Source organism: Corynebacterium sp. HMSC075D04 (assembly GCF_001815635.1).
In the GTDB taxonomy this organism is placed as follows: Bacteria; Actinomycetota; Actinomycetes; order Mycobacteriales; family Mycobacteriaceae; genus Corynebacterium; species Corynebacterium coyleae.
In genome coordinates, this window is the sequence record NZ_KV821289.1 from 1 (window position 1) to 57671 (window position 57671).

Consider the following 57671-nt stretch of genomic DNA (forward strand, 5'->3'; position numbering starts at 1 on the left):
CACCACGGTGTTACTAGATACGACCGCGCAACAACCGCTTCGTGATCGTGGACAAGCCAGGTCAAAAGTATTGCTGTCACGCCTGTTATGTGCGTGCTCGCTTTGGCACCCGAGGTGGGCGCTCATGAACACGCTCGCCACCACGGTCGATCAGATGACAAGACCCGAGGTATTCGTCCGAGAACTCGCCTTCATTACTGACGCTCACACGTTGAGCATTCTGGCAGGTCGAGGAGTGCTAACCCCCGCAGAGTATCGGCGTGTCTATCGATTGTTGTTCCAGGCGTGGAGCCCGATCTATCAACCACAGATTGTGGGCGAAACGACTGGATAAACACCTGGTTTAGAGCGTGTATAGACCTAACACGAAAGGAGAAAACGTGGCACAAGTTAGTGTGGTGACACCAGTTCGGCCGCTTGCCCCGAAACTGGTCAACGTAGCAGCATACGCTAGGGTCTCGACCAACGGTGCGGAGCAATTAGCGTCATTGTCGGCGCAGGTTTCGTTATTATTCGCGCCTGATCCAATCCACGCCCGGATGGGCCTATGCGGGCGTGTTCACCGATGAGGGTATTACTGGCACGTCAACGAAATCCCGGCAAGGCCTGGCCGACCTGATGGACGCAGCCAGGGGCGGGGTGTCGATATTGTGTTGTGTAAATCAATCTCACGCCTGGCCCGCAACACTGTCGACCTTCTCGCTACGGTTCGTGAGCTCAAAGACCTTGGCGTGGCTGTGCGCTTCGAACGCGAACGCATCGACACCCTCAGCGCTGACGGAGAACTGCTGTTGACCTTGTTGGCGTCGTTTGCTCAAGAAGAATCACGTTCCCTGTCCCAGAACGTCAAATGGGCGATCCGGAACCGATACAAGAACGGAGGCACGAATTCCTTCGTTGTCTTTGGATACCAATGGGCAGACGGCCAGTTCACCATCATCGACGAAGAAGCCAAGATAGTGCGCCTACTGTTTGCCAATTATCTCGATGGGATCAGCCCGGAAAAGACAGCCGCGATCCTCAATGGTCAAGGTGTACGTTCGCGCGGTGGAGGACGGTTCTACGGGTCAGTGTTTCGTCGCATGCTCGAAAACGAGCGCTACAAGGGCTGCCAAATGCTACAGAAAATGTACCGCCCTGCGATCCAAGCACCCACATGTGCCCTCAACGACGGGGAGCTGCCGCGATACTGGGTTGAGCAAGCCCTCCCACCCATCATCGATAAGTCTGCGTTTGACGCGGTGCAAGCAGAAATTGCCTATCGGCGCGAGATTGGTCCGGCTGCAACCCCGTCAAAGAACACGGGCGTATTCATTGGACGGATCTGCTGCGGCGCGTGCGGGAAGAACTATCAACGCAAAACCCGCACCTACAAGTCTGGAACCTCGTATAAGTTCTGGCGGTGCTGGAGTGCCTGCACCGGGAACGGCAACCCCTGTAGGGGGCACAACCTGCGCGAAACACTCCTCGAACACGCCTGCGCAGACATGCTCGGCACCCAAAGTTTCGACCCTGTCCAGGTTGGCGAGCAGATCGTGATGATTGAAGCCTTCCCGCACCAGCTCACATTCCACCTCGCGGATGGAACCATGACGCCAGTGGGCTTAACCAGTGAAGGGAGGCTGACATGAACCGCACCGTCACAGCGATACCCGCAACAAAGAAACCCGGAACTGTCACACCCCTATCTGGTGTACCGGCACGCAGAAGGGTCGCCGCCTACGCGCGAGTCTCTACCGAGATGGAAGAACAAACCTCATCATATGAGGCGCAAATCGACTACTACACCACCTACATTCGCTCCCGTAATGATTGGCAGTTCGCGGGCATGTACGCCGACGAAGGTATCTCTGGCACCTCTATGAAGCGCCGTGAGGGATTCCAAACCATGATCGATGACGCCCTGGCAGGCAAAATCGACCTGATCCTCACCAAAAGCGTCTCCCGGTTCGCACGCAACACCGTCGACTCCTTGACCACCGTGCGCAAGCTCAAAGACGCAGGCGTCGAGGTCTACTTCGAAAAGGAAAACATTTACACCTTCGACGCCAAAGGCGAATTACTCATCACGATCATGTCCAGCCTGGCCCAGGAAGAATCCCGCTCTATCTCCGAAAACGTCACCTGGGGACACAGGAAACGTTTCGCCGATGGAAAAGTCATGGTGCCCTACAAATCCCTGCTCGGATACAAGAAAGGCGAGGACGGCAGTCTCGTCATCGATGAAACCCAGGCACCAACCGTCAGGCTGATCTACCAGCTTTTCCTTGACGGGATGGCTATCAGTGAGATCAAAACCGAACTCGCTGCCCGCAAGATCCTCACCCCGCGCGGGAAAGAAGTGTGGTCAACGTCGACAGTGCGCTCGATCTTGTCGAATGAAAAATACAAGGGCGATGCCCTGCTGCAAAAGACGTTCACCACCGATTTCCTTACTAAAAAGATGAAGGTCAACGAAGGCGAAGTACCCCAATACTACGTAACAGGCAATCACGAGCCGATTATTGCTCCGCGCATCTGGGATCAGGTGCAATACGAGCTCACTACCCGACACGGCAACATATCCTCAGCCAAGGTCGGCTTATTCTCCACCAGGCTCAAGTGTGCGCAGTGTGGGTCGTGGTATGGGCGTAAAACGTGGGCGTCGAACACGAAATATAAGTACACAGTTTGGCAATGCAACCACAAATACGCAGGCGAGCACCCTTGCAGTACTGCGACCGTGAAAGACGAACATATCAAGAATGCTTTCGTCCAAGCACTCAACCAACTGATCGCCCGCCAGCCACGGCAAAGCCACCTACTGCAAATCTTTGACTCCATGCTTGATACGAGCCGTATGGAAGAACAAGCCGCCGCCTGCCAAACAAAAATCGTGGAACTCACTGAGCAGATCGAAGCACTGATAGCCGAAAACCAGCAACGCGCGCTCGACCAAGACGCCTACCAAAACAAGTACACAGAGCTCGATACTGCCTACCGTAAGACACTCGCACGCAAAACAAGCCTAGAGGCAGATATTAGAGCGAACACCGCCAAGCACGCCGCCGTCACCACAGCCCTAGACAATCTGGCAGGCGAACCTGTGAGCGAGTTCCGCCCCGCCCAGTGGAGCGCACTCATCGACCACGCCATCGTAGACGAGGATACGATCCGATTCGTATTCCGCACCGGTGAACAGGTGAGTATGGCCTTGAAAGGGTGATGCTCGTATCGGTTTTCGTGCACGGTTAGGTACATCTCCCAGAAACCAGATAAGGTTAGCCTTACTTAATAAGGATGGTGTTTGCATGGACGATAGTGCAATGGATCAGGTTGTTGAAGGTGAGTATGGGTCGGCGAAGGAAAAATCTGTCGCTGGCCAGAACGCGATTCGTCAGTTATCGCAGCCGGTGAAAGGCAAACTGTTCGTCGCGCAGGTCTTAGCGTTCGCCTCCGGGGTGTTGGCTATTGCCCCGTATGTGGCTCTGGTGGAGCTTGGCAGAGAACTTATGCAAGACCAGGTGGACCCGGCGCGAGTGAACTGGATCGTCATACTCCTCGTCAGTGCATACATGACCCGGTTGACCTTATATTTTGTTGCATTGGGCGTGACGCATTTTATTGACCTGTCGTTGCGTAACCAGATGCGCCGGCAAATTGCCGCCCGAATGTCGACTGCTCCGCTGTCGTGGTTTACCCGCGAGGGTGAGGGGAAGATCCGCAAGACCATTCAGGATGATACGGCCACGGTGCACACAGTGATCGCGCACGGGCCGATCGAGAAACTGAACGCGATCGTATCCCCGCTCGCCTTGTTGATGTATGCGTTTGTGGTGGATTGGCGACTCGCGTTGCTGTCGATTGCGACGATTCCGATTTATGTGGGCATGTATGGCATGTCGATGCGTGGGATGAATGAGAAGACCGCGCAAATGGATACCAAGCTCGCTCAGGTTTCGGCAACGATGGCCGAGTTCGTTGCCGGTATCTCAGTGGTGAAAGCGTTCGGCAAGGTTGGCCAAGCACATAAAGCCTATTTAGATGCAGCTAACGAGTTTTCTAAGTTCTACCGGGCGTGGTGTATGCCGCTGGTGTCGATGTCGGTCGCCTCATTTTCGTGGGTGTCGATCCCGGTGTTGTTGATCGTGAACCTTGGCGGTGGCGCGTTGATGATGAACGCCGGTTGGGTGAGCATCTACGAGGTGATAGCGACGACGTTGATTGCCTTGGTGTTGCCGGGCGCATTGATGACAGTCGCGACAATCGCCTGGTCTTACCAGCTCGCAGGGTCTGCGGCAGTGAGGCTGGTGAACGTCATGGAGCTACCGGCGTTGAGTCAGCCCGATGCGCCACAGACACCAAAGGGTCATGATATTGAGATTCGGGGTGTGTCGTATGCCTATGATGACACCCAGGCATTAGACGAGGTGAGCCTGAGCATTCCGGCAGGCACGGTGACCGCGCTGGTTGGCCCGTCGGGTGCGGGGAAGTCGACGTTGGCGAGTTTGATTGCCCGCTTCGATGACCCGGACGCTGGCACGATCACTATTGGCGGGGTTGATCTAAAGAGCATTTCCCAGGATGTGTTGTATTCGACGGTTGCATTCGTCCTGCAAGATGCACAGCTTATTCGTGACACCATCCACAACAACATTTCCCTGGGCGCGCCAGACGCAACCTTGGATCAGGTGCGGCAGGCGGCGCGGGCAGCGCAGATCGACGAGTTCATCATGAGCCTGCCAGATGGTTACGACACCGTGTTGGGCGAGGACACCCACGTTTCGGGCGGCCAGGCAGCCCGTATCGCAATCGCCCGGGCGCTCATGGTTGATGCCCCAGTGTTGGTGCTGGACGAGGCGACGGCGATGGCGGACCCGGAATCGGAATCGAAAATCCAACAAGCTCTCTCGACTCTTGCCAAAGGCAGAACCGTGATTGTGATCGCCCACCGACTGGCCTCGATCAGAGGGGCAGACCAAATCGTCGTCATGGAACGCGGGCGCATTGCTGTGGTCGGTAAACACGATGAGCTGTTGGGTAATGCGCACTATCAGGCACTTCTTACCCAAGGTGCATGCGAGGAGATGACACGATGAATCAACTATTGCTGCCACGCTTTAAGCGTTTGATGGAACCCGCCTCGTGGCGAGACCTTTCGGTTGGTCAAGCGTGGGGTGCGGTCTCAGGACTGTGTCACGGCTTTGCCCTGCTGACTCTGCTTCCCGCCGCAAGTGCCCTAGCAACCGGAATGCCGGTGTGGGGGCTGTCGTTTTCGGGCTGGCTCATCGCCTTGGCGGTGATCGCGATGCTGGGCGTGGGCACGGAGTTTTATGGCATGCGCACCGGCTATATCGGCGCGCTCGGATTCATTCACGACGTCCACCAAGCGGTCGGCAACAAGGTAGCCCGCCTACCGTTGGGAGTGTTCGATTCGGGTAGCTCTGGACGGCTGTCGCGCATGGTCACCCAGGAAATGATGAACTTGGGCGAGTCGGCGGCACATTTCATTTTCTCCCTCGTCCAAAAACTCTCAGCCGTGCTGGTGATCACTGTGGGAACCTGGTTCTGGGATTGGCGACTGGGACTGACCTTGACGATCGCCTTCCCGATCATGCTCGCCTTCCTCCATATCTCCCGCGTGCTTCTTGATAAAGGTAAGCAGGTTTCCGAACCAGCCGAGTCAGAGTTGGCGGCTCGCATGGTCGAATTCGCCACCTGCCAAGGCGCGCTGCGCTCCTGCCATGTCGCCGACGACTACCCGGCCCTTGATCGGGCATTCAAACAGGCTGACCGCAAGGGTCGCAAAGCATTGTGGATCGAAACATTAGCGAACCTGATTAATGGAATGTTCGTCCAAGCGCTCATTGTGGTGATGATCTGGCTGACCGCCCAACTCGCCCTCGGCGGGCAAATGAATGCGCTGAACGCCGTGGTCACAATCGGCATGTGCCTGCGGTTCACCACCATGCTCCAAGACATCGGCGGCTGCATGACCGGGCTGGAAGAACGCCGCCAGCAGATGAACCACGTCGACAAGGTCATGGATGCCCCCGAACTGTCCGAACCCGATGCCTCCACACCGATAAACGCCCCTGGTGATGTTCGTTTCGAGGACGTCACCTTCAGCTACGATCCGGACACCCCGGTTCTTTGTGATATTTCCTTCCATGTCCCGCAAGGCGGCATGTGTGCCCTGGTTGGTCCATCTGGGTGCGGGAAGACGACGATCGCCCGGTTGGTTGCACGTTTCTGGGATGTGCAGTCCGGCAGCGTGCGCGTTGGCGGAGTGGACGTGCGCGAGCAGACCATCGAAGACCTGATGCGCCAGGTGTCTCTCGTCTTCCAAGACGTCTACTTATTCAACGATACTCTCGAAGCCAACATTCGCCTTGGCAACCCAGAAGCCACCGATGAAGAAATCAGGTGGGCCGCTGACCTGTCGGGCGTGACGGAAATCGTCAACCGCCTCCCAGACGGCTGGAATTCATTGGCGGGTGCTGGCGGGCGTGCACTGTCAGGTGGGGAACGCCAACGAGTGTCCATCGCTCGCGCCTTGGTGAAGAAAGCTCCGATTGTGCTGTTCGATGAGGCCACCAGCGCGTTGGACGCGGAAAATGAAGCCAACATTGTTGCGGCGATGAATGAGCTACGCAAACACTCCACACTGATTGTCATCGCCCACAAACTGGAAACCATTCGGTCAGCTGACCAAATCATTGTGCTCTCCCACGGTGGGCGTATCGCCCAGCGCGGGTGCCACGACGAGCTGGTCAACCAGCCAGGTCAATACCGCGATTTCTGGCAAGAACGCATCAACGCCGCCGGATGGCAACTCGTCTAAAACACAGCACTGTTCACAATCATGAAAGGAAAAACTATGTCCACACCCACATCCTCGCGCCTCAACGCGCGCGACTTCATCAACATTGGCGTCTTCACCGCCTTGATGTTCGTCATCGTGTTTGCATTCGGAATGCTCGGGTTCATCCCCGCCGCCATGTATGCCGGTTTCTTGCTTTCTATCCTCGTTAACGGCATCGTCTTTGCGCTGTTCACAGCACGCACTCCGAAGATGGGGGCGTTGACAATCATGCTGATTATCATCGAAATCCTCTTTTTCGTGACCGGCCACTGGGTGGGCGGCGTCGCGGTGGCCGCTGTATTCGGCCTGCTCGCTGACTTGGTGATCACCAAGGGGCCGAAGAGCGTGAAAGTTCGCGTTCCACTGGCATATGCATTGTTTATCCTGCCGATCTACGTGTCACCGTGGATACCGCTATTTATGAACCAAGATGCATATATGTCGCAGATCGCCGAACAAATGGGTGCCGAGTATGCCGCGAAGATGGCCCAGGTAGTCACTATCCCGACTCTGTTGAGCTTCTTCGTTGTGATGCTCATCGTGGGCTGGCTTGCTGGTCTGTTAGGAACCCGGGTGGCGCGTAAGCACTTTGAACGGGCCGGTCTTGTCTAAACTTCCCGACCCGCGCACGATTATCGCAGCGCTCGTCATCGTCTCCACCACGATCTACAGCGCCTACTCGCCGTGGTTCGTGTGTACTCTGGGCGGATTCGCCGCCGTGATGCTGGCGAGCGCTGCGATCAACCCCAACACGCTCGTGCGCCCGAGCTGGGTAGCAGGCTACCTCGCCACGTTTGCGGTCCTCGGCACACTCGTTTATGTGATACCCCTGGTCTGGAAATCAACGGCCAGCGCGTTCCTCGTGCTGTTTTTGCAGTGGATGTGGCGATTCAGTGTCAGCGCAGGAATGGGAGCCTATGCGATCGGCGTAATCCGACCCGCCACCTTGCAAAAAGCACTCGCCAGCTCACGGATCCCGACCTGTTTCACGATCCCAATCTCGGTTGCCTTACGTGTGCTGCCCGTGATCGGCCACGAGGTTAAAGCGATCTCAGATGCCATGAAACTACGCGGCATGTCCGCGCTTTCCCTGCGTGCAGCCCAGTACTTCACAATCCCGCTGCTATCGACCGTGGTACGCAGCGGGGACGAACTGGCATCGGCCGCCCTCGTGCGCGGACTGGGCGGAACCGCAAAGCCCACCTCAGTCACGGTCGTGAAATTCCGGGTGGTCGACGCAGTTATTCTGCTCGTCGTTATCGGCTTCGCGATATGGAGAATCGTCCTATGACAATAGCCCAAGCAACTGGGGTCACATTCACCTATCGAGGAGCAGACCACCCCTCAATCAACGACGCAACCATCACCATCACACCTGGAACCGTCACCTTGCTGTGTGGCGCGTCAGGGTCAGGGAAAACCACCGCGTTGCGGCTGTTTAACGGGCTCATCCCACACTTTCACGACGGCGACCTTACCGGAAGCGTCACAGTCGACGACATTGACGTGGCACGAGTAGATCTATCAGAGCTTGCCCACCACTGTTCGACAGTGTTTCAAAACCCGCGCACCCAGTTCTACACCACTCACGTGCGCCAAGAACTCGCCTTCGGTCCAGAAAATCTCGGCCGCGACCCGCAGGAGATCTGTGCCCGCATTGACGAGGTTGCAGCCGAGTTAGGTATCGTCGACATGTTGGAATCCCGCGTCACACAACTATCAGGCGGACAGATGCAGCGCGTGGCCTGCGCCGTCGCCATGTGCAACAACACGTCGCTGATCGTCTTTGACGAGCCAACCGCGAACTTGTCCGCTGACGTTATCGACCAACTCGCCACACTCATCGCCAGGCTCAAAGCCGATGGACACACCATCATCATTGCTGAACACCGGCTGAGTTTCCTTGCTGGGATCGTCGACCGCGTTTACTGCTTCGACAAAGGCAAGATCGCCCTCACCGCAACCGGCGAAGAGTTCTACGCTACCTCGGATGAGGAGCGCAAACAGCTTGGACTGCGATCCCTAGTGCCCGTATCCATGCCGAGCCTGCCCGAACCAGAAGGTGAAGGGCTCACGATCGACAACCTCGCCTTTGCCTACCGCCACGGAAACACAGTCCTCAATATTAACCACGTGTTGTTTCCGGCAGGGAAAATCACGGCACTCCTTGGCCCGTGCGGTTCAGGGAAATCAACTCTGGCACGCATTGTTTGCGGACTAGAAAAAGCCAAACATGCATCCATCACACTCGGCGGACAAAAATTCACCAGCCGCGACGCCTACCTTGTGATGCAAGACCCTACCCGACAGTTGTTCTCAGATACCGTCATCGACGAAGTCACGCTCGGCACGACCAAAGCCGAAAAGCAACACATCGATGCCCACGCGATCCTTGAAGAACTCGACCTTGCCGACCACGAGACTGATCATCCCCAAGCACTTTCTGGCGGGCAACGCCAACGCCTGGTTATTGCTACAGCGCTTGCTACGAACAAGAAAGTTTATATCTTCGACGAGCCCACATCCGGTGTTGGCTACAAGCACCTGGTCGCGATTTCCCGAGTAATGCGTAAACTCGCTGACACTGGTGCCGTCGTCATTGTCATCACCCACGATGCCGAACTTGTGACCGAGGTCGCCGACCATAGCGTCCGCCTCGACCAAATCAACGCCTGCTAACGCAAACGCCCGCTCAGCCGAAAGAGAGGAAAGCGCTTCTGCAGGTAAGAGCTAACGCGCTATACACTCGCTAACGCAGGCGATTTTTCGCACCCCCCTAAGCGATACGCGCTAACGCAAACGCCGTTTTATCATTTTTAACGTCATAGTGGAGCGGATGACGAGACTCGAACTCGCGACCCTCACCTTGGCAAGGTGATGCGCTACCAACTGCGCTACATCCGCATCTTGTATTCAGTTGACGAGGGGGAAACCCTCTGTGCGCGATACTGGGATCGAACCAGTGACCCCTACCGTGTCGAGGTAGTGCTCTACCGCTGAGCTAATCGCGCTTGGCTGGTGACAGCTTGGAGGTGGATACGGGAATCGAACCCGTGTACACGGTTTTGCAGACCGTTGCCTAACCACTCGACCAATCCACCGTGGAGTTACCTCCAAAGTATTCGGGAACTCCGAAGTACTTGGAGCGGATGACGAGACTCGAACTCGCGACCCTCACCTTGGCAAGGTGATGCGCTACCAACTGCGCTACATCCGCATCTTGTATTCAGTTGACGAGGGGGAAACCCTCTGTGCGCGATACTGGGATCGAACCAGTGACCCCTACCGTGTCGAGGTAGTGCTCTACCGCTGAGCTAATCGCGCCCACGTTCCTTGATGGAACTGGAGCGGATGACGAGACTCGAACTCGCGACCCTCACCTTGGCAAGGTGATGCGCTACCAACTGCGCTACATCCGCATGCTCTCCGCGCTTACCGCGCTGATTGCGAGAACAAACCTTATCCTCATTCACCGCTTGTATCCAAATCGGCAGTTCACGGCACTTGGCGCGGGTTGGTTAATGAGGTTTCAGCGATGTAATTCTCGGGAGCCGCACGCGATTCAAGGTGTCAAACTAGGCAGGGGAAGGCTCTCTTGGGGGAAAGTGGTTGTGGCCTGCGGATTCGTCCGTGGCGCTCCATCCGTGTAATCTAGCAATTCGTTCGGTCCTATGGCTCAGTGGAAGAGCGTTCCGTTCACACCGGAAAGGTCGCTGGTTCGATCCCAGCTAGGACCACAACGCAAACCGTCAGGAAACTGACGGTTTTTCTTTTTCTTCAGGCAGTCAGGCTGGGGTCTGCGATTCCTAGCTGCCAATATTGGGGGTTTTGTGCCAGTGTGGGAACTATTCGGCCGTTTTAGGCGACTACTTATTTCGAGTGTGAAAATTACGCACTCAATAGTTTGAACAAGGAGACGAAATGCCCAAACCTGCACATTGCAGGCAAGTTGCACGAGTGGGTGGTATTGCTGCCGCGGCGTTGGCAACTGCTCTGGTTACCTCGGCTCCCGCGGTTGCGCATGACGTTGTTATCGGATCCAATCCCGAAAACAAGTCTGTGGTGCAGGACTTTCCTGAGCGGATCGAGCTGGAGTTTTCTGGCGAGCCCAAGGAAGGTTTCAATACCGTCGCCATCTCACGTACGGAGGATGGAAGCACGGATGTGCTGTTCACCGGCGAACCGGTAATTGAGGGCCGAAACGTCACACTCGATCTTCCGTCAGATCTTCAGCCGGAGGCCGGAGACTACAAAGTTGGCTTCCAAATCGTGTCGTCTGACGGGCACGCAACTAAGGGCATGACCTCGTTTAGCTATCAGCCAGATGGCGCCGGCTCGGAATCGCAACAGGATTCGACCGTGAGTAACGCTGCAGAAACGAATGAAAACTCAAGCTTTTCTGCTCTCTGGCTGCTTGCCCTTGGCGCCATCGTGCTTGCGGTCATCGCGTTGTTGGCCGTGACGAATCGTTCGAAGAAGAGCAAGACCATAACTGATGACGTGCGCAAAGGCGCGCAGTAAGGAAACATGATGAAGAATCGTTTGATGGCCACGGCAGTTGTCGCTGCTTTCGCTTTGACCCCGGCGCTGACCGCCTGCTCTAGCGACTCCAATGAGGCGGCAACCGACACAGCTACCTCGTCCGCTGCAACGTCGGCAAGTGAGACTGCCACGGATGCTGCCGCCACCTCGGACGTTGAACTCGTCGATGGCACTGTGCGTGCAAAGGCTGCCAAGGACGCAGAAAATGGCAGTGATATGACGGCGATCTTTGGCACCTTGAAAAATGGCACGGATGAAGACATCCACGTGATTGGCTTCACTACCTCGCTGGGTGAAGCCATGTACGAAATCCACGAGGTTGTGGATGGCGTCATGCAGGAGAAGGAGGGGGGCATCGTCATTCCGGCCGGTGGCACTTACGAGCTGAAGCCAGGCGGTGACCACTTCATGGTGATGGGCTACCCGGACGAGATTCCTGCTGGAGACACCGTTGACGTCACGTTGCTGACTGAGGGTGGCACCACGATTGACATTCCGGAAGTAGCCGTCCGTACCATGCTGCCGGGCGATGAGGACTACGGCGAGGATGGCCAGGTCATGGACCACAGCCAGCACAAGCACGGCGACGATGCAGCGCATGGCGAACACGCCGAGCACAGCGAAACCGCTGAGCACAAGCACTAGGAGGAGCGAATTCAATGGTTGAGCCACAGCGTGGCGGAGTTTCCCGCCGGGTGTTTCTGGCCGGTGCGGCTGGGGTGGCGGGGGTTGCGTCGTCAAGCATGGCGCTCGTTGCGTGTAGCGGTGAGGATGATCGCGAAACTGCATCACGGGCACTTACCGAATCAACTATCGCATTCGATGGCGCTCATCAGGCAGGCATCCAAACGACTACACAAGCGAATCTCAACCTCGTTGGGTTCAACCTCAAAGACGGCGTGGAGGCCGATGGAATCCGCCGTCTAATGCGGTTGTGGACGGAAGATGCGCGAGAGCTCGTCTCCGGCCGCAACCCTTTGTCAAGCCTTGAGCCAGAAATGGTAGACAGGCCAGCAAACCTCACAATCACATGCGGCTTGGGCGAGCGAATCTTTGACGTCGCCGCCCCCAAAAGTAAGCCGGCGTGGCTGCACGACATTGAGCCGATGCCGCGAGAAAAGCTCGTCCCAGAGTGGGGACAAACCGATATCGTTCTCCAGATCTGCTCGGATGACCCGATGGTGTGTGCATGGGTAATGCGCCACATGACCCGCGCAGGGATGGACTACGTAAAAACTGCGTGGGTGCAGCAAGGGTTCATGAACGCCTACGGCAATATTCCGAAAGGCCAAACCCCGCGCAACCTCTTCGGTCAAGTCGATGGAACCGTCAACCCACATTCGGACGATGAATTCGCGGAGCAGGTGTTTCACGAGGATGGCTCTTCCTCACTGGTAGTGCGCCGGATCGCGATGGATCTCGACGATTGGGAGCGGCTCGACCGGGCTTCACGCGAGGAGTCTGTCGGCCGCAGGTTGAGCGACGGTGCCCCGCTCACTGGCGACAGCGAATTCGACAAACCAGATCTCGATGCAATTGATGAATACGGTCTGCCCGTCATTGACAGGAACTCGCACATGGCGCGAGCAATGCCGCCGAAGGACCATCCGGAGCAGCGTTTCTTACGCAGACCGTACAACTACAACCTTCCGCCGGACCCGAACTCGAAAGGTCTCTCAAATGCAGGCTTGGTCTTTCTGACTTTCCAGAAGGACCCGGATATCCAGTTCACGCCGGTGCTTCGCCGCCTGCTGGAGATGGATCGCCTTAACGAATGGACGACTCACATTGGTTCCGCGGTGTACTGGGTGCCACCGGGCACTGTGGAGCCGGGTAGTGGTAACTCCGGTGATACGTACTGGGGCGAAGCCGTACTTTCCGGCACTCGGGGGTAGAATCCCTATCGACCGGCGTGCGTCTGCGCCGTCGGGACAGTGAACAGCACGATGGGGTTGCGTCCAGGTATGACGCAGCCCAATGACGCGCAAAGGAGCGCACGACACCTATGTCAAACGAAGCAGTAGTCGAGTTTGCAACGTTCGAGGTCCCCGCAGGCACCGCCGTGGGTGCAGCGATGCGGGAGTTGAACTTGCCAAACAAGGGCGACGACGCCGTCGTTTGCGTCTTGGATGCAGAGGGCGAACTCAAAGATCTTTCCCACGTGCCGGAGCAAACCGCCACGTTCACTCCTGTCCCGGCAAACACTGAGCTTGGTCGCTCGGTTATCCGCCACTCCTGTGCGCACGTACTTGCACAGGCTGTTCAGGCGGAGTTCCCGGGAACCAAGCTGGGCATTGGCCCTGCGATTGAAGACGGCTTTTACTACGACTTTGATGTCGCCGAGCCGTTTACGCCTGAAGATCTGAAAACGCTTGAACGGCGTATGAAGAAGATCATCAAGCAAGGCCAGAAGTTTGTCCGCGGTGTCTACGCATCCGTGGAGGAAGCAGCCGAGGATCTCAAGGATGAGCCGTACAAGCTCGAACTGATCAACGACAAGGGCAACGTCGACCCAGATTCTGACGAAGCTACTGAAATCGGTGCAGGCGAGCTGACCCACTACGACAACGTCAATCCCCGCACGGGCGAGGTGGAGTGGCATGACCTGTGCCGTGGCCCGCACGTGCCAACGACGAAGTACATCCCGGCATTCGAACTGACCCGTTCGTCCGCTGCCTACTGGCGAGGCGACCAGGACAATGCTGGTCTGCAGCGTGTCTACGGCACTGCGTGGGAGTCGAAGGAAAAGCTCGACGAGTACATGACCATGCTCGAGGAGGCTGAGAAGCGCGATCACCGCCGTCTTGGCAATGAGCTGGATTTGTTCTCCTTCCCAGACGAGGTCGGTTCTGGTCTTCCGGTATTCCACCCGGACGGTGGCATCGTGCGTATGACCATGGAGCAGCACTCGCGTGAGCGTCACGTGGCAGCCGGCTACTCCTTCGTCAACACCCCGCACGTGACCAAGGGTGACCTTTTCAAGAAGTCTGGTCACCTGGATTGGTACGCGGACGGCATGTTCCCGCCGATGAAGCTCGACGGTGAGGTTGACGCTGACGGCAACGTGACTAAGCAGCCGGTGGACTACTACGCCAAGCCGATGAACTGCCCGATGCACAACCTGATCTTCGACTCTCGTGGTCGTTCCTACCGCGAACTTCCGCTGCGTTTGTTCGAGTTCGGCACGGTGTACCGCTACGAAAAGTCTGGTGTGGTGCACGGTCTGACTCGTGCTCGTGGCTTTACCCAGGATGATGCTCACATCTACTGCACTGAGGAGCAGCTGGAAGAAGAGCTCACCAGCGTTCTGGAGTTCATCATCTCGCTGCTGCAGGACTACGGTCTGGATGACTTCTACCTCGAACTGTCCACGAAGGACCCGAAGAAATACATTGGCGACGACGACATCTGGGAGCGTTCCACGAGCATTCTCGAGTCGGTGGCGAAGAAGTCTGGCCTTGAGCTGGTTCCGGACCCTGCCGGCGCCGCTTTCTATGGCCCGAAGATTTCGGTGCAGGCACGCGACGCCATCGGTCGCACCTGGCAGATGTCGACCGTCCAGTTGGACTTCAACCTTCCTGAGCGCTTTGACCTGACCTACACCGCCTCTGACGGTTCGAAGAAGCGTCCGGTGATGATCCACCGTGCACTCTTCGGCTCGATCGAGCGTTTCTTCGGCGTGCTGCTCGAGCACTACGCGGGTGCGTTCCCGGCATGGCTGGCGCCACACCAGGTTGTGGGTATTCCGGTTGCTGATGCGTTTGCCGACCACCTTGATGGGGTCGTCGCAAAGCTGCGCGAGCGCGGTATTCGTGCAGAGGTTGACCACTCGGACGACCGCATGCAGAAGAAGATCCGTACGCACACCACGAACAAGATCCCGTTCATGCTGCTTGCGGGTGAGCGTGACGTTGATGCCAACGCTGTGAGCTTCCGCTTCCTTGATGGCACGCAGATCAACGGCGTGAATGTCGATGAGGCAGTGGAGATCATCGCGGACTGGATCGCGGCGAAACGTAACGATCAGCCGAGTGAGGCAAACGTTGCAGCCCAGCGGCAGTAATCATGGCGAGGACCCCTACATCGATACCGGTGTAGGGGCTCCTGACCGTCTTGTACGTCTGTGGGCGCCCTACCGGTCGAGTTACATTGCGTCGGCGCCGAGATCGTCGAAAAGCAATGACCCGTTTCTAGAGATACCGAAACTCAGCGACGAAGACGGATTGATTATTGCCCGTGGCACGCGTGTATACGCGGTGTTGAACCTGTATCCGTACAACGCCGGACATCTCATGGTTGTGCCGTATCGCAAGGTCGCGGAGCTTGAGGCGCTTGACGACGAAGAAACAACCGAACTGATGGCGTTTGCCAAGCATGCGGTAAAGACGCTGAAGCACGTGTCGAGCCCAGAGGCAATTAACGTCGGCTTGAACCTGGGCAAAGCGTCCGGAGGGTCGGTTGGAGATCACCTGCATCTGCATGTGGTTCCGCGCTGGTCCGGTGACTCGAATTTTATGACTGTGCTTTCCGGAACCAAGGTTCTGCCGCAGCTCCTGCAGGAGACTCGCGAGCTGCTGGCGCAGGGGTGGCGCGAGGTCGAACAGGGCGAGGGGAGAAGCCACGATGCTTAGTGTGCATGGGCGTAAACCGGCAGCTGTTGTCGTGGAACCGGTGGCGAAGGGCTTGTTGAAAGCCGGCGTCACGCCGAACATGATCACTCTTGCCGGCACGATTGCCACGATGCTGGCGATGATGGTTCTCATCCCGACGGATCATCTCGTGTGGGCAGCGGTGTTGAGCACGATTTTTGCAGCGTGTGACATGGTGGACGGCACCATGGCGCGATTACGTGGTGGTGGGACGGCTTTCGGCGCAACACTAGACGCCAGTTGTGACCGTCTCACGGACGGCGCCCTTTTTGGGTCGATCGCTATGTGGATGGTCTACGTTGCGGACTTGTCTGCGGCCCATGTTGCAGCCTGCCTAGCTGTGTTGGTCCTCTCGCAGGCGATCAGCTACATCAAGGCGCGCGCTGAAGCCGGCGGCATCAGCGTCGTCGGCGGCCTCATTGAACGGCCAGAGCGTTTGATCCTTGCTTTGGGCGGGCTAGCGCTCGAGGGGTTTGGGGTGCCCAACGCTGTCGTGGTGTCAATTTGGATTCTGTTAGCAGGGTCGTTGTTTACCGTGGTGCAGCGGCTGGTCTTCGCCGCGCGAGACGATCAGGCGAACGCGAAGATGGCGCCACCAGCAGGGGCGTAGATGAGCGGCATTGGAAAGCGTGTGTCTTCGGCGGGTTACATCGCCGGGTGGAAGATCGTCGGGGCGCTTCCGGAGTGCCTCACGCGTCCGTTAGCTGCTGCTGGTGCGGATTGGGTATCAAACGACGGCGCCGGAATGGACATGCTGCGCCGCAATCTCACACGCGTCGTCGGTGCAGAAAACGTCACCAAGGAGCTGGTGCGTGACAGCATGCGTTCCTACGCAAGATATTGGCTCGAAGCTTTCCAACTGCCTCGCATTGCGGATGATCCAAACTTGGATGAGCGACTCACTGCAGGTCTGGTTGGTAGGGAGTATTTGCAGGAGTCGATCGATGCTGGCAACGGGGTCGTACTGACTCTGCCGCATTCCGGGAATTGGGATATGGCGGGAATGTGGCTTGCAAAGCACTATGGAACGTTTACAACGGTTGCTGAGCGGCTCAGGCCTGAGAAGCTGTTTGATGCGTTCGTGGAGTATCGCGAAAGCCTGGGTTTCGAAGTACTTGCCCTCACCGGGGAGAAAACTCCTCCCTATGCAAGGCTCAAAGAGGTCCTCCAAGGCGGGGGCATCGTGTGTTTGATGGGCGAGCGCGACCTTGGGCGTCGAGGCGTGCCAGTGACATTTTTCGGCGAGGATACGACTTTTCCTGTAGGGCCAGCAAAGTTGGCATTGGAGACAGGCGCGAGCCTTCACACAGTGCATACGTGGTTTGCAGGTTCGCAGACGGATCCTCGCTGGGGGATGAGCGTTGCACCTGCGCTGAAAGTAACCACGCTTGAGCGAACGGTGCAGGCAATTGCAGACGAGTTCGCTGTCGCGATTGCCCACCACCCGCAGGATTGGCACATGCTGCAGCCGTTGTGGCCTGTCGATGTCCCGGTTCGCGGGAGGCGCTGGGCGCTCGACAACCGTTCAGACATCTCAAGGGAGACCTAGCCGATGCGGGTTGGGCTAGTCTGCTCCTATTCTTTTGATGAACCTGGTGGGGTTCAAGCGCATGTCCTTGACTTGGCGGAGCGGTTGCGGGAAATGGGACATCACAGTGAAGTCCTCGGCCCTGCATCTGCCGATACACCGTTGCCCGAGTGGGTAACTCGGGGCGGGCCAGCGGTTCCGATTCCTTACAACGGTTCTGTGGCGCGCTTGTCGTTTGGCCCGCGAGTAGTGAGGACGACCAGGCGATTCATCGAACTCGGCGATTTCGACGTGCTGCATATCCACGAGCCAAATTCGCCGGGCTACGCCATGGTTGCGAACCGAATAGCCGCGGGTCCGATCGTGGCTACCTATCACACCTCTGCGGAGAGCTCCTACGCGCTGAAAGTAGCGCTGCCTGCGTTGCGTGCGAAGTTGGAGAAGATTCGTGCCGGAATCGCAGTGAGCGAGTTGGCATGGCAGTGGCAGGCAGAACAGATTGGCACTGACCCTGTGATCATTCCGAACGGAGTTGACACGCGACGCTTCGCGCGGGCTCGTGGTGTGCGCAATGACTCTTCAGACGTGGAGGTTGTGTTCCTTGGGCGACTCGACGAGCCACGTAAAGGCCTCGATGTGTTTTTGGCTGCACTGGAGCGTCTTCCGCGCCTTCCTCAGGTGACGGTGATGGGCGGAGGTGCTGCACGCGAAATGGACGGGGTGCGTTTCGCTGGGAAGGTTACGGAGGATGAAAAGGTCGAGATTCTCGGCCGCGCCGACATTTTTGTTGCCCCGAACCTCGGCGGCGAGTCGTTTGGCATCATTCTGGTCGAAGCAATGGCGGCGGGGTGTGCCGTGGTAGCCAGCGATATCCCTGCTTTTGCCGCCGTTGGCTCTGACGCTGCGGCATTCTTCCCGCCGGGGGATCCCGATGCTTTGGCGCAGCAGTTGCAGCTGCTTATCGACGACGCCACTTACCGCAACGACTTGATTAACCGAGGCGTACGTCGCGCCACGGAATTCGATTGGTCAGTGGTGGCGAACCGTATTTGCGCTGTGTATGAGGCTGTTTCCTACAACGAGAAGGTGAGGATTGAGCGATGACATTTGGTATCGTGCTTCTCGTCGTCGCGCTGATCTTCGTTGTCATCGTGGCTGTCTGGGCGTTTCACACTGCGCAGCGACTTCACCGATTGCATATTCGTTTGGATAGGTCCCGTGATGCGCTGCAGGCTGCTCTTGATTGCCGCTGCGCTGTAGTTGCGGCGCTGTTTCCCGAGCTCGCGCAGCAGGCTCACGAAACGGAGGCGCTTCGGTTCAGCTCGAAGGATCTTCGGCTGCGTCTTGGCGCTGAGGGGGATCTGATGCAGGTGGTCAGGGAGTCGTCGCAAAGCGGTGGCGACGTACCGGCTGAACTCCGTGATGCACATACCCGAGTAGAACTCGCCCGGCGGTTCTATAACGATGCGGTTGCGGATACGTTGGCGCTGCAGTTGCGACCTATGGTGCGGTTTTTCCGTCTTGGCGGTACTGCGGTAGTGCCGCAGTTTGCCACCGACGGCCAGTAACAGCGTATTTGTGCAGCTGGCGTATACTTGCGCTCTGTTAACCGTCAACAGAGGAATGAAGGGGTGCTCGATGGCAGGCCACTCAAAGTGGGCAACGACCAAGCACAAAAAAGCGGCGAACGATGCAAAGCGTTCCAAGCTCTGGGCGAAGATGATCAAGGATATCGAGGTCGCCGCCCGCACAGGCGGCGGTGACCCCGCTGCTAACCCGACCCTCGATGACATGATCCGCAAGGCGAAGAAGGCCTCGGTCCCCAACGACAATATCGAGCGCGCTCGCAAGCGTGGCTCCGGCGAGGAAGCCGGCGGATCCGACTGGGAAACTGTCATGTACGAGGGCTACGGCAACAACGGTGTTGCTGTGTTGATTGAGTGCTTGACCGACAACCGCAACCGTGCCGCAACCGAGGTACGTACCGCCATGACCAAGAACGGTGGCAACCTGGGCGAGTCCGGCTCTGTCGGTTACATGTTTGAGCGCACCGGTGTGGTCACGATCAAGAAGGGTGACCTCTCCGAAGATGACGTGCTGATGGCAGTGCTCGACGCTGGCGCTGAGGAAGTCAACGACCTCGGTGAGGAGTTCGAAATTACCTGCAAGCCGACTGACCTGCCTGCAGTGCGTGAGGCGCTGATCGGTGAAAGCATCGAGATTGAAGATGCTGGCCAGGAATTCCGTGCCGACGTTCAGGTCGATCTGGATCTCGAGGGCGCACAGAAGATGATGCGCCTGATCGACGCGTTGGAAGATTCCGACGACGTCCAGAATGTCTACACCAATATGACGATCTCGGACGAGGTTGCAGCGCAGCTCGACGCTTAACACTTCGTCGTGAACCGGCGCGCCCTCTTTGAGAGGCGCGCCTTTTTCGCACGTTGTGGTAGAACATATGTGTCATGAGCGAAGGAGTGGTTGCGTGAACCTCGAAGGACTACGGGTGATGGGAATTGATCCCGGTCTGACGCGTTGTGGCTTGTCTGTTGTGCAGGCAGGTCGTGGCCGCCAGATCATTCCCGTAGCAGTTGGCGTCGTGCGAACTCCCTCAACCGCGGAGCTTGCGGAGCGCCTGCTCAGAATCTCTCGGGCGGTGGGCGAGTGGATGGATGATTACCAGCCCGATGTTGTTGCTATGGAACGTATCTTTGAACGTGGCAACGTCTCCACGGTGATGCACACAGCGCACGCTGTCGGTGTCATGGTCTTAGCCGCTGCGGAGCGTGACATCCCGGTGCACATGTACACCCCTTCAGAGGTAAAGAAAGCAATATCTGGCAACGGGCGTGCGGACAAGAAGCAAATGACCACTATGGTCACGCGCATTCTTGGTTTGAGTGAGGCGCCGAAACCAGCAGATGCTGCTGATGCGCTGGCCATTGCAGTCTGTCACTGCTGGCGCGCGCCACTTATCGCTCGAACGCAACATCTCCAACAACTTCAACACCCCAATACGAAGGCGGCAGTGCAATGATTGATTCTCTCAACGGTGAGGTGCTCACTATTGGTCTCGACCATGCGGTCATTGAGTGTTCTGGGGTGGGCTATAGGTTTCTTGCTACACCGCAAACGCTTGGCGGTCTTGTGCGTGGTGAAACGCGTCGAGTGATGACCTCGATGGTGGTCAAAGACGACGGCGTCACCTTGTATGGCTTTGGCGACAATGAATCGCGCGAGATGTTCCATAAGTTGCAGACCGTGACTGGCTTGGGGCCGAAGTTGGCTATTGCCGCGTTGTCTGTTTTTGAGCCTGGCGAGCTTTCGACGCATATTGCAAACGGTGACGCGAAGAAGGTTCAAACGATCCCCGGCGTGGGCAAGAAAATGGCCGAGCGCATGATCCTCGAGCTCAAGGACAAAGTTGAAGCGATGTTGCCGGCGCAGTCACCAAACGGTGTGGGGGCTGGTACAGCAGCAAAGCCAGCCACCACTTACGCCTCGGAACAGGTTGTGGAAGCGCTGGTCGGACTCGGATTCCCAGAGCGTACGGCACAGTCGGTCGTAGATCAGCTGACAACAGACCAGCCGGATCTTGACGCTTCTGCGTTGTTGCGTCAAGCGCTGACGCATTTAGGCAAGAAGTAGGCTAAAGCGCAATGTCTGATGTGGAAAAGACCGAGTTCCAGCTCCCTGAAGGTTTTTCAGCGAAAGCACCGTCGCCTGTCGACGCCAACGTGCAGGCCGACGAACACGATATTGAGCGTTCGTTGCGTCCGAAGTCCATTCAGGAATTCATCGGCCAACCCAAGGTACGAGAACAACTCAGTCTTGTGCTTACGGGCGCCCGAAATCGTGGTGTGACGCCGGATCATATCTTGCTGTCTGGTCCGCCTGGACTGGGCAAGACCACCATGGCAATGATCGTCGCACAGGAATTAGGCACGTCGTTGCGCATGACCTCCGGGCCTGCTCTTGAACGGGCAGGCGACTTGGCGGCGATGTTGTCTAACTTGATGGAGGGCGATGTGCTCTTCATCGATGAGATTCACCGCATCGCACGGCCGGCTGAGGAAATGCTCTATATGGCCATGGAGGATTTCCGTATCGACGTCATTGTTGGCAAGGGCCCGGGCGCGACATCGATTCCGCTAGAGATTCCTCCGTTTACCCTTGTCGGGGCAACCACGAGGGCAGGTATGCTCACCGGCCCGTTGCGTGACCGCTTTGGGTTTACAGCTCAAATGGAGTTTTACGATGTCGACGACCTCACCAAGGTTGTCAGCCGTGCAGCGAACATCCTTGGGGTGCAGATTGATACTGACGCTGCGGTTGAGATCGCCTCGCGTTCACGTGGAACCCCGCGAATTGCGAACCGACTCCTGCGTCGAGTGCGCGACTGGGCTGAGGTCCATGGCGACGGCAGGGTAAACCTGGATGCCGCACGAAGTGCGCTCGAAGTGTTCGATGTCGACGAGCTAGGGCTAGATCGCCTCGACCGTGCTGTGCTTGGCGCCCTGATCAGGGGACATGGCGGTGGCCCGGTAGGTGTAGGGACCCTTGCGATCGCGGTTGGCGAGGAATCCGGCACCATCGAAGAGGTCTGTGAGCCTTATCTGGTGCGCGCGGGACTGATGTCGCGAACAGGCCGGGGGAGGGTTGCTACCGCCGCCGCGTGGGAGCACTTGGGTTTGCAGGCACCTCCCGAAGCGCCTGGGCAGATGCCGCTCTACTAAGCCCACGATTGTGTTGTGCAATGATGGTTTCTCATGGAACCAATTTTGCTCATTGTCATTCTGGCCTTGTTCTTGCTGCCTTCCATCCTCATGATGCGTGGCCAGAAGAAGCGTCAGGCTCAGATTGAACAACTGCGTCAGTCGATTCAGCCTGGCGATCAGATTGTCAACGTTGCAGGCTTCCACGCCACGGTCGTGGAGCACAATGGCGAGACCATGCTTGTGGAGCTTGCCCCGGGTGTAGCCGTGACGATGGATACGGCTGGTGTGATGCGCAAGATTGAGCCTGTGGCACCTGTCGACACAAATGAGGTACCCAACTAAGTTTTTCTGGCCTGATGGCGTAGCATATTTGCGTTGTGCCATCACCGGCTCGCGCGATTGTTTGTGTCCACCGCACCTTGAAAGATGCTGCTGGATCGGCGTGTGCGCCGGTGTAAGGCGGAAAACCCGAGCCTGAACAAAGAGGAGTCTGCTCAGTGTCTACACGCACTCGGCGATCCGGCGAGGCGAAGTCGAAGCGGCAGTGGCCCGCGAAGGCGCTTGCCCTATTCGCTCTCATCGTCATCGGCGTCTACGCCCTTGTATTTTTTACCGGCACGAAGAGTGCTACCCCGAAGCTAGGTATTGACTTGCAGGGCGGTACTCGTGTGACACTGGTGCCGCAGGGTGAAGAGCCTACGTCAGAACAGCTCCAGGATGCTCGTCGGATTCTGGAGAACCGTGTCAACGGCATGGGTGTCTCGGGCGCATCGGTCGTCGTCGATGGCAACACCATCGTGATCGAAGCAGCCGGTGACGATACCTCGGAGATCCGTAACATCGGACAGACCTCCCAGCTGTTCTTCCGACCTGTGCTTGACCCTCCGGCTGCAAACCCAGCTGAAGCAGATAAAGCCATCTTGGATATGGCGAACGAGTGGGTAAAGTACGGCATCTTCACGCCCGAAGAGGGCCAGTCACTGCTGAAACAGTTCGCGGCTCGCAAGGAGCAGGCTGAGAAACAAGCCGAGGAGCAGGCCAAAGCTGCTGAGTCAGGCGATGCAAACAACCCAGAGGTTGGCAAGGACGTCGCGCCAAGCGAGGAAGAAGCGCCAGCAGAGCCGAAGAACGTCCCACAGATTTCCGCTGAACCACTGCCGGAACCGAACGGTCCGGTTGAGGCCGCTGAGCGCCGCCAGGAAACAACCGAACTGCTGCGGAAGACCCGCCAGTCGACTGACCCGACTCAGCAGTACGCTGCGTTGACGTTGATGTCCGCACGCTGCTTCGGCCAGGCAACCGACCCGCTCGCTGGCTCGGATAAGCAAGATCTTCCGCTAGTCGCTTGTGACCCGTCGACCGGTCAGGCGATGTTGCTTGACGAGGTCCCCCTGCTCAGCGGTGTAACAGATCCGGAAGGGCCCCGCCTGACCGGCGAGCAGATTGATACCAGCCGCGCGATTACCGGCGGATACAACCCGCAGTCGGGACAGATGGAGATCAGCTTCGCTTTCAGCCAGGCTGGTGATGTCAACGGTTCCGCTACCTGGGCGAAACTCACCAGTGAGATGCTGCAGAAGCAGATCGCAATCACACTTGACTCCCAGGTGATCTCCGCGCCAGTTATCCAGGGCGCAACCCCAGTCGGTTCCGCAACCTCGATCACGGGTCAGTTCACTCAGGAGGAAGCTGAGGGTCTCGCGAACAACCTGCGATACGGCGCGCTGCCGCTGTCGTTCGCCGGTGAGAACGGTGAGCCAGGCGGAACTGCGATGACGGTTCCCCCTTCACTCGGTCAGGCCTCCTTGAAGGCTGGCCTGTATGCGGGGCTGGTGGGTCTTGCCATGGTGGCGATCTTCGTTTTCGCCTACTACCGCCTCTTCGGCCTCATCTCGTTGGTCACCCTGGCAGCAGCGGGTTTGCTTGTCTACGGCATGCTCGTGTTGCTCGGTCGCTGGATTGGATACTCGCTCGACCTGTCGGGCATCGCTGGTCTGGTCATCGGTATCGGTACGACCGCAGACTCGTTCATCGTGATTTATGAGCGCATCAAGGACCAGGTACGCCACGGCAAGACATTCCGTTCGGCGACCGCGTCCGGTTGGGAACGGGCCAAGGAGACGGTCATCACAGGCAACATGGTGACTCTGATTGGTGCGGTCATCATCTACTTCCTGGCAGTTGGCGATGTCAAGGGCTTCGCCTTCACCATGGGTCTGACAACCATCTTCGACCTGTTGGTCACCTTCCTGGTCACTGCGCCGCTTCTGGTGCTCGCATCTCGCAGCAATTTCTGGTCGAAGCCGTCTGTCAACGGTATGGGTGCCGCATTCCGCACCGCAGAAGAGCGCCGCGCTGCAGGTGATCTTGAGGAGGGCGACGGCGTCGTCGTCAAGCAACAAGCTTCCGTGGAAGCATCCGCCGCGAATGAGGAGGCCTAATCATGTCGAGCACTGTAGCTACGACCGAAACCCCCACGACGAAGCGCGGCTTTGCACGTCGCGACCGTGAATCGCTGTATGACGGCTCCGGCGGCCTCGACTTCGTTGGGCACCGCAAGACCTGGTACAGCATCACCCTCGGACTTATTGTGGTCGCGATCCTGGCGATGTTCATTCGTGGCTTCAACATGGGTATCGACTTCGAGGGCGGCACCAAACTGACGATGCCTGCCGGCGATTTGGTTGCGACCGAGGTCGAGGAAACCTTCGTCGAGGCCACCGGTGTGACACCTGAGCTCACCCAGATCGTTGGCGCTGGCGACGCCCGCACGCTGGAGATCAACTCTGCCCACCTCTCGCAGGAGCAGATCGATGCCGCGCGTCAGGCTATTTTCGATACCTACCACCCACAGGATCACAACGGTGAGCCGAGCGCTGACGCTATCGGTGACTCCACCGTGTCGGAGTCGTGGGGTTCCACGATTACGAACCGCATGCTCCTGGCTATGGTCGTGTTCCTTTTGGCAGCGTCCGTGTATGTCGCGGTGCGTTTGCAGCGCGCGATGGCGCTGGCTGCCATGGGGGCGCTGTTGGTTGATGCCATCCTCATCATGGGTATCTACGCATTGTTCGCCCTTGAGATCACCCCAGCGATGATCATCGGTTTCCTGACTGTGTTGACGTTCTCGCTTTACGACACGGTGATTGTGTTTGACAAGGTCAAGGAGAACACGTCGGGAGTGCTTGATTCTCGACGATCCACCTACGCGGAAGAGGCCAACCTCGCGGTCAACCAGACCGTAATGCGTTCGATTTCCACCTCGGTTATTTCTGCGCTGCCGATCATCGCACTGATGATTGTCGCGGTATGGATGCTGGGCGTGGGTACTTTGAAGGACCTTGCGCTCATCCAGCTCATTGGCGTCATTCAAGGCGTGATCTCCTCGTTGTTCTTGGCCACTCCGATGTTGGTCAGCCTGGTAAACCGCCGTCAGGAGCACAAGGACCACAATGCTGCGGTTGAGGCATTCCGAAGCCGTGGCCAGGTCGAAGAAGTTGAAGAGGAACCGGTCGAAGAGAAGAAGCGCCACGTGGCTACTCCGATTCGACCTGTGGAAGACACGGGTGCATCTTCGACAAGCACCTGGCGTCCGAACGCGTAAGAAAGCGGCTGAAACCTAGTGGTGCGTGGACTCATGAGACCGAAAATGGCGATTGGCCGCAAGGTTGCGGCTGTGTTGGCCGCAACGGCGCTGGTGCTTTCCGGGTGCGCATCTTCAGACAACGACGATGATGAGTCCACGAAACTTTTCGGTTACCAGGTAACAAGCAACCTGCGCACCACAAACGCTGGATCCCTCGAAGGATCGACAGACTTAGCGCAATCGTTGTCCGGTCGCCTGTACCCCGGGGTGTATGTTCCTGGTCCAAGCGGACAGTTGATCCCCAACACTGACCTTGTAAAAACCCAGGTGCTGCCGGGGGATCAGCGCAAGGTGATTTACACCTTGTCGGAAGCGGCAGTGTTTTCGGACGGCACTCCCGTCACCTGCGCTGACTATCTTTTGACGTTTGCTGCCGGACAATACCCGGCGACGTTCGGTTCGAATATGCCTTTGTTCGGCGACACGGACTCGCTGTCGTGCACACCCGGATCCAAAGAGTTCACTGTGACCTTCAAGGAAGGCCGTGGTGCACGCTGGCGTGGTCTTTTTGAACCAGGCACGGTCCTTCCCGCACATGCTGTTGCTGCAAAGACCAATCGATCTGTCGAGGACCTCGTCGCTGATCTACTCTCGGATGATCTGGAGCGACTCAAACCAATCGCGCAGGTGTGGCGCCACGGGTTTGACCTCAAAGAGTTCGATCCTGAACTCCAAGTCTCGTTTGGCCCGTTCAAGGTTGCGGAGGTAGGAGAGAAGGGCCAGGTTCGGCTCGTCGCTAATGAGCATTACTACGGGGACGCTCCGCAGACAGCAGCAATGGTGGTGTGGCCTGGTTCCGTAGATTCTGCGGAGCTAGCAGCATCCAAGGCGATGAAGATCGGCGACCTGCGGCAGTTGCAACCACAGTGGTACGACGAGGACGCAGAAGGCAATCGATTGGATGTGAAAACGGCCATCGGTGAGCTCACCGAGATGTTGACCCTGCCGGAGGTTGGTTTTTGGGCGGATCCGGAGAACCGGAAGGCACTTGCACGTTGCATCGATCCTCGCGCTGTTGCCGCCGCTTCAAGTGAGAAGGCGGGGGTTGAAGTGCCAGTTGCACCGTTGCATGTCATTCAGCACACCGACCCGTTGGCTCAGCGTATGGCAGATATCGCTGCTCCGCTTTTGGACGTGAATATCCAGGAAGCTTCCGCACTTCGGGGTTCCACGTTGCGTATCGGCTACGTGTATCCGGATGAGCGTTGGGCCGCGATGGTGGAATCGATGCGCCGCACCTGCGAGCCAGCAGGAATTACGATCATCGACGTCACAGGCGAGGGGAAGACGCTCGCTGACCTGCCTCACGTGGAGTACGACGAGTGGCGCAACGAATCCGTGCATGACGGCGAAGCCGACGCTATCTTGCGAGTCGTTGACCCGATGAGCGAGTACCCAGCGGCCAATAATCGCGCCCAGGATCTGGGGGCGTTGCGTGCCCAGGAGGGGCATCTGTGGAAGACGCTGCCATCGATTCCGCTGGCCGCACAACCCCGCACCTTCGTCGTCGATAATGCAGTGCGCAACGTCGTGCCGTATACAGGACTTTCCGGCATTGGCTGGAACATGGACCGATGGTCCAACTGACCAAATGTAATTCCTTAACCCTAAAAGCCCGATAAACCTGACCAGGAGACGATCCGAAATCATGTCGCCCACCCCGTCGATCAGCCCGCAAGGCGGTCAGCCTTACGCTTCCGCTCTTGAGGCACTGCAGGACAAGATTCGCCGCGTTCCGGATTTTCCGGAGCCGGGAGTGCTGTTCGAGGACCTGACTCCGGTGCTTGCCGACCCAGCTGCGCTCAACGTGGTCATTGCAGAGATGGCCGAGGCGAGCAAGGAGCTCGGCGCCGATCTCGTCGGCGGCCTTGATGCCCGAGGGTTTTTGCTCGGCTCCGCTGTGGCGTACGAGATGGGCACCGGCATTCTTGCGATTCGCAAGAAGGGCAAGTTGCCGCCACCGGTGATTACCCAGGAGTACACCACGGAGTACAGCTCCGCTGCGCTGGAGATCCCCGCGAATGGGGTGGATATCTCTGGCAAGAGCATTGTGCTTGTCGACGACGTCCTGGCTACCGGCGGGACCTTGATCGCGGCGCGCGACTTGATTGAGCGCGCCGGCGGTCGAGTTGCCGGCTACGTCGTTGTCTTGGAAGTCCCGGGACTTGGAGGGCGCGAGCGACTCGATGGTGCGCCGCTTGTGGTTTTGGGGAAAGAAGAAAACTAGCCGGGTAGTATCACAGACTTAGTACCTGCTGACAGTGGAGGAGTCCTGACATGACAGATAAACCAGTCAAACGGTCGGGCCCGACCGTGCGCAGTGTCTCCGCCAGGTTGGCCCGCTCTCTTACGGGAGGTGGGCGTCCGCGAACGAACCCGGTGCTCGATCCGCTGTTGTCGATTCACCACAAGTATCACCCGAAGGCTGACGTGGAACAGCTCGGATTTGCTTACGAAACGGCAGAGCGGTTGCACGAGGGTGTATTCCGCAAGTCAGGTGATCCCTACATCACCCACCCGCTCGCCGTCGCAACGATTTGTGCCGAGATTGGTATGGATACCACCACGCTGGTGGCGGCTCTGCTCCATGACACGGTAGAGGACACCGACTACTCACTTGATGAGCTCACCCGCGATTTTGGCCCTGAAGTGGCCAAACTTGTCAATGGCGTGACCAAACTGGACAAGGTCGCGCTCGGCGCCGCCGCAGAAGCGGAAACGATCCGCAAAATGATCGTTGCTATGTCCGAGGATCCTCGCGTACTGGTGATTAAGGTCGCGGACCGCTTGCACAACATGCGCACGATGCGTTTCTTGCCGCCGGAGAAGCAGGCGAAGAAGGCGCAGGAGACGCTCGATGTCATCGCACCGTTGGCGCACCGCTTGGGTATGGCGACGGTGAAGTGGGAGCTAGAAGATCTCGCGTTCGCTATTTTGCAGCCGAAGAAGTACGAGGAAATCGTACGTCTTGTGGCGGATCACGCTCCGTCACGCGACCGTGCCCTGCGCGAGATCACTACCGATCTGCAGCGCGAGTTGAGCACGAATGGCATCCAGGCTGAGGTCATGGGCCGTCCGAAGCACTACTGGTCGATCTATCAGAAGATGGCTGTGCGCGGTCACGACTTCGCGGAGATCTTTGATCTGGTCGGTATCCGTGTTCTGGTGGATACGGTGTATGACTGCTACGCCGCTGTTGGTGTGGTCCACTCGCTGTATTCGCCGATGCCGGGCAGGTTCAAGGACTACATTTCCAACCCGCGTTTCGGTGTCTACCAGTCGCTGCATACGACGGTGATGACGACGACCGGTCGCCCCCTTGAAGTGCAGGTGCGTACACACGAGATGCACTACAACGCCGAATACGGTGTGGCTGCCCACTGGCGTTACAAAGAGACGAAGGGCTCCCACAAGGGCGATCAGGCCGAGGTCGACCAGATGGCGTGGATGCGTCAGTTGCTTGACTGGCAGAAGGAAGCCGCGGACCCGAATGAGTTTTTGGACTCGTTGCGTTACGACCTGACAAGCCAGCAGATTTTCGCGTTCACTCCGAAGGGCGATGTAGTGGATTTGCCGGCAGGCTCTACTCCGGTCGATTTCGCCTACGCCGTGCACACTGAAGTTGGCCACCGCTGCATTGGTGCGAAGGTTAACGGCAAGTTGGTCACCCTAGAAACCGAGCTGAAGTCCGGCGACAGGGTAGAGATTTTCACTTCAAAGGATCAAAACGCTGGGCCAACGCGCGATTGGCAGGACTTTGTTGTCTCCCCGCGCGCGAAGGCGAAGATTCGACAGTGGTTTGCCAAGGAACGTCGCGAGGAGCAGCTCGACGCGGGTCGCGATGCCCTGGCTGCTGAGGTGCAGCGTGGCGGGCTGCCGTTGCACAGGCTGTTTACCAACGAGTCGATGCGCCAGGTAGCAACGCGTTTGCACTACCAGGACGTTGATGCGCTGTATACGGCTATCGGCGCGGGAACAGTGTCTGCAGCGCACGTCGCGCACTTGCTCATGGACATGTTCGGCGGCGACGATGACGCCGTAGACGCCCTCACAGCGCGTACCCCTGTTTCTGCACTTGTTCGCCCGCAAACAACCGGCGACGGCCCTGCGATCCTGGTTGAGGGCAGCCCGGATGTGATGGCGAAGTTGGCGAAATGCTGCCAACCCGTCCCCGGCGATGCCATCTTCGGGTTTGTCACCCGTGGTGGGGGAGTTTCCGTGCACCGGACTGACTGCACGAACGCGACCAAACTTAACGACGAGCCAGAGCGTCTCGTCGACGTGTCATGGTCCGCCCCCGGTGGCACCAAGAGTGCGTCACGCGCGACGATTCAGCTGGAAGCACTCGACCGCAATGGTCTGCTTACCGAGACCACCGGGGTGCTCTCCGAGGCGAAACTCCCAATCCTCGCGATGTCGTCTCAAGCAGGGGAGGACCGAGTGGCGACGATCCGACTGACCATTGAGGTGTCAGACATCAAACAACTCGGCTCGATCATGAACCAGATTCGCAACATTGAAGGTGTGTTCGACGTCTACAGAGTGACTGCGTAACCTAAGCTCGTTCGAGACCTGTTCAACGTTGCGTTGATAGGAAGGTTGCGATGCGGTTCAAACGGGTCACCCTTGCACAAAAGTTGACAGGGGATGCGTCTCTTGTGCGACTGCTTTCCTCATTGGCAATGCGAGCGAGTGCGGATACGTATCCGCTTCGTAATGTTGCAGCTTGCGTTGTTGAAGACGGAAAGGCCAACTTTGCTGGGGTCGGGGCGGATGAGCACACCGAGTTCGAGATTGCCTCAATAACCAAGACGTTCAATGCCGAGCTGCTCGAGCAAGCCATTACCAAGGGGTTGGTTGACACCGATACAACGGTCGGAGATGTGCTTGGGCAGCGTGTGCGAGGTAACGCATTAGCAGATGTGACGCTGGCTGAATTGGCGAACCACACCTCGGGCTTGCCACGAACCGGCAAGCAACGACTGCGAAACATTGCACGAGCACTACTCGGCTTGAATCCTGACGTAGGAGTCACATCCGAGGATGTCATCGAGCAGGCACTGTCAGCGACACTGCGAGAGCGTGGCGTGGAGGAATATTCTAACCTCGGCCACGACTTGCTCGGGTTTCTACTGGCCAGGGTTTCCACCACGACCTACCCGACGTTGATCAAAGAGTGGGTGCTCGACCCGTTGGGGATGACGGAGACTTACGTCGCTTTGCCTGGAACAGTCGGACCGGATAGACCCAGGGGAGTCTCCGCACTCGGTCTACCTGTTCAAGCTTGGGAGATGGACGGCACAGCTCCATCCGGCGGCCTGCGTTCGACCACCTCGGACATGGCGAAGTACGCCATGCATATCCTTGAGCGTCGCAGTACGCGATTTACGTGGGCGAACATTAAAGGCACCGAACTGTACTGGCATAACGGTGCAACGCGGGGATTCTCCTCGATGCTACTGCTGGACTTAAGCACTCAGCGTGCATCGTTTGTCACGACGGATTCGTATGCAGACATTGAATGGATTGCGTTTGAACTCATAGGCCTGCATGACCCAGCGCGAGAGAAATGACCACGAAACAGAAAAGCGTCTCCGGCGAGAAACCGGAGACGCTTTTCGCAGTGACGCGTTTTACCGCATGAACTTCATGGCAACCGTAGCCACCTGGCTCAGGATGCCGATGATCGCGGTGACAACTGCGAGCCAATCCTGGATCTCGGACGGGCTCATGTCGCGCATGGACGAGCCCTCTTCGTTGGACGAAGATCCATTGTCGTTAGTGGTGTTGGTGGTGTTATCGCCGACGACTGTCGGCGCAGCCTGAGCCACACCTGCACCGGTGAAAGCGACTGCGGTGACGGTAGCGGCTGCAACAAGGCTGGTGCGAGTCTTCATGAGGGTCCTCACTGAAAAGGTTTGAAACGGAATCTCTGCAGGATGCTATCGCCTGCGAGGGTTGCGTGCAATAGCGATATGTATGTGAGTGCTACTTCACGCTTGCTGCGGTGATACGCACTTCCTCGGCCGGTGCGCCGTCAGTCCCGCCGCCTTCAACGCCCTTTTCGGCGATCTTGTCCAGGGTGGCAAGGCCCTCGTCGTCAATCGTGCCGAAGTAGGTGTACAGCGGCGGCAGGACCGAGTCGCCGTAGTTAAGGAAGAACTGGGAGCCGTTGGTGTCCGCGCCAGCGTTAGCCATGGCGATCGTGCCACGGTCATAGCGCTTAGGCTCGTTTTGCAGCATCATCTGCAGGGTTTGGTTTTTGGTTGCCTCATCCATATCGGCTGGTAGGTCGAGACCTTCGGTGTCGATGCCGTCGAGTGCCTCGTCAGTGGGAAGCTCATTGGCGAACTGGAAGCCAGGGCCACCCGCACCTGTGCCATCCGGGTCGCCACACTGCAGCACCTTCAGCCCGTCGGCAGTGGTCAGACGGTGGCAGACCGTGTCGTTGAAGTATCCCTCGGAGGTCAGGTACTCGATGGCGTTGACCGTGCATGGGGAAGCTGCGCGATCGAGCGTCATGCCGATCGGACCCTGGTTGGTCTCGAGCTCGACGGTGACGGTGCCTTCGGTGGACACGTTCTCGGTCGGCGGGGTGCCAGCGCGCAGCTCGGCGCCGTCCTCGTTTTCATAGGTGCACGAGACGGTAGCCGGCAAGGCCTTCTCGCGCTTCGTAGCAATCGGCGCGAAGGTGGAAGCGTCGAATTCTTCCTGTTCCGCGTTGTCAGCATCCGTAGTTGCGGAGGTGTCATCGGCTGCAAGGTTGTCCTCGTCGCCCTGGTTGGCTGCGACGTAGATGCCGCCACCAATCAGCGCGATGGCAACGGCGGAAAGCGCTGCGACAGACCACGGGCGGGACTTTTCCTTGCGGTCGCGGGAATCGAGTTCCCGTTCCAGATTGGACAGGGCCTCTTTGCCACGCTGTTCGTTGCTAGCCACTGGCGATGCACCTCTTCGAGTATCGGGGAAAGCGCGTGCGTGATGTCGTCGAAAAGCACGCGCGCATTGAACGGTGCAAAAGCCTAGCAGGGCTAATCGCAACAGCGGTGGAAAGACCACAGCGACAAGTGCGCCCGCACAGGGGAGAGGTTGGTTAGACTAAGGCCTCGTGAGTGAGAATCAAGCCGAGCAGTTCCAAAAACTTTCCGCACCGAAAGGCGTGCCCGATTATGTGCCGCCCGCCTCGAGTGCGTTCATCCATGTCCGCGATGAGTTCGCGCGCCAGGCACGGATCGCTGGCTACCAACACATTGAGCTGCCGGTGTTCGAAGACACCACCTTGTTTGCCCGCGGCGTCGGTGAATCTACTGACGTAGTGAGCAAGGAGATGTACACCTTCGAGGACCGCGGTGGCCGTTCGGTAACGCTGCGTCCCGAGGGCACCGCCGGCGTCATGCGCTCCTTCATCGAGCACAACATGGACCGCGGTTACCTGCCCGTGAAGCTCAACTACTACGGACCGTTCTTCCGCTATGAGCGCCCGCAGGCCGGACGCTACCGTCAGCTGCAGCAGGTGGGCGTGGAAGCCATTGGTGTCGACGATCCGCTGCTCGACGCCGAGGTGATCGCCTTGGCAGACCGCAGCTACCGTGCGATCGGCCTGAGCGGTTTCCGTCTGGAGATCACCAGTCTGGGCGACAAGAATTGCCGCCCGGCCTACCGCGAGAAGCTGCAGAAGTTCCTGTTTGATCTCCCACTCGACGAGGAAACTCGCCACCGAGCTGAGATCAATCCACTTCGAGTGCTCGACGACAAGCGTGAAGCGGTCCGAGAGATGACCGCCGATGCGCCGTTGATGCTGGATCACCTTTGCGACGAATGCCGTGCCCACTTCAACGCCGTCATCGCGGCGTTGGACGACTTCGGCGTGCCGTACGTCGTTAACCCACGCATGGTTCGCGGTCTGGACTACTACACCAAGACCACCTTCGAGTTCGTTCACGACGGCCTCGGCGCACAGTCCGGCATCGGCGGCGGTGGACGATACGACGGCCTGATGGCCCAGATTGGCGGCCCGGACCTCTCCGGCATCGGCTACGGTCTCGGCGTTGATCGCGCGGTACTCGCCCTCGAAGCTGAACGCGTCGAGCTTGAAGCAGCAGCCCACCGTGTCGATGTGTTCGGTATCGCGATTGGCGACGAAGCACGAGTGAAGATGAGCAAGCTTGTCGACGAACTCCGCGCGGCCGGTATCAGCGCCGACATGGCTTACGGCCACCGCGGGCTCAAGGGCTCAATGAAGGGTGCTGACCGCGCGGGCGCACGCTTCGCGCTGGTGCTCGGCGAGCGTGAGCTGGAGGCAGGCGAGGTTGCAGTCAAGAACCTCGCCGAGCACTCACAGGAGGCCGTTGCGCTTTCCGCTGAAGCGGTCGCGCAGGCAATCAGCACTCAGTAATGTTCACGGGCAGGCCGAGCTGGACTGCGAGGCCACCCATGGACGTTTCCTTGTACTGAGTCATCATGTCGCGGCCGGTGGCTGCCATGGTCTCCACCACGTCGTCGAGGGTGACGATGTTGGTGCCATCTCCAAGCTTTGCCAACCGTGCCGCGTTGATGGCCTTTACGCCACCAATTGCGTTGCGCTCGATGCACGGAACCTGGACCAGACCGCCCACAGGATCGCAGGTCAGGCCAAGGTTGTGCTCGAGCGCGATCTCAGCTGCGTTTTCAACCTGCTCAGGGGTGCCGCCCAGGATTGCGCACATGCCAGCAGCGGCCATCGAAGAAGCCGAACCGACCTCGCCCTGACAGCCGACTTCTGCGCCTGAAATCGAGGCGTTGGTCTTGATGATCGACCCGATCGCACCAGCCGTAAGCAGAAATTCGCGGGCGCGCTCAGCAGTGAAGTCGTCGGTGAAGTCGCGGCAGTAATGCATAACTGCAGGGATAATGCCGGCTGCGCCGTTCGTTGGCGCGGTAACCACCTGGCCGTGAGCAGCGTTTTCTTCGTTCACGGCAAGCGCGTACAGGTTCACCCATTCCATAGCGTCAAGCCCACGGGCAGTGGATGCTTCGTACTCTGCAGTCAGTAGACGGTGAAGACGGTTCGCGCGACGCCTTACGTTCAAGCCGCCGGGAAGGATTCCCTCTGTCTTCAGGCCATGCGCAACGCATTCCTGCATGACGTCCCACACCGCATCCAAATGGGAGTTGAGTCGCTGCGCCCCGTGGATCGACTCCTCGTTCGCACGCATGATCTCTGCGATTGTCATCCCATGTGTTCGGCACTGCTCCATGAGTTCTGCGCCATTGTTAAACGGGTAGGGGACCGTCGCAATTTCACGAGCGGATGCAACACCGGATTCTTGTCGGTGCGCTTCCATCTCCCAGCGATCCAGAATGAAGCCGCCGCCGACAGAGTAATAGTCCTCGCGTTCGGCGATCATGGTGCCGTCTGTGTCCCACGCATCGAAGATGAGACAGTTCGGGTGCTCGGCCACCGGTGCCGGGTCGAAGCGAAGCTCGTACTCCACGCGCCCTGTCGGGCCTTCGATCACGCCTGTGGAAGGGATCGGCTCCCCAGGTTTTGGAGCAATGTCTGCAGAAGTGGTGGTGGGGGTGTACCCAACCAGCCCGAGCAACGCAGCACGGTCGGTGCCGTGGCCGACTCCCGTGGCGGCGAGGGAACCACGCAACTCTACGACAACCTTCGCCGGCACTTTCCCGAGTTTCTCCACAAACGTCATTGCGGCCCGCATCGGGCCAACGGTGTGAGACGAGGAAGGACCGATGCCGATACTGAACAGGTCGACAACACTGACAAAGTTTGCTGACATGCGGCGAATCCTACCGCAGAAACCGGTTGTGGCTCGTCGATAAGCGGGATGCGCTACTGCGCTTGAGATAGTGCAGGGATGTCGGTTGCCCCCAGAACCGAGATCGGCCGCTGGTTTGCCTTGCCGTGCTCGGTAATGATGGCCAGGCGCGGCACCGCGCCGGTTTTCAATGGAGTGCTCAACGCATCAACAGCACGTGCGGCGGTTACGGTCCGTGGAAGAAACACCGGGTGGTCGAGTTTGCCACTGTGGGTGAGCACATCGCGAACGGTGGTAGCCGGAATGCGGTCATCATCTGTCAGTTCCGCCGCCACCCAGCGCGCGATTGCATTCGTGGTGAGCAGCCCGACGCACTTTCCTTCGTCGTAGATCGGGAATTGCGTTAGTCCCTGTGTCGCGATTGTCTTCAATGGCTCATGAATGTCCGTCTCCGGCGTAAACGTCACCACCTTCTGGTGTGGGACCACCTCAAGGGCCAACGGTGGGGAGAGTATCGCGTCGCGCAAATGCTCGATTGTTTGAACCGTCTCGGGGAGCGGCTCTGCAATCGGGCGGAGATTGTCGTACTCCCCATGGCTAATCGCGTTGCGCAGATCCGCAAACTCACGCAAGGTCTCGGCCTGGTCGCGAGCAAGAATCCCTTTCTTTGCGGCGAGGCCCACCATCCACGTAAACGAATCGGATCGCTTGGCATCCAATTCGCTGCGCAAATGCGACTCGATCGAATTGAAGGCGGCAAGGAACGGGATAGCGCGGTTTGGTGCGGACTTGGTCATAAGCGAACGGTGCCTTTTAGTTGTAGACGCCGCGGTTGAGCGTGTCGCAGGCGGCCATCTGTCCAGAGTTGTATCCGGAATTAAACGCTTCCATACGCTGCTCAGAGGAGCCATGCGTCCACGCATCCGGGTCGACGTCGCCGCCTGAGCGTCGTTGAATGTTGTCGTCGCCAATCGAACGGGCGGTCTGCAGTGCCTGCTCGAGCTGTTCGTCGGTGATCGGTTCCAAAACGCCCTGCTCGGCAGCATGTTTTGCCCAGATTCCGGCGTAGCAGTCCGCCTGCAGCTCAATTGCGACAGCCGCAGAATCCTGGCCTGGGTTCTTATAGTCGCTCAGCCCCAACGTTCCTTCCAGATGCTGGATGTGGTGGCCGTACTCGTGGGCAGTTACGTACTCCTGAGTAAGCGGACCGTTCGCGCCGCCGAGTTGGCCCAGCTGCTCAAAGAAGCTCACGTCAAGGTAAGCGGTGGTATCGCGAGGGCAGTAGAACGGGCCGGTATCGGAGGTAGCGTAGCCGCAGCCAGTGGTGACATCGTTGCGGAAAAGCACCATATCTGCCGGCTCAAACTCGACATTCGCCTGCGCGGGGAGTACTTCGCTCCAAATCTGTTGGGCAGACCCGAAGGTTGCCGCCGCGCGGCAATCGTCGTAGGTGTTCGAGGATCCTTGTTCGTTGCAATGCTCGAGTGAGTAGTCACCCTGCGACTCAGACTGGGATTGAGAATTGCTCCCGCCGCCAAGGAGTCCATCTAACGCACCGCTGAAGTACAGCACCGCGAGCAATATCAAGATGACAGTCCCTCCGCCACCGCCGCGAAGCAGCATCGGAAGAATTGCCATTGCGCCGGGGCTGACTCCGCCGCCTCCGCGACCGGAGCCGGAGCTTGTCCTGACGTTGCCGCCCTGACCCTGCGCGTAATCACCACGAAATGTCATGGCTGAATTGTGCCAAAGATCCCTACCGAGTGTCGCGGTTGGGCCAAAACATCGTGTCTCGAGCGACTGGGGTGGTGTGGGGCGGACCTCGCCGAGGCACCACTCAGCCGGGGTAGGTAGACTTTGTCAGGTTAGATTCGCCATCACGTGGAAGGACGTGGAAGAAACCGTGCTGCGCACTCACCTTGCGGGGAACTTGAACAAAGAACTCGACGGTCAGACCGTCACGCTCACAGGTTGGGTGGCCCGCCGCCGTGACCATGGCGGGGTCATCTTTATCGATCTGCGGGACCGCTCTGGTCTCGCTCAGGTTGTATTCCGTGAGTCCGAAGTAGCGGAGGCTGCACACGACCTGCGCAGCGAGTTCGTCATCCAGGTCACCGGTGTGGTTGAGCCACGCCCGGAAGGCTCTGCGAACCCGAACCTTGCATCCGGTGAAATCGAGGTCAACGTCACTGACCTGAAGGTGCTGAACAAGGCTGCAGCCCTGCCATTCCAGATCGAGGATGCATCCTCCAATGAAGTTGGCGAGGAAGCACGTCTGAAGTACCGCTACCTGGACCTGCGCCGCGAGCGTCAGGCTAAGGCAATTCGCCTCCGCGCTAAGGCCAATCAAGCCGCCCGTCGCGTCTTGGACAACCACGACTTCACCGAGATCGAAACGCCTACGCTGACGCGTTCGACCCCGGAAGGTGCACGTGACTTCCTTGTTCCTGCTCGTTTGAAGCCAGGTTCTTGGTATGCGCTGCCGCAGTCGCCGCAGCTCTTTAAGCAGCTGCTGATGGTCGCGGGTATGGAACGCTACTACCAGTTGGCACGCTGCTACCGCGATGAAGACTTCCGCGCAGACCGTCAGCCTGAGTTCACCCAGCTCGATGTCGAGGCATCCTTCGTTGATCAGGACGACATCATCGAGCTGGCCGAGGAAATCCTCGTCGAGCTTTGGAAGCTGATCGGCTACGACATTCAGACGCCGATTCCGCGCATGACCTACAAGGAAGCGATGGAGAAGTACGGCTCCGACAAGCCGGACCTGCGCTTCGACATCCCGTTGGTCGAGTGCACCGACTTCTTCAAGGACACCACCTTCCGCGTGTTCAAGGCCGAGTACGTGGGTGCTGTTGTGATGGAAGGTGGCGCATCCCAGCCTCGTCGTCAGCTTGACGCCTGGCAGGAGTGGGCAAAGCAGCGCGGTGCGAAGGGCCTGGCCTACATTCTCATTCAGGAAGACGGCGAGCTCACCGGTCCGGTGGCGAAGAACATCACTGACGAGGAAAAGGCTGGCATCGCTGCGCACGTCGGTGCGAAGCCGGGTGACTGCATCTTCTTCGCAGCAGGCGAAACCAAGGCGTCTCGTGCACTGCTTGGCGCAGCCCGCGGTGAGATTGCGCGCAAGCTTGACCTGATCAAGGAAGGCGATTGGGCGTTCACGTGGGTTGTGGATGCACCGCTGTTCGAGCCTGCTGCAGACGCAACCGCATCCGGTGATGTCGCGTTGGGCCACTCTAAGTGGACCGCAGTCCACCACGCGTTTACCTCTCCGAAGCCGGAGTTCCTGGACAACTTCGAGCAGAACCCGGGCGAGGCTCTCGCCTACGCATACGACATTGTGTGCAACGGTAACGAGATCGGTGGCGGCTCCATCCGTATCCATGAGCACGATGTGCAGAAGCGCGTGTTCGAGGTCATGGGCATCACCGACGAAGAGGCCGATGAGAAGTTCGGCTTCCTGCTGGACGCCTTCAAGTTCGGTGCTCCTCCGCACGGTGGTATTGCCTTTGGCTGGGACCGCATCGTGTCGTTGCTTGGTGGGTTTGAATCGATCCGCGATGTGATCGCTTTCCCGAAGTCCGGCGGCGGTGTCGACCCGCTTACCGACGCGCCTGCTCCAATTCCGGCTGAGCAGCGCAAGGAAACTGGAGTGGACTTCAAGCCGAAGAAGGTTGAAGACAAGGCAGACGGCGAAACGGACACGAAGTAGCCGATTGAATGCAGCCACCGCAGGAACCTGCTCCTGCGGTGGCGCACGACAAAGGGGACCGGATGCAGCCCGAGCAAGTAAGTGACGAGCAAGTCGTTGCAAGCGCTACAGACATTCTCACTCGCCGTTACGGCGGTGAGCAGTCGTTGTTTGAGGTTGAACGCCTTAATGGCTCCGGTCCCTCGATCGTGTTGAGGGCTCGTGTTAAAACGAACCCGTTTTTCCAGCAGCGCTCAGTCATCATTAAGCAGGCGCCGCCAACGGAGTCTGTCTTCGAAGAGGCGGCGTACCTTCGAGAGGTTGTCGCGTACCAATTCGCCACTTCCTTAAGTGAAAAGACCAGGCCTGGCCCTGCGTTGTTGGGCTACGACACGCAGCAACGCATCATTATCATCACCGACTCCGGTGATGGGGAAACTCTCGCAGAAGCGCTTGAGACTGCAAGCGAAGAGGACCACATCGCACTGTTGCGCAGCCTGGGCACAGCACTTGGCCGAATGCATGCAGGTACTGCCGATGAAGAGGAAGCGTTTAACGTCTTACTGCATCGGATGACGCGTTCACGGCCCAACGCTGCACCGCTGCAACGTTTGAGGGACCGGTTGCTGTCCCATCGGATCAGAGTTGGGTTGCGGATCATGCGTGAGGCCGGAATTGAGATTCCTCAAGAGGTGGTTCTCACGGCTCGTAACATCGAGCGCCGGCTGCTGCGTGGCGGTATGCGTGCTTTTACGCCGTTTGACCTGGCACCAGATAACGTCATTCGGTCTGGGAACTCGTTTCACTTTCTTGATTATGAATCAGCGGGCTTTCGGGATGTTTCATTCGATGTTGCCTACGTAGTTGCGCGGTTCCCGGTGTATTTGGCTTCGCAGCCGTTTAACGAGGAAGCGACCAAGGCGTTCGTCGATGCGTGGCGGATACAGGTCTCTGACCTTTGGCCAGGAGTGCAGCATCCGGATACGTTGCAGGCGCGCATCACGGGTGCACTGGTGGGGTGGGCGCTTAGTAGCGTCGCCATGTTGGAACCGAAGCCTATGGCCGCGTTGTTGCAGGATGATCCGACATTTGAGAAAGAGCTTGAAGCTGCTGGTCTTTCGGCAGGTGATATTCAGGATTTTGATCTTGTAGATGGGGTAGCCGAAGCCATTGGCGACGACGCCGAAGAGAATGCTGGCGTTGTGCTTCGACCGCGAGGTGGAGAACCATTGACCGAAGATGAGCTTCTCGTGCGACGTGATTTGCGCGAGACGTTCGAGTCGTTGGCAGCATATGCGGGTAGCGGTAAAGACCCCGCATACGTTGTCGTTGCTGAGTTCGCGTCCGAGGTCGCAAGGCGGTTGCGTTAAGGCAATGGGCCAAGAAGAACTTTTCGCGGCTGCTTCTAGCAACGACGTTCCCGGTGCAGCATCGGGGAATAGGGGTACCTCATTTTTTGAAGCTGGCTCGACAGCACCGCTGGCCGCACGGATGCGCCCCCAGTCCCTAGATGAGGTAGCGGGGCAGAAGCATTTGCTCAGCGAGGGAAAGCCGCTGCGTCGGCTCATCGAAGGCTCTGGTGCAGCATCGGTGATTTTGTATGGTCCGCCTGGGACAGGTAAGACCACGATTGCATCGTTAATCGCAAAAACGATGGGGCAGAGCTTTGTGGCGTTGTCCGCGCTGTCTTCCGGCGTGAAAGAAGTCCGCGCGGTTATCGACGAGGCGCGGCGTGACCTCATCCGCGGTGAGAAAACCGTGCTCTTTATCGACGAGGTCCACAGGTTTTCTAAAACGCAGCAGGATGCGCTGCTTGCGGCCGTCGAAAATCGCACAGTGTTGCTGGTTGCCGCCACGACGGAGAACCCGAGTTTTAGCGTTGTTGCTCCGTTGTTGTCGCGCTCGCTGCTGCTCAAGCTCGAGTCGCTTAGCGACGAAGACCTTGGCGGAGTCATCGACCGCGCATTGGCAGATGAGCGGGGGTTGCAGGGGCAGGTTTTGCTTGACGACGAAGCCCGCGCACAACTCATTCTGCTCGCTGGAGGCGATGCGCGTCGGGCGCTGACGTACCTCGAAGCTGCCGCTGAAGCTGTTTCTGGCGGTGGCACGATCACGCTGGAGACTGTGCGTGAAAACGTCAATCGCGCGATTGTTCGCTACGACCGCGATGGCGATCAGCATTACGACGTGGTCAGCGCCTTTATCAAGTCGATCCGCGGGTCTGATGTCGATGCAGCGCTGCATTATCTGGCGCGAATGATCGAGGCCGGGGAGGACCCCAGGTTTATCGCACGACGTCTGGTCATTCACGCTTCGGAAGATATTGGTATGGCAGATCCGACTGCGTTGCAGACTGCTACCGCTGCGGCGAATGCAGTGCAGTTTGTCGGCCTGCCAGAAGGGCGTCTTGCGCTAGCACAGGCGACAATTCACCTGGCTACGGCGCCGAAGTCGCCTACCGTCATTAAGGCCATCGATCGTGCTTTAGCGGACGTGCGTGAGGGGCATGTGCCTCCAGTGCCGGCCCATTTGCGCGATGGCCACTATGAGGGCGCAAAACAGATGGGCAATGCGGTTGGATATGTCTACCCGCATGACGACCCGCGGGGAGTGGTCGAGCAGCAATATATCCCGGATGGGCTGGAAGAAGCGGTGTATTACGAGCCGACGGAACACGGCGCGGAGCGCCGAATTAGCGAGTTTATTGGTCGGTTACGCCGACTTGTTCGCGGGCGGTAGCCCAACTGTAGAGGAGTCGCGGGTAAAGTAAGCGCGGAAAAACTCCGGAGCAGTTGAAAGGACACCGAAGCGTGCAAACCCATGAGATCCGAGAGCGGTTTACCAACCATTTCGTTGAGGCCGGGCACACCCCGGTACCGAGCGCCTCGCTGATTCTCGACGATCCGACGCTGCTGTTCGTCAACGCAGGAATGGTGCCGTTCAAGCCGTACTTCTTGGGCGATCAGACCCCAGACTTTGCCAATGGCACGGCGACATCGATTCAGAAGTGCGTGCGTACCCTCGATATCGAGGAAGTAGGTATCACCACCCGCCACAACACGTTCTTCCAGATGGCTGGCAACTTTTCGTTTGGTCAGTACTTCAAGGAAGGCGCCATTACTCACGCGTGGAACCTGTTGACGGGTGCTGTTGCTGACGGTGGCTATGGCCTTGATCCGGAGCGTCTCTGGGTTACGGTCTTCCTTGACGACGACGAGGCGGCCGCAATCTGGCGCGACAAGATTGGCGTTCCGGAAGAGCGTATTCAGCGCATGGGCATGGAGGATAACTTCTGGTCCATGGGTATCCCCGGTCCGTGCGGCCCTTGCTCTGAGATCTACTACGACCGGGGCCCGGAGTACGGCAAGGAAGGCGGCCCAATCGCCGACGACAACCGTTACATGGAGATCTGGAACCTCGTGTTCATGGAGTCCATTCGCGGCGAAGGTGATAAGAAGGGCAACTTCGAGATTGTCGGCGAGCTGCCACAGAAGAACATCGATACCGGTCTTGGCATTGAGCGTGTGGCCTGCATCCTGCAGGAAGTAGACAACGTCTACGAGACGGACCTTCTGCGTCCGGTCATCGATGCAGCCGTGGAGCTCACCGGTTCGAAGTACGACGACGGCAACAAGGAAGACGATGTCCGCTTCCGCGTGATCGCTGACCATGCCCGTACCGGCATGATGATCATCCTCGACGGTGTTACCCCGTCGAATGAGGGCCGTGGCTACATCCTGCGCCGTCTGCTTCGCCGCATCATCCGCTCCGCGCGTCTGTTGGGTGCGACGAAGCCGGTTATGGAGACGTTCATGAACACGATCATGGACACCATGACGCCGTCCTTCCCGGAGATCGCGGACAACCGCGAGCGCATTTTGCGTGTTGCTGTTGCGGAAGAAAAGGCGTTCTCCAAGACACTGGAGTCCGGCACGTCGCGTTTCGACGAAGCCGCAACCGCAGTGAAGGCTTCGGGTGCTGCTGTCCTGCCGGGTGATCAGGCCTTTGAGCTGCATGACACCTACGGCTTCCCGATCGACCTAACGGTCGAGATGGCGCGCGAGGCCGGCCTGGACGTCGATATGGATGCCTTTAACGCTGCGATGCAGGAACAGCGAGAGCGCGCGAAGGCCGACAACAAGGCGAAGAAGCACCGCAACGTTGACGAGTCGCTGTACCGCGAATGGGTTGACAACAACCCGACGGAATTCGTCGGCTACGAGCAGTTGGTCCACGACGGCACGGTCATTGGCCTCGTGCGCGACGGTGAGAAAGTTGGCGAGGTTTCCCAGGGCGACGAGGTCGAGGTCATCCTCGACGTCACCCCGATGTACGCCGAATCTGGTGGTCAGATGGCCGACCGTGGCCGCTTGATCATGGGGGACACGATCCTCAACGTCAACGACGTGCAGCGCGTAGGCAAGAAACTGTGGCTGCACAAGGCGACGGTCCAAAACGGTGGACTGGATCTCGGCTCGACGGTCACGGCTGAGGTTGACGGTGCGTGGCGCCACGGTGCCCGCCAGGCGCACTCCGCAACGCACCTCATTCACGCGGCGCTGCGTGAGGTGCTCGGCCCCACAGCAGTCCAGGCTGGTTCCTTGAACAAGCCGGGTTACCTGCGCTTCGACTTCAACTACACCGAGGCGCTGACCGAGGCACAACTGCAGGAGATTGCGACGATCACGAACCAGGCTGTCGACGCAGACTTTGCTGTCAACACCATTGAGACCACGCTGGACAAGGCGAAGGCCATGGGTGCGATGGCGCTGTTCGGCGAAAGCTACGGCGACGTTGTCCGCGTCGTGGAGATCGGCGGACCGTTCTCCGTCGAGCTTTGTGGCGGTACCCACGTGGAGCACGCCTCCCAGATCGGCCCTGTCGCCGTGCTTGGCGAGTCCTCGGTCGGTTCCGGAGCCCGCCGTATCGAGGCGTACTCCGGTATGGATTCCTTCAAGTACCTGTCGAAGGAGGCAGCGCTGGCTTCTGGCCTGGCTGCGGAGCTCAAGACGCCGACGGAAGATCTTCCGGACCGTATTGCCCAGCTTGCTGAGCGACTGCGTGCGGCTGAAAAGGAAATCGAGAACCTGCACCGTCAGCAGCTGTTGGCTTCCACTGCAAGCCTTGCGGAGGAAGCAGAGACCATCGGCGCGCGTCGCCTCGTCGCAAAGCAGCTGCCCGACGGGATCAACACGGGTGATCTGCGCACGATTGTTTCTGACCTGCGTGGCAAGTTGCAGTCCGAGGATGCGCTGATCGTGCTGACCTCGAAGGTTGGCGACAAGGTTTCTCTGGCGGTTGCAGCAACAAAGGCTGCAGTGGAAGACGGCATCAAGTCGGGCGATGTGGTCAAGGTGCTTGGCGAGTACGTCGATGGCAAGGGTGGCGGAAAGCCTGACCTTGCGCAGGGCTCTGGTGCGAAGCCCGAAGGCATTCCTGCTGCTTTGTCCGCTGTGCGTGACTGGCTTCGCCGGGACTAAGCCTCGCGTTCGCGGACAAACTCGACGCTGACACGCCGAATGCGCGTCCGACGAGACGCACAGCTAACGGCTAGGTTGAGACCAGGCCAGCAGACACGGAAAGGAGCAGCGATGAAGGTGGAGCCAGATCGCCCTGGGGTCGACGACCCCGGTGCGGGACGCCGACTTGGCATTGATGTCGGCACTGTGCGCATTGGCGTTGCCCGCTCCGACCGGGATGCCCGCCTGGCAACACCGGTCGAAACGATTGACAGAGTGACCGGCTTCAAGGACCGCGATGGGCAAGATATCGAGCGGATATTGGAACTCATCGCTGAGAATGAAGCAGTCGAAGTCATTGTGGGGCTTCCTCGTGATCTGCAAGGCAATGGATCAAAAAGCGTGAAACATGCGAAGGAAATTGCATTCCGTATTCGCCGGCGTAGCGATGTGCCGGTGCGGATGGCGGATGAGCGTCTCACCACAGTTGCTGCGACGCATTCATTGCGGATGTCTGGTGTGAATGAGAAAGCAGGCCGTGCGGTCATTGATCAAGCAGCTGCTGTAGAGATTTTGCAATCGTGGCTTGACGGCCGACTGAACTACCTCAAGGAGAACTAACCGTGTCTACCCGTGAAGCCGCACGCCGGCGTACCCGAGGCACCGCGGTGCTAGTCGCATCCATTTTGCTCATCATTGGCCTTGTCGCTTGGATTGCCGTCTTGCGCAACCTTTCGGGTTCGGCAGACTTTGAGGGTGCAGGCAACGGTGAGGAACAGGTCGTTCAAATCAAGGAGGGATCGAGCCTGTCAGCGCTTGGCCCAGAGCTTGAAGAGCGCGGCATTGTTGCCAGCGACGGTGCTTTCCAAACAGCGGCAGCGAATAACCCTGATGCGGGAAACATTCAGCCTGGCTTCTACAGATTGCAGGGCAAAATGAGCGCGAAGTCAGCGGTTGAGGCACTCCTTGATCCCGCGCAGCGCATCACCCCTCTGCAGGTTTACGGGGGTGCGACGTTGATGGATATCAACGTCGTTGGCGGCCAGACTCGGTTCGGTATTTTCTCGATGATCCAGTCGGCTACCTGTGGCGAGGAGGTAACACCGGATTGTGTCAACGTGGAGAAGCTGAACAACGCTGCGGCGAACAGTGATCCTGAGAAGCTCGGTGTGCCGGAGTGGGCTCGTGAAACGGTTGCTGCCCGTGCTGGCGACGCGAAGCGTTTGGAGGGCCTCATTGCCCCTGGTGAGTACATCATCGACCCGCACGCGAGCGCCGAGGATATTCTTTCGGATCTGGTGACGCGCTCTGCGAAGCAGTATGACGCAACCGACATTGTCAACCGCGCGCAAGTGATTGGCTTGAGCCCGTACGAGTTGCTTGTTGCTGCGTCCTTGGTTGAGCGTGAGGCGCCGGCCGGAGAGTTTGACAAGGTCGCTCGCGTCATCTTGAACCGTCTCGATGAGCCGATGCGACTGGAATTCGACTCCACGGTGAACTACGGGCTGCCGAGCGTTGAGGTTGCAACCACAGATGAAGACCGCAAGCGGGTTACTCCGTGGAACACGTACGCAATGGATGGCCTGCCGCAAACGCCGATTGCATCTCCGTCCATTGAGGCGATCGATGCAGTAGAGCACCCAGCTGACGGCAACTGGCTGTTCTTCGTCACCGTGGACAAGGACGGCACAACCATCTTCAACGACACGTTCGAGCAGCACCTCAATGACACGCAGCGCGCGATCGAGTCGGGCATCCTGGACTCGCAGCGTTAGTTATGGAGTCCTCGCGCAGCATGAACTCAGCCAAACCTGTGTCGGGGACTGTGACGAATCGGGCAGCGGTCCTCGGTTCACCGATCGAGCACTCCTTATCGCCGGTTCTTCACAATGCGGGTTACGAGGCGGCGGACCTCACTGGGTGGCATTACTCGCGCCAACAGTGTGTTGCGGATGATTTGGCTGATCTCGTCCGCAACGCCGATCCGAGTTTCCGGGGCTTTTCTGTAACCATGCCGTGCAAGTTTGCCGCTCTCGCGGTGGCGGATGAAGTCACTGACAGGGCACGTGAGATCGGCTCCGCAAACACGCTGACGCGTATCGACGACAACCGTTGGCGCGCCGACAACACTGACTGCGAGGGCGTGATTGCTGCCATTGGGGAGCTACTTGGTCCCGATTCCCCGGTTCACGCCGTTATCGTTGGCGCGGGCGGTACAGCGCGCGCAGTCATGTGGGCCTTGCGGCATATCGGAGTCCGTGAGGTAACCGTGGTCAACCGCACTGACCGCAGCGGGGAGTACACAGACCTTGCTGCGGGGATGGTGCTTAACTTCGTGGATTTCGAGGCACCTCTAGCGGACATTACGTCCGCATCGGACCTCGTCATTTCGACTGTCCCCGCCGGGGCAGCTGACTACGTGGCATCCGATCTTGCACACGCCCCGGTGTTTGACGTGATCTACGACCCGTGGCCCACGCGGCTCGCCGTAGAGGCTGCAGCGAACGGCTACCGCACCGTTGGTGGACTGTCGATGCTTGCCGGACAGGCGTACGCTCAGTTCGAGCAATTCACCGGTGTGGACGCACCGCGACAGGCGATGCGCGACGCGCTGATGCGGCACGCGAACTCGTAAGAAGCAGCTCGCTTGCCAGAGCGGTTCGAAGTACTCAACTTCGGTACGCTGTCCATATGGAATTCGGGGGAGTTTTGGGGGCCACTGTTGCTGCCTGCTGGACAGCGGCCCTGATGGTGTTTGATGTTGCGTTTCGGCGTCTGCCGAATGCGCTGACAGTGCCGCCGGCCATTGTGGCGCTGATTGCTTGCCTTCTCGCTCCATTTCTTGGCGAGGCGACGTTGCTGTGGGCACTGCTGTGGCCGGGGCTGTATCTGTTTTCGCCTCAGGGGGTCGGTGGTGGGGACGTTAAGTTGGCGCTGCCGCTGGCGATGGTGTGTGTGATCTCCGGAAAACTGCCGGCGGTACTCGTTGCGATTGGTGTGTCCGGCCTGCTCACAGTCTTAATGGCGTGGTTAAGTCGCAGCCGAACCGTCGCACATGGTCCATCGATGCTTGCCACAACGTGGCTCGTCGTAATGTATTTCGGGGTATAAGCACATCTATCGCAGCTGCTTGTGCGAGAATGTCGCCATGCTTCGTTGGACTACAGCCGGTGAATCGCACGGCCAGGCCCTCGTAGCCCTCGTTGAGGGCATGCCTTCTGGGGTGCCGGTATTGAAAGAAGAAATTGCTCATCAGCTCGCTCGTCGCCGTCTCGGTTATGGCCGTGGCGCGCGAATGAAGTTTGAGGCAGATGAGCTCACTTTGCTGACGGGCGTCGTGCACGGCTCATCTATCGGTAGCCCGGTGGCTATCCAGATTGGCAACACCGAGTGGCCGAAGTGGACCACGATCATGTCTGCTGAGCCGGTTGATGCCTCTGACCCTGAGGTGGCAAAAGAGTTGAGCTCTGGTCGCGGTGCGTCGTTGACCCGTCCGCGTCCGGGGCACGCCGATTTCGCCGGCATGATCAAATACGGTTTCGGTTCTGCACGTCCTGTGCTTGAGCGTTCCTCTGCACGAGAGACTGCTGCCCGCGTAGCAGCCGGTACGGTTGCCCGTAGCTACCTGCGTGAGGTTCTCGGGGTTGAGGTGTTTTCCCATGTGGTGTCGATTGGGGAGTCGGTGCCGTACGCAGGAGAATCGCCAAGCTTCGCCGATATTGAGGCAATTGATGCTTCCCCTGTTCGTGCGTTTAACAAGGACGCCGAGGCGGACATGGTCGCGTGCATTGAGGCTGCGAAGAAATCGGGCGACACGCTCGGCGGGATCGTTGAGGTCATTGTGGATGGGCTGCCGATCGGCCTTGGCTCCCACATTTCTGGCGAACGACGCTTGGATGCGCAGTTGGCAGGCGCGCTGATGGGTATCCAGTCGGTGAAAGGCGTCGAAATCGGCGACGGTTTCGAGGAGGCGCGTCGCCGTGGATCGCAGGCACACGACGAAATCGAGCGCACCGAAGATGGTGTGCGGAGGCTGACCAACCGTGCAGGCGGTATCGAAGGTGGCATGACGAATGGGGAGCAGTTGCGCGTTCGCGCTGCGATGAAGCCCATCTCGACTGTCCCTCGTGCCTTGAAGACGGTTGATATGAGCACCGGCGACGCTGCCACGGGGATTCACCAACGCTCCGATGTCTGTGCCGTGCCCGCTGGTGGTGTCGTTGCAGAGGCAATGGTTGCGCTTGTTCTGGCACAGGCTGTCTCTGAGAAATTCGGGGGAGACACGATTGAGGAGGTGAAGCGCAACGTAGAGTCGTACAAGGAGTACGTCGCACAACGTCTTGCGTTTGATCAAGTTAGGGATGCCGATGACTGAGCTCACTGATTTGCAGGCAGTAGAGGCATGCAACGAGGAGTCAACAAATACAAGTCCGGCGACGGTTCATACGGCTCCTCGCGTGGTGCTCGTCGGTATGCCGGGGTCAGGTAAGTCAACGATTGGTCGTCGAATAGCTAGCGCGCTGAACCTGCCGATCATGGATTCGGATCTGCTCATCGAACAGGCTGAAGGCAAAGCGTGTGGCGAGGTGTACGCCGAGTTGGGTGAGGATGCCTTCCGTGAGCTCGAAGTCGGGTTTGTGGCACGTGCTCTGGCCACCGGTGGGGTAGTGAGCCTCGGCGGCGGTGCGATCGTGACCGAGGAAGTGCGACAGCTGCTGCAGCGCCACACTGTTGTTTGGATCGATGTCAGCGCGGAAGAGGGTATTCGCCGCACAGCACAGGATTCCACTCGACCAGTGCTTGACAGTGATGATCGCGAGCAGCGTTACCGCGACCTCATGGATCAACGTGAACCGCTGTACCGCGAAGTGGCCACGTTCCGCGTCCGCACGGACGCGCGGCCACCGCAGCGTGTTGTCGCAGAGGTTTTGGGTTTCATCGACGGCGAGTAGTTTCCGTCAGGCTTCAGTTCTGTCAAGCGAAGGAGCAAACAATGGCAGTGGTATCCGTCACGGGCCCAAGTCCGTACGACATTCATATTGGCAGCAATAACCTTGACGCCGTAGCAGGTCACCTTGCGGATTCCGGCGCACGCCGTGTGCTGGTGGTCCACCAGGAACCGTTGCGTGCCGTTGCTGAGGACCTTGAGCACATGCTTGAGCAAGCGGGCCTGGCGCCGGTCTTGGCATGTGTTCCCGATGCGGAGGCTGGAAAGGATCTTCCGGTGCTTTCCCACTTGTGGGACGTGTTGGGGGAGCACGGGTTCTCGCGCCAGGACGCCGTTGTCGGTTTGGGTGGCGGCGCTGTGACAGATCTTGCCGGTTTCGCCGCGGCCACGTGGATGCGCGGCATCAAGGTTGTGCATGTGCCGACGACATTGCTCGCCATGGTTGATGCGGCAGTCGGCGGCAAGACTGGCATCAACACGACCGCAGGTAAAAATCTCGTCGGTGCGTTCCACGAGCCGAATGCGGTGTTTATTGATCTCGCTCGTATTGCAACGCTGCCTGAGCAAGAGGTTGTTTCAGGTTCTGCTGAGTTGGTAAAGACGGGCTTTATTGCGGACCCGCGGATTTTGGAGCTCTATCAGGAGGGCCCAGAGCATCACTGGGCGGAGCTTGTCGAGCGCTCTGTCAGCGTAAAAGCCAAGGTCGTGGGGGAGGACCTCAAGGAAGCTGGGCTGCGCGAGATTCTTAACTATGGCCACACTCTGGGCCATGCGATCGAACGTCGCGAGCATTACATGTGGCGCCACGGCAATGCCGTCGGGGTGGGCATGATGTTTGTGGCACACCTTGCTCATGCGCGCGGGCTTATCGACGATGACCTGGTCGCCCTCCACGAGACCGTCATCAGTGGTGCGGGACTTCCCACGCGCTACGAGGCCGGTGCGTTTGAAGAGTTGCATGAGGCGATGCTTCTGGACAAGAAGAACCGCGACGGCAAGATCCGATTTGTCGTCCTGGACGGCCTTGGGTCCTGCACTCGCCTGGAGGACGCAACTGTGGAAGAGATGCGCGCGGCGTACGCAAAGATTTCGGAGTAGAACATGAAAATCTTGGTACTCAATGGTCCGAACCTCAATCGACTCGGCAAACGCCAACCGGAGGTGTATGGGACGGTCACGCTGGCGGACGTCGAAAAGCAATTGCACGATCACGCAGCCGATCTTGGGGTTGAAGTGGAGTGCCGCCAGTCCAACTACGAGGGCCAACTCATTGACTGGGTGCATGAAGCAGCCGATAACACTTGGCCGGTGATCATTAACCCGGGTGGTTTTACCCATACCTCGGTTGCGCTTCGTGATGCACTGGTAGAACTAAATGATCACCAAGGTTTTATTGAGGTGCATATTTCGAACGTGCACGCGCGCGAGTCGTTCAGGCACCATTCGTACCTCTCGCCAATCGCCGTAGGCGTGATCGCGGGGTTGGGTACGGAAGGCTACCGGCTCGCGTTGGACTACTTCGCAAGGAGGAAATGATGGCATTGGCCGATACTCGTTTTGAAACTCGTCGGAGGAAACTCTCGTCGCAACTTGCGGCACAGCGTATCGACGACATGCTGGTCACCCATTTGACCCACGTGCGTTACCTGTCTGGTTTCTCCGGCTCGAACGGCGCGCTTCTGGTGTCGAAAGACCGTACTGCGAAGATCGCAACCGACGGTCGTTACACCACTCAGATTGCTGAAGAGGTCCCGGATATCAAGGCGACGATTGCTCGCGCGACAGCAACCGAGTTGTTGTCGCAGGTTACCGAAGGCCACCGTGTGGGCTATGAGGCCGATTTCGTTTCCGTTGCGGAGCTCAAGCGCCTCGAGGATGCATGCCCGGAGGGCGTAACCCTTGTGCCGGTTTCTGGCGTGATTGAAGGGATCCGCTTGTTTAAGGACAACCTTGAACTCACCCGTCTGACTGAGGCTGCCGAGCTGGCCACACAGGCGTTGGAGGAACTCGTCGCCGCAGGAGAATTGCGAGCAGGCCGTTCTGAGCGTGACATTGCCGCTGACCTTGAGTACCGCATGCGTCGACTTGGTGCAGAACGCCCAAGTTTTGACACGATTGTCGCCTCCGGCCCGAACGCCTCGAAGCCACACCATCAGGCCGGCGACCGTCTTATCGCCGAAGGCGATTTGGTGACCATTGATTACGGTATGCACCGCCTCGGGTTCAACTCCGATATGACCCGTACGTTTGCTATCGGGGAAATCGGTCAGTTGGAGCGCGAGATTTACGAAGTGACGCTTGCATCCCAGCTTGCTGGCGTGAAGGCAGCCACGGCGGGAACGGCACTTGTGGATGTAGACAAGGCCTGCCGCGACGTTATTGAAGAGGCAGGCTTCGGCGAGTACTTCGTTCACTCCACTGGCCACGGTGTCGGCCTGGACGTGCATGAAGCCCCGTCTGCCGCACAGACCGGCAAGGGAGACCTAAAGGAAGGTATGACCCTGACCATTGAGCCGGGGATCTACATTCCGGGCAAGACCGGTGTGCGTATCGAGGACACGTTGATCATCACATCAGGGAAGCCACGGATTATCACCAAGTACCCGAAGGAATTGACGGTGCTGTAGCATTGCTGTGTTTGTACACGTTCCGAAACAATTACGAGGAAGGTACCACCCATGGCAACTACCGCCGATTTTAAGAACGGTCTTGTGCTGAAGGTCGATGGCAAACTGCAGCAGATCGTTGAGTTCCAGCATGTCAAGCCCGGTAAGGGACCGGCATTCGTGCGCACCAAGCTTAAGGATGTCGTCTCCGGAAAGACCGTTGAGAAGACGTGGAACGCAGGTGTGAAGGTGGAGACCGCGACGGTTGATCGTCGCGATATGACCTACCTGTACAACGACGGCACGAGCTACGTTGTCATGGACGACAAGACCTTCGAGCAGTTCGAGCTGCCGGCCGACAAGTTCGGCGATGCAGCACGCTTCCTGCTGGAGAACATGCATGTTCAGGTTTCTTTCCACGAGGGTGAAGCACTTTTCGCTGAGCTTCCGATCTCTGTGGACCTCAAGATCGAGCACACCGAGCCGGGTCTGCAGGGCGACCGTTCCACCGGTGGTACCAAGCCGGCAACGCTGGAGACTGGTGCTGAGATCCAGGTTCCGCTGTTCCTGGAAACCGGCAACGTGGTCAAGGTTGACACGCGTACTGGCGAGTACCTCTCTCGCGTGAACAACTAATGCTCGACTACAAACGTCATGGCGCCCGTTACCGGGCGCGCCGTCGTGCGGTAGACATGCTGTTCGAGGCGGAGACACGGGATATCGATCCGGTTGCCATCGTTGAGGACCGCACTGAGCTTTCGCGGAATCCGTTGAACGCAGTTGCGCCGGTTGCTGATTACACCCGCGAGATCGTCGCAGGTGCTGCGGAGAAGCTCGACGACTTGGACGACGCGATTGAGCGTTCACTCAGCGAGGACTGGGAGCTGTTTCGCTTGCCAGCCGTCGACCGTCAGATCCTGCGTGTGGCCGCCTGGGAGATTTTGTTTAACGACGAAGTCGATGCGCCAATCTCGATCAAGGAAGCTGTCGAGATGGCTTCTGAGTACTCGGGCGCCAAGGCTGCGCCTTACATCAACGCTGTGTTGGATCGGATTGCATCGTCCGTTGATCCGAATTCGCCGTTCTTCGTGTCGCCTGATAGCGAAGAAGACGCCGAAGATACCGACCAGTCCGCAGACCAGGACGGTGGCGTAGGCGTGGCGGAAACGTCGGAGGATGACGCCTCCGAGTAATCCAACTCGCTCAAACCCAGATAGGCCGTTGCCAGCAGGTTTTCCTCATTAGGGAATGAACCTGCTGGCAACGGTTTTGTTTTTCTTCGGTTCTTCCTCGGCTGTGCCCAGACACCTGTAAGGTTACTAACGACAATCCTTTTCAGTAACCTTAAGGAGCGGCCATGCCCCGCCGTACTACTTCCGCTATGGGCGATCTAAAAGACGTGCATCCTCGGAAGAGCTTTGTGGCGCTGTTATCCGCGGTAGCGCTCACGGTGCTGTGTGCACCGTTGTCGTGGAGTGAAGCCTCACAGCCGGTTGTGCGAACCCAAACACACGTCGACTCACCCCACGCTGTGTGGGAGGATGGAACGTTTCGCCTCATGTCCAATAGTGCGGGCTACCTGCCCATTGAGGACACCGTGAACTGGGTGAGTAGGGGACGCGTGGACGGCGGCCTAGGTGCCTACGCCTGGCGTGTTCCCGACGATCCCCGATTCGATTTCCTCGACCCGTACGACGAGCAACTGATGTACTTCGGTGGGCCCGCGCACGGTTTCCCTAAGAACACCATGCCGATTTGGGCAGGTTTCGGAGCGGCCGCTGACTTGCCGACAGAGGATTTCCGTGCGGCTTCCTTCAATATGGAGATCGTCGATTTCCACGGTCCCGGAAAGATGGAGTTGTTTAACTACAGCGACGAGGTCTATCCGCTTAACCGGCTCTGGTCGTCCCACGATCCAGGTTTCCGTGCAACGTGGGTCAACGCCGGTACCCACACTCACAACTCGACGACCTTCACTCGACCGGGGCGCTATGAGGTGACGTATCGGGCGACAGCCCGTCTCAAAGACGGTTCCTTTATCCATTCGGAACCCCAGACACTCGTGTGGCAGGTCGGCGGTACGAACCCGGCTGACCGCACAATCAACGATTTGCCCCGAGCCTATAGTCAGGCAAACACGTCGGGGACAGGTTCCCCAACGTTCCAGATGCGCCCTGCACAAGGAGAGACCAAGGGCGCACAGGAGGGGATCCTGACCAATTTGGCGTTTGATACCGGTAACCCGAAAGATGCTGGGCATGTCGTGTTCCTTATCAACGGTTTCTACCTTGCGGAACGGGAAGCAGTCGGCGGCAAGGCCTCGTGGGATGAGATGATCGGCGAAGAGTTTTCCGACTTCCAGGCGGTCTACATTCCTGTATCTGGATCGCCGTCGCCACGTTGGATTTCTGCGCCGTTGACGTTTAGGACTGGGGCGGTGGCGTCGTCGACAAGCGAGCGCGCTGAGGAGCTTCCAACCCCGCAGATGGATGACATCGCGCCTTTTGAAACCGAGCCGTTCAACATCACCAGTCCAGATGTCGTGGTGTCTACTGGAGAGGTCTACGGCGAGGACGACCGCAACATCGACATCACGGTGCGCCCAGCTGATGATCGCACCACGCTTCGTGTCTCCGGTGGTTTCTACCGCATCGACGGTGACCCGTTGACTGAATTGCCAGAACACGCTATCGCCGATTGCGAAATTGAATTCACCTCAGCTCCTGGCGGCCGAACCAGCAAACAACTCGTTGACGGTTGCCGCCGTCCTGGGCATCAATTGATCCTCAAGATTGTGCCCGAAGCGCGATCGAACGCCACTGACGCAGCTTTGTTTAACCACCTGCAGGAGGCTGATTACTCGCCGATTCCCGAGACCACAGTGACGTTGGGTGAAGCACCTGCAACGCCACCTGCAGCACCGACTGCAACCTCTGAAGCGCCGTCGCCGCAGCCGTCTTCACCGGCGCCTTCACCGGCGCCTTCGGCGGAACCCTCACCATCGTCGACGCCCACTCCAGCGCAGGAGAAAGTGCTCAACCTGCACTCCGGGCACGTCGATATTGCACCGCTCTACGAGTCAGGCACACTTCACCTGCGCGTGAAAGACGAGACGAATCTTTACGACAAGGGTGCGGTGTGGCGCTCGCCATCCAGCGTTGCTTTCACCGTGCCGAAACAGGTCGGGACAGTGCTGGATGACGATATCGAAGGCTTCGCAAAAGCAGGGGAGGTCGCATATATTCTCCCAGAAACACAGCGCCGTGGAGTTGTCTGGCCTGGCTTAAGCACAGAGCATGCTTTCGGTGAGACAGGGAAGAACTACACCTTCACGCTGACACCTGTATCTGCACCACGGGGCGGTAACTGGATCGCGTTTCGCGGTGATCAGACAGATCCGAGCATGCGTCTTGCAGGCAACGACGCAACCCGTGCGTACACCACCGACGGTCCAGAACACATGCATGTTTCCTGGGCCTTTAATAAGCCAGGCAGCTATGAAATCGGAGTGTCCGTCGCCGAGGTTGGAGGATCCACATCAAAGCAGGAAATTCTGCGGTTCGTGGTAGCAGCCGACGGGGAGTTTGTTCCGCCGACGGTGCCCGACACGACCGGGCCCGACACGACGGTCGCGACAACGGCACCGGCACCAACGCCGGCACAGACAACGGCACCAACGGCAGCACCGACTACGTCTGCCCAGGCGACGACCCTGCCGTCCTCAGAACCTCCAGCTGAGACTACGCCGGTCGAGATCACCACAGGCCATGTTGATTTTGGCCCAAAGGTTATCGACGGCAAGACTGGCTTCTTCGTCCACGAAGGAAGTACCCATCACATTCCCGAATCGGTTGCACTGCGTGTGTTCGATGCTCGAAAGATCACAGTCGATCAACGCACTGCACGGGTTGCAACGAATGTCGGATTCCTCCAGGAAGGTGACACGGTGTATCACCTTCCGCTCGGGCAGCTTCACGACGCCGTCTGGCCCGGGTGGGACACGATGAAAGTAGCGGAGACTTACCCAGATGGTGTCAACATTGAAGTGCGCCCGAAAACTGCGCCAACAGGTGGACGTTGGTGGGCGGGGCACCTGCCAACTATCGGCGTGCCGCCTGCGACGTTGGCCGATGATTCCCAAACGCACACCATCACGGGAGTCACACCGGGCAATTTCCACGTGCACGCAGACTGGATCTTTACGCAGCCCGGCGTCTATGACATTGAGATGCGTACCGTTTCGCTTAGCGGCGAACCTGTGACGGAATGGTCAACGGTGACGTATCTCGTTGGCGATGACACGCAGATTTCCAGCAGGAACGACGTGCCTCAGGCGTCGCCATCGGCCAGCGGCTCGACATCGGCCAGTGGCTTGCCAACGCCTACCAGCCCAACGAGCACCAGCCCAACGAGCACTGTGCGAGAGAGTCAACAGGCAACCGCTCGGCCAACTGCGTCTGCGACGGTGACTGCGTCCGCGTCACGGACTGCGGCATCATCAACGGGCTCGAAACAGAAAACCCCTACGAGCCTCACGACCCCCACGACGCAGCGGTCGCGTGCAAGCTCGGCGGTTGCGCAAGGCGCAGCCGTCGGCAGCACACAGAAGGTGGCGCGGGGGACCGGAGAAGGTACCGCGCAAAGCCCTCGTGTCTCTGATGAACAACGAGGAGGTTCGCTGGCCTCGACGGGAGCTGAAGTCCGCAATGCTCTCGGCTTGGCAATCGCGTGCCTCATCGTTGGAGGCGTTTTGATGAGCAGGCGTAAATAGGGGAGAAGGGCGACCTAAGCGGTGAGAAAACCGCTTAGCTCTCCTCGGTATCGTTCTGCGCTGCGCTTGCTTCCTCAGCGGTGCGCTTGATCTCGCCCACCAGCACCTGCATGGCATTTTGGGTTTCCAACACACCAGCAACAGCGGCCTTGAGCGAGGACGCGAGTTGCTCGTCGCTTAGCCCTGCGCCGATCGCGATTTCCGATTCGGTGCGCACAACGATCGTCTCGGTGCGGTTGACCACGAGCGCACGCGCGTCGAGGTACGAGCTGTTGACCTGGTTTGCGGCCAGGTACAAGGTGGCATCGGGCGTGTCGGACGGGGTGTCGGTAACCGAGTCCGCACGCAGGATCAACACTGAGTCCAACAGGACAAACAGCAGGTTGAATCCCTTGTAATGGGCGTGGCCTGCGCGGCCAGACGGGTCGTCGGAAACTTCGATGCCCTGCTTCGCCATCGTTTCGATGACGCGGTCGATGGTTACTTGAGTTGCGGTGCTCACTGCTGCGGT

General features: G+C 58.6%; 52 protein-coding genes and 7 tRNA genes (1 of these 59 running past the window's edge). 46 read left to right on the forward strand and 13 right to left on the reverse strand.

The genetic code is table 11. The features are described 5' to 3' along the window. From HMPREF3048_RS12375 to HMPREF3048_RS00765, 8 genes are all read left to right on the forward strand, one after another. Window positions 1–334, forward strand: a 334-nt coding sequence (locus HMPREF3048_RS12375; protein ID WP_210398405.1) for a hypothetical protein, incomplete at its 5' end; no start/stop codon positions are given. Between the two features lie 259 nt (window positions 335–593). Continuing rightward, window positions 594–1631 (forward strand): recombinase family protein, encoded by a 1038-nt coding sequence (locus tag HMPREF3048_RS00735; protein WP_256380733.1) that lies wholly within the window; start codon window positions 594–596, stop codon window positions 1629–1631. Beyond that, complete coding sequence (locus HMPREF3048_RS00740; protein ID WP_070770957.1) at window positions 1628–3205, forward strand: recombinase family protein; 1578 nt, start codon at window positions 1628–1630, stop codon at window positions 3203–3205. The genes HMPREF3048_RS00735 and HMPREF3048_RS00740 overlap by 4 nt, the downstream gene beginning before the upstream one ends. A gap of 85 nt (window positions 3206–3290) precedes the next feature. Beyond that, window positions 3291–5078 (forward strand): ABC transporter ATP-binding protein, encoded by a 1788-nt coding sequence (locus HMPREF3048_RS00745; protein WP_070451308.1) that lies wholly within the window; start codon window positions 3291–3293, stop codon window positions 5076–5078. Then, window positions 5075–6823, forward strand: coding sequence for an ABC transporter ATP-binding protein (locus HMPREF3048_RS00750; protein ID WP_070485010.1), 1749 nt, complete (start codon window positions 5075–5077; stop codon window positions 6821–6823). Before HMPREF3048_RS00745 ends, HMPREF3048_RS00750 begins: the two co-directional genes overlap by 4 nt. A gap of 36 nt (window positions 6824–6859) precedes the next feature. After that, window positions 6860–7456: an MptD family putative ECF transporter S component gene (locus tag HMPREF3048_RS00755; RefSeq protein ID WP_070770958.1), complete on the forward strand. Its 597-nt coding sequence runs from the start codon at window positions 6860–6862 to the stop codon at window positions 7454–7456. After that, entirely contained in the window at window positions 7449–8135 is a 687-nt protein-coding gene (locus HMPREF3048_RS00760) for an energy-coupling factor transporter transmembrane component T family protein (RefSeq protein WP_070451588.1), read from the forward strand. The genes HMPREF3048_RS00755 and HMPREF3048_RS00760 overlap by 8 nt, the downstream gene beginning before the upstream one ends. Next, window positions 8132–9523 carry an ABC transporter ATP-binding protein gene (locus HMPREF3048_RS00765; protein WP_070770959.1) on the forward strand — a complete coding sequence of 464 codons (1392 nt, stop codon included), beginning with the start codon at window positions 8132–8134 and terminating at the stop codon, window positions 9521–9523. Before HMPREF3048_RS00760 ends, HMPREF3048_RS00765 begins: the two co-directional genes overlap by 4 nt. Window positions 9524–9672: 149 nt before the next feature. On the opposite strand, the gene HMPREF3048_RS00770 is transcribed toward HMPREF3048_RS00765, so the two are convergent. The 6 genes from HMPREF3048_RS00770 to HMPREF3048_RS00795 all read right to left on the reverse strand — a co-directional run bounded on the left by HMPREF3048_RS00770 (window position 9673) and on the right by HMPREF3048_RS00795 (window position 10263). Beyond that, window positions 9673–9748, reverse strand: a tRNA-Gly gene (locus HMPREF3048_RS00770). Window positions 9749–9783: 35 nt separating this feature from the next. Next, a tRNA-Val gene (locus tag HMPREF3048_RS00775) sits at window positions 9784–9855 on the reverse strand. A 16-nt stretch (window positions 9856–9871) separates the two neighbouring features. Continuing rightward, window positions 9872–9945 (reverse strand) — tRNA-Cys (locus tag HMPREF3048_RS00780). Between the two features lie 40 nt (window positions 9946–9985). Further along, a tRNA-Gly gene (locus tag HMPREF3048_RS00785) sits at window positions 9986–10061 on the reverse strand. 35 nt (window positions 10062–10096) lie between these two features. Further along, window positions 10097–10168: transfer RNA gene (locus HMPREF3048_RS00790), tRNA-Val, on the reverse strand. Window positions 10169–10187: 19 nt separating this feature from the next. After that, window positions 10188–10263: transfer RNA gene (locus HMPREF3048_RS00795), tRNA-Gly, on the reverse strand. Between the two features lie 246 nt (window positions 10264–10509). Between HMPREF3048_RS00795 and HMPREF3048_RS00800 the strand changes: the two genes are divergently transcribed. From HMPREF3048_RS00800 to HMPREF3048_RS00900, 21 genes are all read left to right on the forward strand, one after another. After that, window positions 10510–10581: transfer RNA gene (locus HMPREF3048_RS00800), tRNA-Val, on the forward strand. A 184-nt stretch (window positions 10582–10765) separates the two neighbouring features. After that, window positions 10766–11365, forward strand: a complete 600-nt coding sequence (locus HMPREF3048_RS00805; RefSeq protein ID WP_070770960.1) for a copper resistance CopC family protein — start codon at window positions 10766–10768, stop codon at window positions 11363–11365. A gap of 9 nt (window positions 11366–11374) precedes the next feature. After that, a complete protein-coding gene (locus HMPREF3048_RS00810) occupies window positions 11375–12031 on the forward strand; it encodes a copper chaperone PCu(A)C (protein WP_070484859.1) in 657 nt (218 codons plus the stop codon). Between the two features lie 14 nt (window positions 12032–12045). After that, complete coding sequence (locus HMPREF3048_RS00815) at window positions 12046–13281, forward strand: Dyp-type peroxidase (RefSeq protein ID WP_070770961.1); 1236 nt, start codon at window positions 12046–12048, stop codon at window positions 13279–13281. Window positions 13282–13391: 110 nt separating this feature from the next. Next, window positions 13392–15449, forward strand: coding sequence for a threonine--tRNA ligase (thrS, locus tag HMPREF3048_RS00820; RefSeq protein WP_070770962.1), 2058 nt, complete (start codon window positions 13392–13394; stop codon window positions 15447–15449). Next, window positions 15361–16017, forward strand: a complete 657-nt coding sequence (locus HMPREF3048_RS00825) for an ATP adenylyltransferase (protein ID WP_083292064.1) — start codon at window positions 15361–15363, stop codon at window positions 16015–16017. The genes thrS and HMPREF3048_RS00825 overlap by 89 nt, the downstream gene beginning before the upstream one ends. Next, entirely contained in the window at window positions 16010–16645 is a 636-nt protein-coding gene (pgsA, locus tag HMPREF3048_RS00830) for a phosphatidylinositol phosphate synthase (RefSeq protein ID WP_070570439.1), read from the forward strand. Before HMPREF3048_RS00825 ends, pgsA begins: the two co-directional genes overlap by 8 nt. Beyond that, a complete protein-coding gene (locus HMPREF3048_RS00835) occupies window positions 16646–17584 on the forward strand; it encodes a phosphatidylinositol mannoside acyltransferase (RefSeq protein ID WP_070770963.1) in 939 nt (312 codons plus the stop codon). It begins immediately after the preceding gene. Window positions 17585–17587: 3 nt separating this feature from the next. Then, a complete protein-coding gene (locus tag HMPREF3048_RS00840; RefSeq protein ID WP_070770964.1) occupies window positions 17588–18667 on the forward strand; it encodes a glycosyltransferase family 4 protein in 1080 nt (359 codons plus the stop codon). Beyond that, entirely contained in the window at window positions 18664–19131 is a 468-nt protein-coding gene (locus HMPREF3048_RS00845) for a LemA family protein (protein WP_141758814.1), read from the forward strand. The genes HMPREF3048_RS00840 and HMPREF3048_RS00845 overlap by 4 nt, the downstream gene beginning before the upstream one ends. 70 nt (window positions 19132–19201) lie before the next feature. Next, window positions 19202–19954 carry a YebC/PmpR family DNA-binding transcriptional regulator gene (locus tag HMPREF3048_RS00850; protein ID WP_070423069.1) on the forward strand — a complete coding sequence of 251 codons (753 nt, stop codon included), beginning with the start codon at window positions 19202–19204 and terminating at the stop codon, window positions 19952–19954. A gap of 94 nt (window positions 19955–20048) precedes the next feature. Then, on the forward strand, window positions 20049–20600 hold the full coding sequence (gene ruvC, locus HMPREF3048_RS00855; protein ID WP_070451330.1) for a crossover junction endodeoxyribonuclease RuvC: 552 nt from the start codon (window positions 20049–20051) through the stop codon (window positions 20598–20600). Continuing rightward, window positions 20597–21211, forward strand: a complete 615-nt coding sequence (gene ruvA, locus HMPREF3048_RS00860; protein ID WP_070770965.1) for a Holliday junction branch migration protein RuvA — start codon at window positions 20597–20599, stop codon at window positions 21209–21211. Before ruvC ends, ruvA begins: the two co-directional genes overlap by 4 nt. A gap of 11 nt (window positions 21212–21222) precedes the next feature. Beyond that, window positions 21223–22299, forward strand: coding sequence for a Holliday junction branch migration DNA helicase RuvB (gene ruvB, locus HMPREF3048_RS00865; protein WP_070423072.1), 1077 nt, complete (start codon window positions 21223–21225; stop codon window positions 22297–22299). Window positions 22300–22332: 33 nt separating this feature from the next. Beyond that, on the forward strand, window positions 22333–22623 hold the full coding sequence (gene yajC / locus HMPREF3048_RS00870; RefSeq protein WP_070451334.1) for a preprotein translocase subunit YajC: 291 nt from the start codon (window positions 22333–22335) through the stop codon (window positions 22621–22623). A gap of 155 nt (window positions 22624–22778) precedes the next feature. Then, window positions 22779–24722, forward strand: coding sequence for a protein translocase subunit SecD (gene secD, locus HMPREF3048_RS00875; RefSeq protein ID WP_070770966.1), 1944 nt, complete (start codon window positions 22779–22781; stop codon window positions 24720–24722). After that, the gene (gene secF / locus HMPREF3048_RS00880) at window positions 24722–25885 is read left to right on the forward strand and encodes a protein translocase subunit SecF (protein WP_371325716.1); all 1164 of its coding nucleotides are present in this window, start codon (window positions 24722–24724) and stop codon (window positions 25883–25885) included. Before secD ends, secF begins: the two co-directional genes overlap by 1 nt. 33 nt (window positions 25886–25918) lie before the next feature. Continuing rightward, window positions 25919–27514: an ABC transporter substrate-binding protein gene (locus tag HMPREF3048_RS00885; RefSeq protein ID WP_246818820.1), complete on the forward strand. Its 1596-nt coding sequence runs from the start codon at window positions 25919–25921 to the stop codon at window positions 27512–27514. 61 nt (window positions 27515–27575) lie between these two features. Continuing rightward, window positions 27576–28154, forward strand: coding sequence for an adenine phosphoribosyltransferase (locus tag HMPREF3048_RS00890; protein ID WP_070770968.1), 579 nt, complete (start codon window positions 27576–27578; stop codon window positions 28152–28154). 50 nt (window positions 28155–28204) lie between these two features. Next, complete coding sequence (locus HMPREF3048_RS00895) at window positions 28205–30481, forward strand: RelA/SpoT family protein (RefSeq protein ID WP_070570426.1); 2277 nt, start codon at window positions 28205–28207, stop codon at window positions 30479–30481. Between the two features lie 50 nt (window positions 30482–30531). Continuing rightward, complete coding sequence (locus HMPREF3048_RS00900; protein ID WP_070770969.1) at window positions 30532–31500, forward strand: serine hydrolase domain-containing protein; 969 nt, start codon at window positions 30532–30534, stop codon at window positions 31498–31500. Between the two features lie 60 nt (window positions 31501–31560). Here the strand turns inward: HMPREF3048_RS00900 and HMPREF3048_RS00905 are convergent, their stop codons facing one another. Both HMPREF3048_RS00905 and HMPREF3048_RS00910 read right to left on the reverse strand, forming a co-directional pair. Beyond that, window positions 31561–31824 carry a hypothetical protein gene (locus HMPREF3048_RS00905; RefSeq protein WP_070423079.1) on the reverse strand — a complete coding sequence of 88 codons (264 nt, stop codon included), beginning with the start codon at window positions 31822–31824 and terminating at the stop codon, window positions 31561–31563. Between the two features lie 91 nt (window positions 31825–31915). Then, the gene (locus tag HMPREF3048_RS00910) at window positions 31916–32866 is read right to left on the reverse strand and encodes a peptidylprolyl isomerase (protein WP_070770970.1); all 951 of its coding nucleotides are present in this window, start codon (window positions 32864–32866) and stop codon (window positions 31916–31918) included. A gap of 169 nt (window positions 32867–33035) precedes the next feature. Here HMPREF3048_RS00910 and hisS point away from each other — a divergent pair, with 169 nt between their 5' ends. Beyond that, window positions 33036–34322 carry a histidine--tRNA ligase gene (gene hisS, locus HMPREF3048_RS00915; protein ID WP_070770971.1) on the forward strand — a complete coding sequence of 429 codons (1287 nt, stop codon included), beginning with the start codon at window positions 33036–33038 and terminating at the stop codon, window positions 34320–34322. On the opposite strand, the gene HMPREF3048_RS00920 is transcribed toward hisS, so the two are convergent. The 3 genes from HMPREF3048_RS00920 to HMPREF3048_RS00930 are packed head-to-tail and all read right to left on the reverse strand — an operon-like array spanning window position 34309 to window position 37416. After that, window positions 34309–35703 (reverse strand): L-serine ammonia-lyase, encoded by a 1395-nt coding sequence (locus HMPREF3048_RS00920; protein ID WP_070484848.1) that lies wholly within the window; start codon window positions 35701–35703, stop codon window positions 34309–34311. The two genes, hisS and HMPREF3048_RS00920, sit on opposite strands and share 14 nt — an antisense overlap. 53 nt (window positions 35704–35756) lie before the next feature. Then, window positions 35757–36479, reverse strand: a complete 723-nt coding sequence (locus HMPREF3048_RS00925; protein ID WP_070770972.1) for a CBS domain-containing protein — start codon at window positions 36477–36479, stop codon at window positions 35757–35759. 16 nt (window positions 36480–36495) lie between these two features. Beyond that, window positions 36496–37416 (reverse strand): KPN_02809 family neutral zinc metallopeptidase, encoded by a 921-nt coding sequence (locus HMPREF3048_RS00930; RefSeq protein WP_070451349.1) that lies wholly within the window; start codon window positions 37414–37416, stop codon window positions 36496–36498. A gap of 169 nt (window positions 37417–37585) precedes the next feature. Between HMPREF3048_RS00930 and aspS the strand changes: the two genes are divergently transcribed. The 16 genes from aspS to HMPREF3048_RS01010 all read left to right on the forward strand — a co-directional run bounded on the left by aspS (window position 37586) and on the right by HMPREF3048_RS01010 (window position 57160). After that, window positions 37586–39397: an aspartate--tRNA ligase gene (aspS, locus tag HMPREF3048_RS00935; RefSeq protein WP_070771038.1), complete on the forward strand. Its 1812-nt coding sequence runs from the start codon at window positions 37586–37588 to the stop codon at window positions 39395–39397. Window positions 39398–39459: 62 nt separating this feature from the next. Next, a complete protein-coding gene (locus HMPREF3048_RS00940; RefSeq protein WP_083279517.1) occupies window positions 39460–40746 on the forward strand; it encodes a phosphotransferase in 1287 nt (428 codons plus the stop codon). A gap of 4 nt (window positions 40747–40750) precedes the next feature. Next, window positions 40751–42115: a replication-associated recombination protein A gene (locus HMPREF3048_RS00945; RefSeq protein ID WP_070770973.1), complete on the forward strand. Its 1365-nt coding sequence runs from the start codon at window positions 40751–40753 to the stop codon at window positions 42113–42115. Between the two features lie 71 nt (window positions 42116–42186). After that, window positions 42187–44856 carry an alanine--tRNA ligase gene (gene alaS / locus HMPREF3048_RS00950; protein WP_070614986.1) on the forward strand — a complete coding sequence of 890 codons (2670 nt, stop codon included), beginning with the start codon at window positions 42187–42189 and terminating at the stop codon, window positions 44854–44856. Between the two features lie 111 nt (window positions 44857–44967). Further along, window positions 44968–45456, forward strand: coding sequence for a Holliday junction resolvase RuvX (gene ruvX / locus HMPREF3048_RS00955; RefSeq protein WP_070423088.1), 489 nt, complete (start codon window positions 44968–44970; stop codon window positions 45454–45456). 2 nt (window positions 45457–45458) lie between these two features. Beyond that, entirely contained in the window at window positions 45459–46610 is a 1152-nt protein-coding gene (mltG, locus tag HMPREF3048_RS00960) for an endolytic transglycosylase MltG (protein ID WP_070451356.1), read from the forward strand. Between the two features lie 20 nt (window positions 46611–46630). Beyond that, window positions 46631–47470, forward strand: coding sequence for a shikimate dehydrogenase (locus HMPREF3048_RS00965; protein ID WP_070771039.1), 840 nt, complete (start codon window positions 46631–46633; stop codon window positions 47468–47470). Window positions 47471–47526: 56 nt separating this feature from the next. Further along, on the forward strand, window positions 47527–47946 hold the full coding sequence (locus HMPREF3048_RS00970) for a prepilin peptidase (RefSeq protein ID WP_070451359.1): 420 nt from the start codon (window positions 47527–47529) through the stop codon (window positions 47944–47946). 37 nt (window positions 47947–47983) lie between these two features. Continuing rightward, window positions 47984–49210, forward strand: a complete 1227-nt coding sequence (gene aroC, locus HMPREF3048_RS00975) for a chorismate synthase (RefSeq protein WP_070570409.1) — start codon at window positions 47984–47986, stop codon at window positions 49208–49210. Continuing rightward, window positions 49203–49787 (forward strand): shikimate kinase, encoded by a 585-nt coding sequence (locus HMPREF3048_RS00980; protein WP_083316628.1) that lies wholly within the window; start codon window positions 49203–49205, stop codon window positions 49785–49787. The genes aroC and HMPREF3048_RS00980 overlap by 8 nt, the downstream gene beginning before the upstream one ends. Window positions 49788–49828: 41 nt before the next feature. Beyond that, on the forward strand, window positions 49829–50881 hold the full coding sequence (gene aroB, locus HMPREF3048_RS00985) for a 3-dehydroquinate synthase (RefSeq protein WP_070451365.1): 1053 nt from the start codon (window positions 49829–49831) through the stop codon (window positions 50879–50881). A 3-nt stretch (window positions 50882–50884) separates the two neighbouring features. After that, window positions 50885–51319, forward strand: a complete 435-nt coding sequence (aroQ, locus tag HMPREF3048_RS00990; protein ID WP_070423092.1) for a type II 3-dehydroquinate dehydratase — start codon at window positions 50885–50887, stop codon at window positions 51317–51319. Continuing rightward, window positions 51319–52410 carry an aminopeptidase P family protein gene (locus tag HMPREF3048_RS00995; RefSeq protein WP_070451367.1) on the forward strand — a complete coding sequence of 364 codons (1092 nt, stop codon included), beginning with the start codon at window positions 51319–51321 and terminating at the stop codon, window positions 52408–52410. The genes aroQ and HMPREF3048_RS00995 overlap by 1 nt, the downstream gene beginning before the upstream one ends. A gap of 51 nt (window positions 52411–52461) precedes the next feature. Next, the gene (gene efp / locus HMPREF3048_RS01000; protein WP_070451369.1) at window positions 52462–53025 is read left to right on the forward strand and encodes an elongation factor P; all 564 of its coding nucleotides are present in this window, start codon (window positions 52462–52464) and stop codon (window positions 53023–53025) included. Continuing rightward, window positions 53025–53582 (forward strand): transcription antitermination factor NusB, encoded by a 558-nt coding sequence (nusB, locus tag HMPREF3048_RS01005; protein WP_070451371.1) that lies wholly within the window; start codon window positions 53025–53027, stop codon window positions 53580–53582. The genes efp and nusB overlap by 1 nt, the downstream gene beginning before the upstream one ends. Before the next feature lie 188 nt (window positions 53583–53770). After that, window positions 53771–57160 (forward strand): choice-of-anchor M domain-containing protein, encoded by a 3390-nt coding sequence (locus tag HMPREF3048_RS01010; protein ID WP_070770975.1) that lies wholly within the window; start codon window positions 53771–53773, stop codon window positions 57158–57160. Between the two features lie 34 nt (window positions 57161–57194). On the opposite strand, the gene HMPREF3048_RS01015 is transcribed toward HMPREF3048_RS01010, so the two are convergent. Together HMPREF3048_RS01015 and HMPREF3048_RS01020 are read right to left on the reverse strand one after the other, a co-directional pair. Continuing rightward, window positions 57195–57662 carry a YbjN domain-containing protein gene (locus HMPREF3048_RS01015; RefSeq protein WP_070614992.1) on the reverse strand — a complete coding sequence of 156 codons (468 nt, stop codon included), beginning with the start codon at window positions 57660–57662 and terminating at the stop codon, window positions 57195–57197. Continuing rightward, window positions 57659–57671, reverse strand: the final stretch of a protein-coding gene (locus HMPREF3048_RS01020) for a YbjN domain-containing protein (protein WP_224212667.1). Its footprint extends 470 nt past the window's final position; only the last 13 of its 483 coding nucleotides appear in the window; the start codon falls outside the window, past its right edge; its stop codon occupies window positions 57659–57661. Before HMPREF3048_RS01020 ends, HMPREF3048_RS01015 begins: the two co-directional genes overlap by 4 nt.

Bases quoted from the DNA above. Each gene is read 5' to 3' on its own strand.
- HMPREF3048_RS00835 (WP_070770963.1), top strand. From the start codon at position 16,646: ATGAGCGGCATTGGAAAGCGTGTGTCTTCGGCGGGTTACATCGCCGGG.
- HMPREF3048_RS00890 (WP_070770968.1), top strand. From the start codon at position 27,576: ATGTCGCCCACCCCGTCGATCAGCCCGCAAGGCGGTCAGCCTTACGCT.
- HMPREF3048_RS00900 (WP_070770969.1), top strand. From the start codon at position 30,532: ATGCGGTTCAAACGGGTCACCCTTGCACAAAAGTTGACAGGGGATGCG.
- HMPREF3048_RS00920 (WP_070484848.1), bottom strand. From the start codon at position 35,703: ATGTCAGCAAACTTTGTCAGTGTTGTCGACCTGTTCAGTATCGGCATC.
- HMPREF3048_RS00740 (WP_070770957.1), top strand. From the start codon at position 1,628: ATGAACCGCACCGTCACAGCGATACCCGCAACAAAGAAACCCGGAACT.
- HMPREF3048_RS00965 (WP_070771039.1), top strand. From the start codon at position 46,631: ATGAACTCAGCCAAACCTGTGTCGGGGACTGTGACGAATCGGGCAGCG.
- HMPREF3048_RS00805 (WP_070770960.1), top strand. From the start codon at position 10,766: ATGCCCAAACCTGCACATTGCAGGCAAGTTGCACGAGTGGGTGGTATT.
- HMPREF3048_RS00980 (WP_083316628.1), top strand. From the start codon at position 49,203: ATGACTGAGCTCACTGATTTGCAGGCAGTAGAGGCATGCAACGAGGAG.
- HMPREF3048_RS00945 (WP_070770973.1), top strand. From the start codon at position 40,751: ATGGGCCAAGAAGAACTTTTCGCGGCTGCTTCTAGCAACGACGTTCCC.
- ruvA (WP_070770965.1), top strand. From the start codon at position 20,597: ATGATTGATTCTCTCAACGGTGAGGTGCTCACTATTGGTCTCGACCAT.
- ruvB (WP_070423072.1), top strand. From the start codon at position 21,223: ATGTCTGATGTGGAAAAGACCGAGTTCCAGCTCCCTGAAGGTTTTTCA.
- aroB (WP_070451365.1), top strand. From the start codon at position 49,829: ATGGCAGTGGTATCCGTCACGGGCCCAAGTCCGTACGACATTCATATT.
- HMPREF3048_RS00765 (WP_070770959.1), top strand. From the start codon at position 8,132: ATGACAATAGCCCAAGCAACTGGGGTCACATTCACCTATCGAGGAGCA.
- HMPREF3048_RS00840 (WP_070770964.1), top strand. From the start codon at position 17,588: ATGCGGGTTGGGCTAGTCTGCTCCTATTCTTTTGATGAACCTGGTGGG.
- HMPREF3048_RS00745 (WP_070451308.1), top strand. From the start codon at position 3,291: ATGGACGATAGTGCAATGGATCAGGTTGTTGAAGGTGAGTATGGGTCG.
- pgsA (WP_070570439.1), top strand. From the start codon at position 16,010: ATGCTTAGTGTGCATGGGCGTAAACCGGCAGCTGTTGTCGTGGAACCG.
- HMPREF3048_RS00905 (WP_070423079.1), bottom strand. From the start codon at position 31,824: ATGAAGACTCGCACCAGCCTTGTTGCAGCCGCTACCGTCACCGCAGTC.
- HMPREF3048_RS00815 (WP_070770961.1), top strand. From the start codon at position 12,046: ATGGTTGAGCCACAGCGTGGCGGAGTTTCCCGCCGGGTGTTTCTGGCC.
- nusB (WP_070451371.1), top strand. From the start codon at position 53,025: ATGCTCGACTACAAACGTCATGGCGCCCGTTACCGGGCGCGCCGTCGT.
- ruvX (WP_070423088.1), top strand. From the start codon at position 44,968: ATGAAGGTGGAGCCAGATCGCCCTGGGGTCGACGACCCCGGTGCGGGA.
- HMPREF3048_RS00825 (WP_083292064.1), top strand. From the start codon at position 15,361: ATGAGGCAGTGGAGATCATCGCGGACTGGATCGCGGCGAAACGTAACG.
- HMPREF3048_RS00810 (WP_070484859.1), top strand. From the start codon at position 11,375: ATGAAGAATCGTTTGATGGCCACGGCAGTTGTCGCTGCTTTCGCTTTG.
- aroC (WP_070570409.1), top strand. From the start codon at position 47,984: ATGCTTCGTTGGACTACAGCCGGTGAATCGCACGGCCAGGCCCTCGTA.
- HMPREF3048_RS00895 (WP_070570426.1), top strand. From the start codon at position 28,205: ATGACAGATAAACCAGTCAAACGGTCGGGCCCGACCGTGCGCAGTGTC.
- HMPREF3048_RS00930 (WP_070451349.1), bottom strand. From the start codon at position 37,416: ATGACATTTCGTGGTGATTACGCGCAGGGTCAGGGCGGCAACGTCAGG.
- HMPREF3048_RS00995 (WP_070451367.1), top strand. From the start codon at position 51,319: ATGGCATTGGCCGATACTCGTTTTGAAACTCGTCGGAGGAAACTCTCG.
- yajC (WP_070451334.1), top strand. From the start codon at position 22,333: ATGGAACCAATTTTGCTCATTGTCATTCTGGCCTTGTTCTTGCTGCCT.
- HMPREF3048_RS00850 (WP_070423069.1), top strand. From the start codon at position 19,202: ATGGCAGGCCACTCAAAGTGGGCAACGACCAAGCACAAAAAAGCGGCG.
- efp (WP_070451369.1), top strand. From the start codon at position 52,462: ATGGCAACTACCGCCGATTTTAAGAACGGTCTTGTGCTGAAGGTCGAT.
- HMPREF3048_RS01010 (WP_070770975.1), top strand. From the start codon at position 53,771: ATGGGCGATCTAAAAGACGTGCATCCTCGGAAGAGCTTTGTGGCGCTG.
- HMPREF3048_RS00970 (WP_070451359.1), top strand. From the start codon at position 47,527: ATGGAATTCGGGGGAGTTTTGGGGGCCACTGTTGCTGCCTGCTGGACA.
- HMPREF3048_RS00755 (WP_070770958.1), top strand. From the start codon at position 6,860: ATGTCCACACCCACATCCTCGCGCCTCAACGCGCGCGACTTCATCAAC.
- HMPREF3048_RS00845 (WP_141758814.1), top strand. From the start codon at position 18,664: ATGACATTTGGTATCGTGCTTCTCGTCGTCGCGCTGATCTTCGTTGTC.
- HMPREF3048_RS00925 (WP_070770972.1), bottom strand. From the start codon at position 36,479: ATGACCAAGTCCGCACCAAACCGCGCTATCCCGTTCCTTGCCGCCTTC.
- HMPREF3048_RS00885 (WP_246818820.1), top strand. From the start codon at position 25,919: ATGAGACCGAAAATGGCGATTGGCCGCAAGGTTGCGGCTGTGTTGGCC.
- HMPREF3048_RS00750 (WP_070485010.1), top strand. From the start codon at position 5,075: ATGAATCAACTATTGCTGCCACGCTTTAAGCGTTTGATGGAACCCGCC.
- HMPREF3048_RS00940 (WP_083279517.1), top strand. From the start codon at position 39,460: ATGCAGCCCGAGCAAGTAAGTGACGAGCAAGTCGTTGCAAGCGCTACA.
- thrS (WP_070770962.1), top strand. From the start codon at position 13,392: ATGTCAAACGAAGCAGTAGTCGAGTTTGCAACGTTCGAGGTCCCCGCA.
- aroQ (WP_070423092.1), top strand. From the start codon at position 50,885: ATGAAAATCTTGGTACTCAATGGTCCGAACCTCAATCGACTCGGCAAA.